The following is a 57,532-nucleotide window of genomic DNA, read 5'->3' as shown; positions in this document are numbered from 1 at the left end:
CCTCACGGCATTGCTTGGTGTCATAAGCTCCATCGGTATAAACAGAGTCAATCTGCTCATCTTGTGGAATCTGATTAAGTAAATCACCAAGCACCTGTGAATCACTGACATTATTGGTTGTAAGCTGAATAGCGCGTATTTGTAGAGTTTTAGCATCTATGCCAATATGAAGTTTACGCCATTGGCGACGATATTCAGGTCCATATTTCTTGCGTTTCCATTCGCCCTCACCTAGAAACTTCATGCCTGTAGAGTCTATGAGTAGATGCAGCCCATCGCTACTTTTTTGGTAATTGATTGCAATATTAATATGCTTTTGTCTTCTACAAAGCGTGGTGTACGAATATCACTGATATTGGTAGCTGCTCATCCGCAAAGTTTAATCAGACTTTGCACAAAGCCAGTGACCATACGTAAAGACAGACGGAGTAAGGATTTAATCATTAAGCAGCATTGGATGGCTGCATCGGAGTAGGTTTGATTTCGCCCTTATTTTGCCTTTTGATGGAGCATACCATTGCGTAGCAGGATCAAACCAAATGGCAATATTTCCGCGATGAACGAGTGCTCGGTTATATGCGGGCCAATTGGTTGTGCGGTAGATTTTATGTGTAGGCTTCTTCATTTGAAAATTATATCGCTGAAAAAGCCTTTACAGATAGGTTTGTGCAACAAAGCCTCTATGAACTTAAAGTAACATGTTCTAAATTTAACATAATGGCGGTTTTACGAAATTAAAAAATCCTAGACTCAAATCTAGGGTTTAAATTTAAAAAAATACATAAAAATTAATAACATGGTATTAATATTGTCCCATTGTAATTTGTTTCAATTCTAATGAATTATAAAACTCAAAATGTAAATAATTATCAAATATTTTGTATTTAAGCCAACTGTTACTTTCTCTTTCGGGGGTTCCAAATAAATTAGCTACAGATTGCATCGTACTTTTGTGATTAATACCTGTGATCAGATTTTCTAAAAATGGGTATGGGTAATATTCTTCATTCTCTTTGACGTAGATGAAAATGGTATCTAGTATCTGATGTTCATTAAACCTGAACGTAATACCTCTCTTAAAAAATTGCCAATAGGATAGCTTTTCTCCACCAAAATTAGTCTCTAATGAGTCAAACTCACTTGCAACAAGAATAACTGCTTTCAAAATATCTGAACTTGACTCTTTAGTTCCAAGACAAGATAAAAAAACCTCTACATCACCTGAAAAATTCACTTATGACATACCTAAATCAAAATTTTCTTTATCCTTTGGTTTTTATCATATTAAAAATGAAATCTCTGATTCAAAGTTAAAATTTTCAAAAGCTGTATCCATTTAACATAAATCTCTTATACGAATTCTAGCCCTGCATAGGGCGGGCTAGATATAGCGATTAGACCCAATTCTCTAGCTTCAGACCATCAATTCGTTCAAATTCTTTTGTATTGTTCGTAACTAATACAACATCCAATGCCAAAGCATGAGCAGCGATCAGCATATCTAAGCTGCCAATCGGTTTACCTGTAGATTGAAGATTCTGGCGTAATTTGGCGTAATGCCAAATCGCCTGTTCATCGTAAGGAAGAATCTCTAAAGGTGACAAAAACTTGTTTAACGCCTGTTTATTGCGTTCAGATCCAGACTTCTCTACACCAAAAGCCAGCTCAGATGCCGTGATACTCGAAATCGCAAGCTGGCCGAGTTGATATTGCTTAAAGCGCTCAAAAACTTGTTGAGGCTTATTGTTGATGACATAGATACAAATATTTGTGTCTAAGAGGTAAATCATCTGAACTCCTCACGGAGCTGTTCGCCTTGATCAGCTCGCTCCAATTGGAATCCAACCTCAAACTCATTTATTGCTTCTAACATGACATCCCAAGGATTGTCGATGGGCATGAGTAATACACCACGACCGAAGCTTTTGATGGCCACTTCCGTGCCATTAAAGCGAAAGGCTTTAGGCAAGCGAACAGCCTGACTGCGACCAGTTTGAAATACTTTCGCAATTTCCATAATTACCTCCCGAAACCAAGATATATATCATTGATATATATCTTAACATTAAATCTTGTAAAGTCAAAGTGAAATTAAAATCATAAGGCAATAAAAAAGCCCGACATCCTGTCGGGCTTTTTCATATCGGGGTGCTCGTCTTACTGATCTCGTGCTGCCCATTCCTTGCGCTATTTTCTTATTCTTGTTTTCTGGAAACATCCAGTTCCCTTATGTATTCATCATAGGGCTAATGCTTTGGATTACCAATCCTCAAAAATCTTAAATTCATGTAAGTTTTAGCTTACAAAGTTGGCCTATTTTATCCCAAGAGTTGTCCGCAGAAATTGGGGATTATTTCTGAACTGTGACCCTTGAGAAATCAGGAAAAAATGCAAAAACGAATGTTTTTTGATCAACTTTATTGGCTAAAAGTTACAGTTTTGCTTAAAAAGAAACCGACTTGTTTCCAAGTCGGTTGAACGAGAACGTTCCAGAGGGTATGAATAACGATAAGATACTGATCTTAAAGTAATATTAAAAACACTGTTATTCACCAATTAAAATGTCTATGCGATAAACCATTTAAAATGTCCTGTTTTTAACCACAAGAGTCAAGCACAGGATTTAAATTTCTTTGTTCAATAACAGCTTTCTGAGCTTTACGACTCGGCATACTTTTCTTGGCCCGGGAACGTTTATTTTGTTTTTCCAATACTTCATGTTGCTGTTGAATATGCGCCAGGACTGAACCTAACCGTTTATTCTCAACAATCTCATTTTGCTGCAGCCCAGCCAATTTATTGAAGATGCTGTAGTTGAGCTTTCGTCCTTCATGCATGAGGGCCAAAGTGCCATCCGGATACTCCAGAATTGAAATGTTTTGATGATGTGTTTTCGATGCGTATAGCAATTTTAAATAGGCAAGAGTTAGGGACTTCAAAGTGGATTGGTGCATCTTTGAGCTCTAATTTAATACCAGATCAAGATAAGCAAAAACATCAAGATACTGTAGAGAGAGGTTTGTTAGAAATGCAAAAATTTATTGGAGATTTAGGTCTAGTATGATTGATTTTCATGCACATTTAGACCTCTATCCTAATGTGGTTCATGTTATACAGAATATCGTAAATATGAATATGTATGTTCTATCTGTAACTACAACACCAAGTGCATGGGAGGGGACGAATGCACTTAGTATCAATTTTCCTCGTATAAAGACTGCATTAGGACTACATCCTCAAATTGCACATGAGCGGTATTCAGAACTCCCATTATTTGATCGATTGATTTCTAAAACTAGATATATTGGTGAAATTGGTTTGGATGGTGGAAAGGAATTTAAAGATCATTGGAATATACAAACGATGGTTTTTGAACATATTTTAAGAGCATGTACAAACGCTGGTGGAAAAATACTTAGTATTCATAGCCGTCATGCAACTAGCGAAGTTCTAAACTTTATTGAAAAGTATCCAAAAGCTGGAGTGCCAATTTTACACTGGTTTACAGGCAATAAGACTGAGTTGAGAAGAGCAATAAGTCTGGGCTGTTGGTTTAGTGTGGGACCTGCGATGTTAAAAAGTAAACGTGCTATAGAGCTCGTCAAGGAAATACCTATTGATAGGTTAATAACAGAAACGGATGGACCATTTGCTCAAGTTAATAAAGTATCTGCAATGCCGTGGGATGTTGCAATCGCACTCAAACAATTAAGTGAAATTTTAAAAATGCCATATAGCGAAATAGAAAGATTGATTCATAATAATTTTTCTAACTTATTATTAAGTTAGAAAAATTTAAGGATGTTGAGGAAATCATGGTTGAATAGCCACCAAAATTCTAAACACATATAACCTTTTTTGACCTACTTTTCCTAATAGTTGATTAATATCTTGGTTTGGCATGAAGAGTCATAGGTAAAGTGCCTTATCCCGTTGCATTAATTTCTAAATAATTGATAGGAATCTTATTGAATTTTCGGTGTATCATATACCTATATAGTTGAATTAAATAATATAAGTTTCTATCTATTCGTTTAAATTTAGAGAATGTACTATGGCTGCAAATCATGTCGAGCATTCAAGGGATTGGTCGAAGATTAAATCTCTTTTGGAGCTATCCACACGAGCCCCATCTGATTCGCAGAAATTCTACAGTTTAGAACAACAAAAAGAAGCTGAGGATTTAGCAACATTTTTAATGTACTCTTCACTTACAACAGAACCTCTAGATAGAAACTGTGTAACTGGGCTTCTTGATGGTACTAAGTTATGGGAACGTAATGGCGAACTTGTACCGATTAATAAAGGCATTGAAATTGAATATTTAGAAAAATGCTGCCTTATAACATTTGAGGCTGATTTCCTTTTGCTTACTTGTAACTTAGAACACGACCTTGAGCGGCAAGTTGATGACTCTCTAGTTCCCATAATAGAAACTCTTAGAACTTTACAACATATCCAGTATGGTCAAGATGGATATAAAAAAACCAACCTCTGTGTGTCGGAAGATATATGGGATAGAGAATTCCCTAGCACATCCATTTTATTCAACTATGTTAAAAAAGAAGATAATTTTTATGTATTTAACGGAAGAGAGCATAACCTTAACCAGTTAGTTAGTACCTTTTTATGGCAGATGTTACTTTCCAACTCCGCTAACGCTAATGAAGCCTTTGGAAAATGGCTACGTATCATGCGATTAACGTGTAGTTGTGCTCTCCCTATTCTTAATTATGTGACTTCAGAAGCAGAGTACAAAGCTTATACAGTCGAGCTGACAAAACATTTACTAGAGCTACCTGTACCTAGAGATTTAACACGTTCAATATCAAATAGTAATTTTTTTTCAGACATTGTTCGCAACTATACTCCAGTGATAACCATGTCAATTGACCTTTTACCAACGAGCGGAACAACGAATAATACTGACAAATGTGTAAACCAGCCTAGAAAAAATGTGATTACAGAAAGCTCTCTGCATTCCTTTAATTCTCATTCATCACTTCAGGTTAGTAAAAATGAATTTTTTCAGATACAGGAGCATTTAGAAAGCAGAACTTATCACCACAGGGTTGGATACTTTTATAGTTGGTTAGTTTCGGATTTTTTAGAGGAAAGCATTTGTATTGATAACCATTCGCTATTTTATCCTCATAAACTTATAGAACTGATTGAATTTTCTTTGGAACACCCTTTACTTAAACAACTACTCTTTAGTGATTTGTTTCGATTTCGATTATTACCTAAATATTTCTGCTTTCTCCTATCTAGAGTAGATACATGTAATTTCGCAATATTTTGGTTTTCCTATTTCTATAATGACATTGCGAATCAGATTTCAAATCGCAGCATTTTAGAAGAATTAGAGATTTTTATTTCCCGAAAATATTCAGAAACAAATTCTAACAACTTTCATTGTAGTGAAGACTTTATTGATATTGTTTTTGTATTAACTGATAACTTACGGTTGTTTAAAAATGACTTTAAAGATTCACGTTACTACACATTATTTGACAACTTTTTAAAGCATCAACAGCCTAATCAAATACTATCAATGATTGATAGTATTAAAAAAGTGGATTTAAGCGAACACGCTTATCCGAATCCAGCGATTTTTAATCTCAGTAATAACAAATATTTCTTGTTATGGTGGCTATATGATTTCATCGATAGGAATTCTCTTGATACCGCTCAGGTGTATATAAGTGAATTAATTAACCTTATTACTAATGAGCTAGAGCAAGATCTAATATTAAATCTTGAAGGGAAAAAATCAAACCTAGATGCTTCAATCCTTATTAAACAGTTCCCTTGGTACAAATTAGTTATTGAAGATAATGTACAACGGATATTGTCAATTTCTAAAAGACATAAAACTGATTGGTCATCTGCTCTGCTATGCACAAATGATTCTCCGTATGAAGCGAAAAGAGCTATAAGTTGTTACTTTCAAATACTGATGTCGGTTGCAAATCATGACTCTTGCCAACATTTAAATAAACTGCATAAAAGAAATATATCTATCGTTGACAATTTAGGCTTTGGCACTAATGAAAGAGTTGGATTATTTCACACTATTGGAGTAAATGCTTACGATCTATGGCCTGATTTTTGTGTCTACATAAACAAAATCGATGATTCAGACTTCGAAAGCTTTCTTGATTCAAATGACGAGATCCTAACAAACTCACAGCTTTTCCAATTGATGGAGGCTTGTATTCATCCTGCAAGAAAAGAGCTTATCAAATTAGCAATCACAAAACTCGCAGTAGACAATATTGATAAAAGCTCTTTAGATGTCTTAGAAAAAACATTCGTATCAGCATACAGTGCTTCTGAATTTGACCTAGCTCTGACCGTTCTCACTCAAGCTAGTCATGAGCTGAATGAAGGTAGGTTCAAAAATCAGCACCATCACCTCTTTGCTGAAAAACGCCAATTGATAAAGTGTTATCAATATAAATTAGACGTTACATTATTTGCTATTAATCAAGATGAATACGACCCTGATTTTCAATCTCATATTAACGATATCCCTATTCCATTTACCTATAACGAGAAAAATCATTACAACGAATGTGAACATTTTAGACGCTACTATCTAGCATACTATTTAATCGATAAAGATACCAATAAGAGCATTCGTATTTTGGAAAGATTGGTCGAAGATACTAATAACCCAGAACATATTCTAATGCTATTACATGCGTATCTTGCTAACCATCATGAAGCTTCAAATATTACTTTGATTCGAAAGGCTTTGTCAGAAGTAAAACAGTCGGCAAAAGCACAATGGTCTGATATCCCGAGTTATCCATTACCGTGGATATCAGGAGTAATGCATGCTTACTTAACGATTAATGACATCAGTTCAATGAGGGAAACATGGAAACTATTGAGCTCAGCTCAGAAATTTCTTCCTCAGTTACTTGCACCTTACTGTGAATTACTGCTCAAGCATAAATTCGTAAAAGAAGCAGATATAGCATTTTCAGCTTATATTAAATTCCTAGGTCAATACGAAGCTCTGTCAGATGAATTAGCCAAAATCAACGACTCTATAATGAATGCTTTAGCGAAGGAGTCATCTGCTACGCAATATATCCATCGTTTTGCAGAAAGGAATCAAAGAAGTACTCAGCAACTAGCAACTAGCTTTAAACTGATTAACGGTAGTAATGTCGAAACATATGTGAAGATAACAAATAACAGCACTGTTGAAGAGTATTTAGTTGAAATAGTTTCTTCAGTCTCTAAAGAATTGCTTAGTCGCAGTAAAAATATTTACATACCTGTTAAAGATGAGGAATCCTCATCTGGATATTCTAGTAAGCCAGCAAACGAAGATCGAATTAATCAATGGTTTTGTAGTCTTTTTAACATGAGAGAAAAAAGCTCTCCACTTCATATTTTGGATCAAAGTCAAATAGGTAGTTCATCTTCAGGTAAAAGCTATGGTGAGGTGGATGGCGTTATAGTAGATAACAATCAAAGTAGACGTATTGCGTTATTTGAAGCGTTTCGCCTTCTTAAATGGGGTACTACCGATATCAATGACCATATGGATAAGTTGGCGGGGTATGATCAAGAGGGCTTTAATACGATATTTGTTGTCGTATATGCATTCGATAAAGATTTTGTCACTCTCTTAGATAAGTATAAGAACCACATAAAACAACGTCAGCACAAAGGTTTTGCCAAAGTAAAAGGTTATGTTCTTGAGACTGTAAATGGTGAAGATTCAGACACCTTTTGGATGGGGAAAGAAGAACTTCAACGTGGTAACATTACCGTTTCGATTTATCATGTCGTCATTAACTTTTACTGTGAAAAAAGTATTGAACCATAAACTTGTTCAATGCGGTTGAATTTTTCCATACATTTTCTCATGCAAACTGGATTTGTTTTATTTCTATTCGTAATACGAAATTGTCCAAAAATGAGATAGAAATTCTTTAATTTCTTTATGAGATTAATAAATATTTCCAATATAGCTTATTTATATACATAAATAAAAAATCAGCAAGCCACTGATAAGCTTGCTGATTTTTTTGCTTCTTCAACTTATACACTTTCAACTAGAAAGATCACATGAAGCTCCTTTTTTTATTTCTGTTGATAGCATTAATGAATGATTTCACATTAATGTAACAATCTCGAAATATGTGTCAAAAATCTCGCATTATCTGTCATTCAGCGGCTATAAGTCTAAATTTAAATGACACCTGTCATGTCGTTCCATGACAGGTGTTGTGTCGTTTATGACACCTGATGTGTCGTTCAACGAGAATATAGACATTTCTATTTTGGAGTTACACTTAGATTGCGTATAATATAGATTATGTTAAATTAGTTGTATGTTATATTTAGTTCATAGAGGCTTTGTTGCACAAAGATTTGAAATGCAAAGCGCCCCTAATTGAGCTAAATTTAAGGCGTAACTTGGGTAAGTGGTCGACCTAATTCCGTAAATCTGTTAAGGACTGCTACACGTGCATGGATTTCATTCACTTGGCTATCAAAACTCCTTGCGCTGAGTTTATCTCCTAATAATTTGATGCAATGCATCTTAGTTTCAACCAAACTTCGCCGATGATAGCCTGACCATTTTTTCCATAGTGTCCTGCCTAAACGTTTAATTGTTCGAAGTAATTCATTTCGCTCTAGCGAGCTACTCTTTGTATCTTTCCATGGTTTCGCATTTTTTCTAGGTGGAATCACCGCATGCGCTTGCCGATCTGCAATGACCTGACGGCATTGCTTGGTGTCATAAGCTCCATCGGTATAAACAGAGTTAATCTGCTCATCTTGTGGAATCTGATTAAGTAAATCACCAAGCACCTGTGAATCACTGACATTATTGGTTGTAAGCTGAACTGCTCGTATTTGTAGGGTTTTAGCATCTATACCAATATGAAGTTTACGCCATTGGCGACGATATTCAGGTCCATGTTTCTTGCGTTTCCATTCGCCCTCACCTAGAAACTTCATGCCTGTAGAGTCCATGAGTAGATGCAGCCCATCGCTACTTTTTTGGTAGCTGATTACAATATCAATATGCTTTTGTCTTCTACAAAGCGTGGTGTAATCTGGAGCTATCCAATTTAATCCGCAAAGTTTAATCAGACTTTGCACAAAGCCAGTGACCATACGTAAAGACAGACGGAATAAGGATTTAATCATTAAGCAGCATTGGATGGCTGCGTCAGAGTAGGTTTGATTTCGCCCTTGTTTGCCTTTTGATGGCGCATACCATTGCGTAGCAGGATCAAACCAAATGGCAATATTTCCGCGACTCATGAGTGCTCGGTTATATGCGGGCCAATTGGTTGTGCGGTAGATTTTGTGTGTAGGCTTCTTCATTTGAAAATTATATCGCTGAAAAACCCTTTACAGATAGGTTTGTGCAACAAAGCCGCTCAACATCTATAAATCCTAGAAATCTGGATAAATATTTTCTTAATATTTTTCCTACTATAGGAAATCATTTATTCGTATTTGAAGTATAAAAATTTATTAGTAATATATTCTACAAATATGTTGAGTATACTACATGTCTATTTCTTTACTCATAACATCTCTGCCTACACAGAACACAAGCACTCGGATGAGAGTCTGGCGATCTTTGAAAGCAAGTGGTGCCGCGACCCTTAGAGATGGGGTCTACATACTCCCTATTAATCATAGTGAGAAGTTTACCTCTATTGCTAATGATGTTGTTTCTGAACAAGGAACTGCTTATATGTTTTACGCAGAGCCACCTTTAAATCTTGAACTCGCACCTATTTTCAGTCGAAAAGAAGAGTACGAAACCCTCTATAAACAACTCACGGAAATAAGAGATCGTCAAACTAAAGATGATAAGAAAGAACTACTCAAACAGATTCGTAAATTAAGAAAAAGCATCGATGCACTTGTAGACATTGACTATTATCCAGATGAGACTCAAGTACAAGTTCTTAATGAACTTTCCTTATTGGAACTCACTATTGCACGTCTCGGTGAAGTCAATGAACCTAAAGCTATACAAGCTCATATTCAACATCTGGATAAAGGTAATTATCAAAACAGAATTTGGGCAACACGTAAAAGACCTTGGATTGATCGTCTAGCCTCTGCATGGCTAATCAAAACTTTTATAGATACCTCACCAACATTCATTTGGTTAGAAACCCCAACTGATTGCCCCGAAGATGCATTTGGATTCGATTTTGATGATGCAACTTTCAGTCATGTCAATCATTGGGTGACCTTCGAAGTTCTTTTACATAGTTTTGATCTAGAAACACCCGCATTAAAGAAAATCGCTGAAATTGTTCATTACCTTGATGTAGGAGGAATTGAGCCTCCAGAAGCGATCGGTATTGAAAAAGTTATTCAAGGAATTCGAAGTCAGATAAGTGACGATGACCAATTATTTGCATTATCGAATCACATTTTCGATGGCTTATATGCCAACCTATCAAGAGAATAATCATGGAACAAGAACTTGTTATACAACCAGAACAAGAGATACAGTCAGTTTCATTTTGGCAAGCATTCCTATTCTGGCTTAAATTGGGGTTCATTAGTTTTGGGGGGCCCGCAGGTCAAATTGCGGTCATGCACCAAGAACTGGTTGAACAAAAGCGGTGGATTTCAGAGAAGCGATTTTTGCATGCACTGAACTATTGTATGCTCTTACCGGGTCCTGAAGCACAACAATTAGCAACTTATATCGGTTGGTTAATGCATAGAACCGTCGGTGGTTTAGTTGCAGGGATTCTTTTTGTACTACCCTCACTATTTATTTTAATTGGTCTTTCATGGGTTTATGTAAAATTTGGTGATGTACCCATTATTGCAGGGCTCTTTTACGGTATTAAACCTGCTGTTGTTGCCATTGTTTTTCATGCAACACATCGAATCGGCAGTCGATCACTTAAAAATAAATTCTTATGGCTGATTGCAGCCCTTTCATTTATTGCTATATTTTTCTTCAACTTACCCTTTCCTTTAATTGTGCTCTCTGCCGCAATCATTGGTTATCTAACCAGTAAAAAATATCCAAGCCTATTTTCTAGTGGAAACGCACACCAGCAGAGTAAAAAAGATTATGGTCGTGCTTTAATTGATGATGATACTCCTACACCTGAACATGCGATCTTTAGTTGGAAACGGTTGGCCAGTATTCTGCTAATTGGTGGTTTACTGTGGTTTATTCCAATCCTGAGCCTAAGCTTAACGCTGGGGTGGGATCATACTTACACCCAAATGGCTTGGTTCTTTACGAAAGCAGCCCTGCTCACCTTTGGTGGTGCCTATGCAGTATTGCCTTATGTTTACCAGGGTGCTGTAAGCTATTACGGTTGGTTAAGTCCGACTCAAATGATAGATGGCTTAGCTCTAGGTGAAAGTACGCCCGGCCCTTTAATTATGGTGGTCGCATTTGTTGGCTTTTTAGGAGCATTCAATCAAGCACTCTTAGGCTCAGATCATTTATTCTTGGCGGGCACCATTGGAGCAAGCATAGTCACTTGGTTTACTTTCCTGTTTTCCTTTGTTTTTATTTTAGCTGGTGCACCAATTATCGAATCAACACATAATGAGCTCAAATTTACAGCTCCGTTAACGGCTATTACAGCCGCAGTTGTTGGTGTGATTCTTAACCTTGCCCTATTTTTTGCTTATCATGTACTTTGGCCAACAGGTTTTAACGGCTCTTTCGATATTGTTGGTGCGTTAATTGCACTTGTAGCTTTGGTTGGCTTATTTCATTTCCAGCTCAAAGTGATGTACGTCCTTGCAGCTTCAGCATTAATTGGTTTAATTTGCTTTAACTTTCTTTCTATGTAATTTAAACAGTCGAAGTATAAGCTTCGACTGTTTTTTATATCTTTATATTTCTATTTGACTACCGATCTCTACCACACGATTCGATGGAATCTGGTAAAAATCACTGATAGGACTAGTATTCTTATGCATACTCGAAAATATTTGTTCTCTCCATTTATCTAAGAGCTTATTCTGTTTAGAAATAATTCGTTCACGTGAAACGAAGAAGCTGATTTCCATTAGATTAAACTCAATATGATAAGCATCAAAAACAGCTTCAAGCTCTATAGGTAAATTGGGTGAACCGTACCGGGTTTGTCGGAGACTTTTTTATTTAAGTTAGGCCTCCTGACCTAACGGGTTAATCTTATCATAGTACATTGCTTCAAACTCAAAAGGCGATACATAACCCAGTGCACTGTGTACACGCTTTTTGTTGAACCAATCTACCCAATTTAATGTCGCAAGTTGTACATCTGCTAAACCTTGCCAATCTGCTTTTAAATATTCAATCACCTCTGTTTTGTATAAGCCATTCACCGTTTCAGCCAGAGCATTATCGTATGAATCACCAGTTGTACCGACTGATGCTCGTAAATTTGCAGCTTCTAAACGATTGGTATAGCGAATAGAAAGATATTGAACACCTCTATCTGAATGATGAATCACATTCTTAGGCATACCTCGATCGTGCAATGCTTGCTCCAATGCATCGAGCACCATATCTGTATTCATCCGTGTAGATACTTTCCATCCAACAATTGCTCGTGAGAACACATCAATAACAAATGCGGTATATACCCAGCCTGAATGAGTTTGAATATACGTAAAGTCACCCACCCATAGTTGGTTTGGATGATCAGCATTAAAATTACGTTTCACTAAATCATCTGCCCGTTTTTGGTCATCTCGGTTACGAGTAGTTTGTTTATTCTTACCACGCCAAACACCTTGTATACCTAGCTTTTGCATCAATCGAGCAACTGTACAACGTGCAATAACATAACCCTCACGTTTCAATTTTTGCCAAACTTTACGTACACCATATCGACCTGAACTTTCTTTCCAAATACGTTTGATTTGCTCTGCATGATGTAAATCATGCAGAGCACGTTTCGCTCGATGTTCTGGGTTATCAACGAGATCTAAAGCCCGATAATAGGTCGAAGCTGCAATCGGTAAAATTCTACAAATCGCTTCAACACCATATCGATCTTTATTGTTATGGATAAAATCCACCATTATTTGTGTGGGCGGTCGAGCTCCGCCTGGGCGAAAAAAGCGGCTGCTTTGCGTAGAATTTCATTGGCACGTTTTAATTCTTTAATTTCACGTTCCATTTGCTTCATTTTTTCTTGGTCAGATATCTGTTGTACTTTGGCAGGATTTAGTTGATCCAGGTGCTTTAAATACCAAACACGCAATGTTTCAGGAGTACAACCGATTTTAGGAGCAATAGCTGTGATTGCTGCCCAAGTAGAAGGATAATCTTTTTCAGATTCAATCAATAATTGAACCGCTCTTTCTCTGATTTCAGGGGTATATTTTAATTTTGTCATCGGGATAGTCTCTCAGAATATTGACTCTCCGACAAACCCGGTACGTTTCAATAACAAGGGCTTTAGATTTTCTACCCATTAATTCAATTAAAAATGGGGGTATTACCATTGAACGTTCGATCTCAAACATTATAACTTCAAGATCAAGTACTTAAAATTATCAAAATTGTAAAAAGAATAAATTTAAATCGTTAAATAGAAAATCATGTAAAAATACTCAAAATCTTGCAATAAGTACAATCGCAACGTAAGATGAGAATTGCAGTGAAGTCATTTTAAATTCCGTGTACGGCAAATTGCATTACATGGAACAAACCCACAATAGTTACAGCTATTGTGGGTCATTATCCCCTGTTCTCAACTAAGTTATAAGAAAAATACCCCTATCATTCGATTGATTCCTTTATATAAATAATAAAGTAAATATTTGTTTTCCATGAAATTTTATAAAATTCAGTATTAGACCTGTAGCGAAAACTTATCAAACGAAGTATTGGTTAATCTTTTTCTTCAACATCTTCCTTAAACTCAAACAAATCATTCATCGTACAGTTAAAGTATTTACATAACTTATCGGCGACTGGCAATTCAATACGTACAGCACGATCATAATACATACTCGTGAGCGTATTGCGATTGATGCCTGTCGCACGTACTACATCACTTAATTTTAAAATTTTTCGATCGCCCATGAGGCTGGATAACTTGCAAGTAATCATATATCAATTAATTTACAAAAAAATAACCTACTAAGAGTTATTTTAAGTTGTTGACTGAGTAATACCCTGCTATAGTTAACCTACAGCAGATCATTACAACTTATAGAAAGCATAATTCATCTATTTCAACTAAATTATAACTTTTTAAATGTAAGGATTGAAGCTGTATTAGATTATTTTGTGGAGATGACCGCCATGTTGCCAAATGAATTATTGATCAGCCAGCAAGCTCGTGACTTAGGAAATCAATTAATTAAAGAAATGAACATCAATAGAAGTTACGGAATGGCTAATTTTCTTGGAGTAAATACTTGCTATGATAATCATCAGGCTGTACTTATTTGGACATTTCAACTTCTTGAAAGGGAACCTACCTTAAACGAATTAGCAGAAATTAAAAAATATTTTCTTTTAATCTTTCCAGATAGTGTTTATCAATTAGCCTAAGTTGTTTTTAAAAATTATTTTCAGGGGGGGATTACCGGATAGTCTGATAATTCTGAATAAGATCATAATCCGCTGACGTTTAACTAATATTTACGAAATTCCACACTGACTGTATGGTGGATGGTACTCCATCGAGGTATAGAAACATTGGCTTAAAATAGGATTCAGGTTACATAATAAAAAAAGTCCAGAATTTATAGGCTTAATCTGGACAAAAAGGAAACTAAGAAAAAGAAATCTTGCTTAAAGTTAGGCAATCACTCCATGGAATTTCGTAGCAACCCAATCTGCAATCATAGAGCCCGCATTGGGAGCTATACTTTTCTATCAACGATGTACAAGCTATTTTATACTATGTACGACAAGGCATGGGGGTGGCATTATTGCCTGACTTGATCCTAGACACTATCACTACGTCTCCCGATTATTCTTAATTTTCGATGGGTATATTCATCCTTTTAATGACTGATGTGTGCTGAAAAAACAGGAGGTTTTAACTTGGTAAACCATACATACTCATCAGGAGTTTACCATGAGCAAGAAACACAAGACGTATACGGCAGAATTTAAAGCTGAAACCATCAAAGCAATAGAAGCCATTCAAGGCAATGTATCTAAAAACAGCTAGAGAACTCGGCATTTCCATGCAGACCCTTTCGCATTAGAATAATAAGGCAAAGGCAGGGACTTTAGCTGGTACTAAATAGTATTCATCTGATCTAAACGCTTTGCTCGAAGAAAATAAGCAACTTAAACAGCAGCTTAAATCCGCTGAAATGGTGAAATGGAACGTGAATTTCTAAAAAAGGCAGTAGCGTACTTTGCCAAATAAAGTCAGTAAGGTACGCCTATGTGAAATCCCAAAACACTTATTTCCGATTATTTTGATGGCACGATTACTTCATGTATCAGTTTCACGCTTTTATGATTGGCTAAAACGAGGTGTGAATAAACGATTAGTTCAGGTGGCCTAACTTAAATAAAAAGTCTCAGACAAACCGGGTACGGTTCACTATTTTTGTCGTGTACAGAGAGTTTTTCTATATAAAAGTATGATACTCACCTAGCCATTACTTAAATAATCACCCCACCACTGCATCATTTCAGTCCGTTGAACTAAGTAATCAGCATGATTATAACTGGCACGGGTACGGTTCTTATCAATATGTGAAAGTTGTGCCTCAATCCAATTATCTTGAAATAAACCTGAGTCATTCAAAATGGTACTAAAAGTGGAACGTAGTCCATGAGAGGATAATTGATGTTTGCCATAGCCCATCTTACGAATAGCCATATTTAATGTATTGAAATGAATCGGTTGATTGTGTTTCCGAGGGCTTGCAAAAATATATTTTTCACCGTATGACCATTGCATGACGTCTTTTAAAATCTCTAAAGCCTGATCTGAAAGTGGTACTAAAAAGTCTGGAATCTCATGGCCTAAAATGACTTTACGTCGAAATTGTTTAATATGCAAGGCAGGAATTTTCCATATTTTTGCATTTAAATCAAAATGATGAGGCTCAGCCAATAACAATTCAGCCCCTCGCACTCCAGTATATAATTTGAACATTAGTGCTTTTTTAATAATGGGATGGGCATCCAATTTTTGTAAGTTATTCTTAAATTCGGATATTTCCTCCGCTTTTAAATACGGATAGTTCTTCTTAATTTTACTGTTGATTACAATTTTATTTAAACCATGAGCGATATTGTATTCACAATAACCCATCGCTACAGCGTAATCATAAATTTGGTTCAAATAGCTACAAGCTTTTTTGACTGGTTCTTTTACTTGGCGCGCCTCTATTTTTTTTATTACTGAAACCAAGTCATAGCGCTTGACGTTTTCAAAAGGTAAATCCTGAAGGTCTGGGTAAATATCATGCTGTAAACATCTTTCTGCTAACTGTAGTACACCGCAGCGGGGTAAATCATTAAATGCATTCTTAAGTTTGAACTGTAGCCATTCCTCCCCTACTTTACGAAAAGTAATTACATTAGAAATAGTATCTTTTTCAAAACTAAAATTATTGTCTTTAAAATCATCTCTGACTTGCCGTGCCTTTTTCAGTGATAAATCAGGATAAAGTCCTAACTGAATGCGGCGACGTTTTTTTATTTGTGGATCTGTATAGCGATAACACCAAGATTTTCTTCCATTCGGCTCAATCTTCAGGCTAAGTCCATCTTCATCAGATAAAAAACAAGTTTTTTCCTTGCAATGCGCTTGGCGAACCTTAATTTCTGTAAGACTCATGAAATTTAAATGAAACCTCTCAGAGGATTGATTGTATCAATTATATCAAAATAGTACGCTTAATATATGATGCGTAGGCTACGCATCATATAAAATTGTAATACACTGTTTTATATATTTATTGTTATTAGTATTTTTATTTTAGTAACCATCTTAAGTCCCACCTCTACTTAATATGTAAGATGAGATAAATAAGCAGCTAATTACACTAACCTGAGTTAGATATAAAAAAGAGTAGAAAAAAATCCGGTGGTGTTTTAAAAAGTATGCTGACATTAAATGAAGCCATTATTGATGTAAAAGAAGGTTAAGTCGAAGGCTTTAAAATGGTTTTCAAGCTTTTTGGAGAAATTACAACTTCTTCTAAAACCACGCCTTATTCGATGCCTTAATAAATAAGAGTATCCATGTCTATCCTCAACTTTACTTATTTTCAGATAGCAACCAATCGAGAGCACTCATTTTTACAATACCATTATAATTTGCTTCAGTCCCTATCGTGTCTAAGGTAAGTAAATATTTGGGATACGAATCAGAAATTTTCTGTAATGGACGTAACTCTCGGCTAAGTGTCTCTTCATTGAGCGTTTCTAATGCCACTTGATAATAAGTTAAATTCTGTAAAGTATCGACAGCAACAAAATCAATTTCATATTCATCAACCCGCCCTACATAGACGGTATAACCTCGTCTGACAAGCTCAAGATAAATCACATTTTCTAAGATATGACCTTGATCAGCATTAGCATCAGGCAACATAATCCGGCGCAATCCGACATCAACTAAATAGTATTTTTCAGAGGATTGTAATAACTCACGCCCGCGTACTTTAAATTGTGCGGCACTATAAAATAACAAACTGTCCTGTAAGCCCTGAATATAGCGTTTTACTGTTTCAAATGAAATTTTAACCCCACTTGAAACAAAGGTATTTTTAATTTTATTGATGGAAATAGGTGAGCCTGTCACGCTTGCCAAATATCTTGCGACACGCTCGAGAGAGTTAATATCGGCAGTATTCAAACGGGGAATAACATCTTTAAACATTACACTGGCATAGACCGCTTGCAAGTAATCATAAGTTTCCTGCTGGCTAGTCATGACAAGCGTATAAGGGAAACTACTGCGCGTATACATGGCATACAAATCACGATTGGATAATTGTTGGATGATCGGATTATTTTCAATATGCCACAGTTTAAATTCTTGGAATGACAGAGGTAGAACATGTTGCTCGATATAGCGTCCTGTAAGTAAAGTCGCAAGTTCTCCACTTAGAAAGAATGCATTTGAGCCTGTAATATATAAATCGATATAATCCCGAACATATAAAGAGTCGACTACTTTCTCAAAATTTGTAACATGTTGTATTTCATCTAAAAAAACATAGTTTTTTTTACTTTTATCAACTTTGGACAATACATAATCATGTAGTTTACGGTAATCGGTGAGTTCTTCAAATTCCATAAATTCGAAGTTGATGGCAATGATGTTTTCGGCTTGTACACCCTGTGCTTTTAGGTCTTGTTGAAACATCGCCAATAAGGTGGATTTTCCAGAGCGACGCACACCTGAAAGTACTTTAATGACATCACGGTCTTGCCATGTATTCAGAAATTTTAAGTAGCCATCACGTCGAATATTAGCGCTTCTCATTATTTACACTTAGAATCTAAAGTTTTAATAAATTCTATCAAATTTTAGAACGTATATGTAAATATATTTAATTTTAAAAAAAGTTTAAAGGTTAAGTGAAACACTCAAAGCTGCTGTTAAAGTATGCGGATAGTAAATGTAACAAAAATCTAGATTCTATCTTTTTTGATTATTTTCCATGTCATGTTATGTCATTGATGCTGCGACTTAACGGCTATATAAATTAAGTGAAAAGTAAATGGAACTAAGATGTTAACTAGAGTGGAACTCATTTTTGTTGTGCTAATGGTATCAGCCTTATTGCGCATGAAATGCTAAAAGGTTTATTTTTTAAGATCATCAGATTAAGTGCATTTTGATAATGAATAAAGCTCCGTGTGGCGCTTTATTCATCCTAGCCACCAATATTGCAAAATGCGATAAAATGTTATGCATGTGATCACCCACACTCGAATTATAGAAGCAATGCAAAAGTGGCCACAGGCTGAAACGGCATTAGATGGTTGGTATCGAACCATAAAGGCAAACGATCCGAAAGATTTTGCTGAGATGAAACATCTCTTTCCAGAGGTCGATAAAGTTGGAAAGTTCCATGTATTCGATATTGGCGGGAACAAGATCCGACTTATTGCAGTCGTGATGTATCAAGCAAAACGTGTGTATATCCGTGATGTCTTGTACCATAAAGAATATGACAAAGGTCATTGGAAGGAAGGTTAGTATGAACGCGATGATTAAACAGGCCGTAGACCACTGGCACTGCGTTGCACCATTGCTCAGCAAGCCAGAAAATGAAGACGACTTTCATACACTTGTTGAAGCTTTAGATGAACTTTTAGATACTGTTGGTGATGACGAGTCCCATCCTTTAATGGGGCTTACTCATCAGCTTGGTGATTTGGTTTCTGATTATGAAAATGAGCATCTTCCTATGCCTAAAGGGGACGGTCGTGCTGCTTTGGCTTTTTTGATGGAGCAACATGGTTTAGGTCAGTCTGACTTAACAGAGGTTGCAACACCATCAGTGATTTCTGAGATTTTAAGTGGTAAACGCCAACTGAATATTCGTCATATTAAGGCATTGTCTGAGCGGTTTAATGTATCGGCAGATACGTTTTTCTAAAAGAGAGGTGGATCAGGAAATTTGGCTCAATTAGGGGTACTTTGCCTTTCAAATCTTTGTGCAACAAAGCCCAGAGAATCTATAAATGATAGTGCGTAAGTCCTAGAGTATATAAAATTGTCATACCATCATCTTAACTTTGAAGATCGTACTGCATTAATGCTTGAGTCAAGAAAAGAAGGCTTTTCAGCCAGAAAATTTGCTGAACTCATTAAAACACATCCTAGTACGATCTATCGTGAGCTTAAAAGAAATAGCATCAATGACGTTTATCAAGCGATAACCAATGCTGCGAATTTTGATCTTGAACCGTACCGGGTTTGTCGGAGAGTCAATATTCTGAGATGAGAAGCATTGCTTCGCAAGACGTAGCGAAGCGTAGTGTCCCGATGACAAAATTAAAATATACCCCTGAAATCAGAGAAAAAGCGGTTCAATTACTAATTGAATCTGAAAAAGATTATCCTTCTACTTGGGCTGCAATCACAGCAATTGCGCCTAAGATTGGTTGTACTCCTGAAACACTTCGTGCCTGGCATCAAAAGCATTTAGATCAGCAAAATCCTATTAAAGTACAACAGATATCTGATCAAGAAAAAATGAAGCAAATGGAACGTGAAATTAAAGAATTAAAGCGTGCCAATGAAATTCTACGTAAAGCAGCCGCTTTTTTCGCCCAGGCGGAGCTCGACCGCCCACACAAATAATGGTGGATTTCATCCATAACAATAAAGACTTATATGGTGTTGATGCGATTTGTAGGATTTTACCGATCGCAGCTTCAACCTATTACCGAACTTTAGATCTCGCTGACAATCCAGAACATCGAGCGAAACGAGATCTACATGATGAGCATCATGCTGAACAAATTCAACGAATTTGGAAAGAAAGTTCAGGTCGGTATGGTGTACGTAAAGTCTGGCAAAAACTGAAACGTGAAGGCTATATTATTGCACGCTGTACTGTTGCTCGATTAATGAAAAAGCTAGGTATACAAGGTGTTTGGCGAGGTAAGAATAAACAAACCACCCGTAGCCGAGATGACCAAAAACGGGCAGATGATTTAGTGAAACGTAATTTTAATGCTGATCATCCAAACCAACTATGGGTGGGTGACTTTACGTATATTCAAACTCATTCAGGCTGGGTATATACCGCATTTGTTATTGATGTGTTCTCACGAGCAATTGTTGGATGGAAAGTATCTACACGGATGAATACAGATATGGTGCTCGATGCATTGGAGCAAGCATTGCACGATCGAGGTATGCCTAAGAATGTGATTCATCATTCAGATAGAGGTGTTCAATATCTTTCTATTCGCTATACCAATCGTTTAGAAGCTGCAAATTTACGAGCATCAGTCGGTACAACTGGTGATTCATACGATAATGCTCTGGCTGAAACGGTGAATGGCTTATACAAAACAGAGGTGATTGAATATTTAAAAGCAGATTGGCAAGGTTTAGCAGATGTACAACTTGCGACACTAAACTGGGTAGATTGGTTCAATAAAAAGCGTGTATACAGTGCACTGGGTTATGTATCGCCTTTTGAGTTTGAAGCAATGTACTATGATAAGATTAACCCGTTAGGTCAGGTGGCCTAACTTAAATAAAAAAGTCTCCGACAAACCCGGTACGGTTCAAATGCTTTCTTGCCTTACAGTGGAATTGATAAAATAAAATTCAAGAATTGAACTATATAAACTGGAATTTTTAAAGCGATCTTATTTAACTTCTATAAAAATGCCAATAGCGTCTAAAGGATATAACACTATTGGCACCATATACTAGTACATTATGAATTATTAGGCTTTACAGCGATGATTATATAATTTTCTCCTTCTGCTTTTAATTCAAATTCAACTTTATCCCCTACAGTTAAACCATTTAATAAGGATGGGTCAGCAACTTTTAAGCCCATCATCATTGCAGGCCATTTAAGTGCAGGAATTGCTTCATGGTCGAGTGTTAAAATATTTTCTTTCGTATCAATAGCAGTAATCACGCCAACGGCTTGAGCCGTTGTAGCGGTAGAAGACTCCTTATTCATCTGCTCCATAGGTGCGTCTGCTTTCTTCTGCTCTGATGCTTCATTTTTACTACATGCGCTTAATGCAGCAATAGTGGTAACAAGAGCAATAATTTTCATAAATTTCAACATAATAAAACCTCTTTAGACGAAATAATAAAACGATCAATGTGTTGATAGTTTTCTTTTGATTAAAAGCTGATATGCAGCTGGGATAACAAACATTGACAGTAGAGGAGCTGAAATCATGCCCCCAACCATAGGTAAAGCAATACGGCTCATCAATTCGGAACCTGTCCCAGTCCCTAAAAGTATAGGAATTAAGCCTGCCAAAATGACGGCAACCGTCATGGCTTTAGGACGAACGCGTAGTACAGCTCCTGTTCGGATTGCATCATTGAGTTGTTGCACCGTTAAAGACGCTGCTGAAGAAGGTAAATGTTGTTGGGTATGATCTATCGCTTGTTTTAAATAAAATAGCATGACCACTCCAAACTCTGCGGCAACACCGGCAAGTGCAATAAAACCAACAGCAATTGCCACTGAAAAGTTATAGCCACTCAAGTATATGGCCCAAATACCACCAATTAAGGCAAAAGGTAGAGTCAACATAATCAGAGCAGCATCTTGTACTTGTCTAAAGATCAGGTAGAGCAATAGAAAAATGATCATCAAAGTAATTGGAATTATTACTTTTAGTCGAGCATTTGCACGTTCCATAAACTCAAACTGGCCTGAATAGCTGATGCTCATAGCAGGAGAAAGTTTGACTTGCGAATCAATGGTTTGTTTCAAATCTTGTACAACTGAAGCTAAGTCACGTCCTTGCACATCAATATAGACCCAACCACTAGGGCGGGAATTTTCGCTCTTCAGCATTGGAGGGCCATCTGTAATCTGGATATTGGCAACGCTACTTAAGATAATTTGCTGACCTGACTCGGTAACAACAGGTAAATTTCTCAAAGCTTCCAGTGAGTCTCGAATCTCTCGTGGATAACGTACATTAATAGGATATCTTGCTAATCCCTCAACAGTTTCACCAATATTTTTTCCACCTATCGCTGATGACACAATTTGCTGTACATCATCAATATTAAGACCATATCGTGCAGCTTGCATACGATTGATATCAACATCAATATACCTGCCACCCGTGAGCCGTTCAGCTAAAGCTGAGCTAACACCAGATACCGTTTTAGCTGCTTGTTCAACTTGTTGTGCGACCCGATCAATATCTTGTAAATTGTTTGCTGAAATTTTAATTCCGATGGGACTTTTAACCCCAGTCGCCAACATATCAATCCTGTTACGAATAGGCGGTACCCAAATATTCGTTAAACCCGGCACCTGAACTGCCTTATCAAGTTCTTTCACCAATTTTTCAGGTGTCATCCCAGCACGCCACTCAGATCGAGGCTTAAATTGAATTGTTGTTTCAAACATCTCCAAAGGCGCTGGGTCTGTAGCTGACTCAGCTCGTCCAGCCTTACCAAATACCGTTGCAACTTCCGGAATGGTTTTAATCATCCTATCTGTTTGCTGTAGCAGTTCAGAAGCTTTGGCTGCGGACAATCCCGGTAAAGCCGACGGCATATATAGTAAATCGCCTTCATCCATTTTAGGTAAAAATTCTCCACCTAAACGGGTCAGAGGGTAAAGGCTCACTAGAAAAATAAGCAATGCAACCAGTAATGTCGTCTTTGGATAAGCTAAAACTTTATCCAACATAGGACCGTATATTTTGATGAGAAAACGATTTAGTGGATTACGTTGTTCAGACGGTAATTTCCCGCGGATCCAATACCCCATCAATACTGGAATTAACGTAATGGATAAACCAGCTGCCGCTGCCATGGCATAAGTTTTGGTAAATGCCAATGGTGAGAACAAGCGTCCCTCTTGTGCCTGCAAGGTGAAAATAGGAATGAAGGATAAGGTAATGATGAGTAGACAGAAAAATAAAGCTGGACCAACCTCACTGGCTGACCGAGCAATAATATCCCAACGTTCTTGTGGTGCTAAGATTTGATCAGGATGCTCATGCTGCCAAGCTTCTATATGTTTGTGTGCATTTTCTACCATTACCACCGCAGCATCGACCATGGCCCCAATCGCAATGGCAATACCACCCAGAGACATAATATTGGCATTTAACCCCTGATAATACATGACCAGGAAAGCCGATAAAATCCCAAGTGGTAGAGAAACAATAGCCACCATTGCTGAACGTAAATGCCATAGAAACAGTCCGCAGACTAAAGCCACCACAATGAACTCTTCAATCAATTTATGGCTGAGATTCTCTATAGCCCGATCGATCAATTGACTACGATCATATACGGGAACCACCTGCACACCTTTTGGTAGGCTCTGTTGTAATTCCGCGAGCTTTACTTTAACAGCAGCAATAGTTTCACGTGCATTTTTACCTGCTCGTAAAATCACAACGCCACCAACAGTTTCACCTTGTCCATTCAGTTCACTGATACCACGACGCATTTCTGGTCCAAGCTGTATCGTTGCAATATCACCCAAAGTAACTGGAACACCAAAACGATTTGTCCGTAGTGGGATCTGGCGAAAATCATCTAATGTTTTTAAATAACCAGTGGCTCGTACCATATATTCGGTTTCAGCCATTTCCAAGACTGAACCACCCGTTTCTTGATTAGCTTTTTGAATCGCTTCAATGACATTATCTTGAGTAATACCTAATGACGCCATTTTGCTTGGGTTTAAAACAACTTGATATTGTTTAACCATCCCTCCAATAGTAGCAACCTCAGCCACATTGGGTAATGTCTTCAACTCATACTTTAAAAACCAGTCTTGTACGCTTCTCAACTGAGAAAGATCATGCTGTCCTGTTGGATCAACTAATGCATATTCATAAATCCAGCCAACCCCTGTAGCATCTGGCCCTAATGATGATTTCGCATCCGCAGGCATTTTTCCTTGTATCTGATTCAAGTATTCCAAAACACGTGACCGTGCCCAGTAGAGGTCTGTATGTTCGTCAAAAATGACATAGACAAACGAATCACCAAAAAAAGAATACCCCCGAACAGCTTTAACTCCAGGCACTGATAACATGGTGGTTGTTAAAGGATAAGTCACCTGATTTTCAACAATCTGTGGTGCCTGACCGGGAAAATTAGTTCGTACAATGACTTGTACGTCAGATAAATCTGGTAAAGCATCAACAGGAGTATTTTTAACAGCCCAAGTCCCCCAGATAGCCAGAACTAAAGCAGCTAGTAATACAAATACTCGATTCGTAATAGAAAAGCGAATAATACGGGTAATCATGATGGATCTCCCGTTTAGTTCTTTATAGATGTCATAGACATCTTGGAAATATTAGAAATGACATAAGCATCTCCAACTTTTGTAAAACTAAAATTGACCTGATCACCTTGCTGAATCTGAGTAAATGGCTGTACTGGCTGTTTAAAGCTCATGGTCATAGCACCCCAACCCAACTCAGTAATAGCCTGATGTGAAATAGTAACTTCCTGAGCTGTGACTTTTTCAACTTTTCCAATGCCTTGATATTTTGATGTCTTAACTGCTTGAGAGGGGGTAATAGATTTTCCAGTATTCAGCTTATCAAGTACGCCCTGTAAATTTGCTTCAGAGTCAATCAAGAATTGTCCTGAAATTACAACTTTTTGACCTACTTTCAAACCTTCTAAAATTGCAATCTTATTTCCATCACTTTGCCCTAACTGAACAACAACAGGTTCAAAACGTCCTTGCTCATGAGCCACAATGACAATATTACGGGTGCCTGTACGGATAACAGCCTGCTCTGGAACTATTAAACTGCTTTGAGGATTGCTAGATAGTTTGACAGAGGCAAACATCCCCGGTTTGAGCTGTGCCTCTTTATTAGGTAATTCAATACGAACTTTTATGGTTCTGCTAGTAGTATCTAAGGTAGGTAAGATATCAATTACTTTACCCGAGACTATTTGAGGGTATGCTGTAAAAGTAACTTCGACTTTACTTCCTCGTTTTATCCCAGCAATTTGTGTTTCAGGTATTGCTGCTTCTAACCAGATTGGGTTAATCCCTTTAATGATGGCCAGCGTTTGCCCCATAGCTAAAGCCATTCCATTGCGGACGTCTAATGAGTCAATAAATCCACTCACTGGAGCACTTAACGTAATATTAGATTGCACCCGACGAGTCCTTTCGACGGTGTGGATCACATGTTGTGGGATCCCTAGTAGCTGTAAACGTTGTTTACTTGCTTGAATAAGGGCACGATCCCTAGTCTGGAGTACAGCTAAAAATTCAGTTTGTTCTCCAGTCCATTCTGGTATTGAAATATCAGCAATAGGACTCCCTTGCCTTACCATATCTCCTACAGCATGACCATAGACGCGCTGAACAAAACCACTTGCTCTGGTTTGCAAAATAGCTACTTGCCGTTCATTAGCCTGTAATATGCCATTGGTTAATAAGGTATTACCCATTACAGCTTGTTCAACTGTGGCATATCGAATAGCTAAATTTTGTTGAAAAGAGGGATCAAGTTTGACTGTAGGGTGGCTTTCATCGGTCATCGCTGCATTTTCATCTGCATATTTAGGCACCAATTGCATATCCATGAATGGAGACTTTCCGGGCTTATCAAAATGCTGTTCTGGCTTCATAGGGTCATACCAATACAATACTTTGGCATCCTGTTGCTGACTTGCCGATGTCGATTGAGGACTCTCGTTCTGTTGTGCAAACCAATATCCAGTACCACCGCCTACAGCCAAACTAATTGCAGCAATACCCATGACAGTAACTGCCAGTTTATTTTTTAACATTATGGCTGCCCCTCAACATGATTTAAGGTAGGTTCGACAAAAGTAAAATAGAGTTGTGCTGTTGTAATTGCCTGTTGTTGTTGAAGATCAATGAGACGCAATCGTTGTTCTAGAAGAGCTTGTCGGGCAGCAATGATATTGGTCAAATTAGTTTTCCCCGCTTGATAACTTGCTAACTGTAAATTCACTTTTTGTTTGGCAAGAGGAATACTCTTTTGCATCGTGCGATTAATTTGTTGGTCAAGAGCGTCAAGATCAGATAACCCTTCATCTAACAAGGTGAGATGTTCACGATACTTAACCTCTTGATCGGCAGTAATCCGGTTTTGTTCAGCTAAAGCTGCTTGAATGAGTGGACCACTCCGTTTTTTTGAAAAAACAGGGAGTTCAGTTGTAAGTTGCACACCGATCATATCGCCAAACTCAGGTGCTCGATGCTGATAAGCAAACTCAATGCCCCAATCTGGTTTTTGCAAAGCTTGAGCTTGCTTCAGTTTTGCTTCAGCCGTTTTCTTTTCAGCCTGATAAGCTTTTAACTCAGGATGTTGGTGCAAGTGATGATACAACTTTGATGTATCAAGAGAGATTATTGGTGCTTGGGTAGATAAGGTTTCAATTTGAGAGATGTTTTCAGTTGGTTCTGCACTTACCAGTCGATGTAGTTCTAACTTGGCCTTTTTTAAATCTCGAAGTAAATCATCTTTTTGATCGAGTAGAACATTACTTTCAAGTCTTGGATCAAGTGCATCAGCAACCATAGTTCGACCCGAAGTAACTTGTGTTTGAGAAATTTGAGAAAGCAAGCGATTTTCTGAGAAAAGATCATCATATAACGCCAATTTTCTCTCAAGATAAAAGCGCTTAAACCATGCTGATGCGACTTTTTGGCGTAATTCAATACGAAGAATTTCTGTGTGGGCATTGGCTGAACCTAATTCAGCTTTTGCTAACTCGACCTCTGACTGTCTTTTGGCGCGGTTTGGAAAATCTTGCATAACACCAATTTTCTGCATAGTCATACCTTCGTGTGTGATTGACCATGCAGCATCACCAGATATAGGGTAATTATCTAAGCCCACAAATAGTTTAGGGTTGGGTAAAATACCTGAAGCTGAAACCATATTCTCAGCTCCCTCAATCTGAGCACTATTTGCTCTTAGGGTAGGTGCATATTGCTCAGCAAGCTTCAAAGCTGTATCCAATGTCAGTGGCTCGGCATAAGCTTGACCATAGATCAAAGAGAAACAGATCGTAGCTATCTGCCATCTCCCCCCCGGGGATAGCTTTTCTTTATAAAAGTTCATATTTTTAGCTCTAAAATGATATACACGCGCACGTGTAGAACATCCATAGAAAACTCTATGAATGACGAAGAATTATCAAATTAGTTAGAGCGTGGGGGCTTCCATAAACCTGAAGGGTATGGAGCAGGAAGATTTTGATCTGGAAAATAAAAGACTGATCGCTCTACGGGTGAGAATACCGTTGAGTGCAAAATGCTTTGAGGATCACTGGCGTACGCAATTTTGGCAAAAGACATAATGCAATCTTGCTCAGACATACAGGAAGGATCATGTAGCGTTTTTTTGACCTTTGCTTCAACTTTCATACAGTCGGTATGCATCATATCCTGGTTTTGAGATGCTTCCATTTGCATGGATTTCATCTGTTCAGATGGCATTAAACACCGCTTATGTACAGACGAAGCAGCAGCAGCCGATCCTACTAAAAGGATAGCAAACGATAAAAACAGCGATAGGCATGTTTTTAACCACTGCATAGAGATAAGACCAAAATTTAAGCTTTTTTAGTTTTACAGATTCGAAAGGAAATGACAACAATTTCATGAATAGTAGCCGAAGCTACCATTCATGATTCCAAGTCATATTATTTTAAAAAACTAATTCGATACCTGCACCATATTTCCATCCCTTTTCAGACTCTGTTGCCTCTTGCATAGAAGTGGCTTTCTGTCCTTTTTCATATTGGTAAGCAACATCAATGAAAGGTTTAATTCGCTTAGTAATCTCATATCGGGTTTTGATACCAGTTTTAAGTTCTGATAAACCTGATTTTGCAGCATAATCAGAGTCATCGTTGAATATAGCATCCATTTCTAGATAAGGTTGAGTAATCAATTTCTGGGTTAACAAGAAATCACGTTCGATTTCAAAACTTGCTCCCCAAAAGTTATTCTCGCCACCGTATAAATAAGCTTGTGTTTCAAAGAAATAAGGAGCTAATCCTAATACACCAATAACACCATCAACTCGATCACTGTTGCTGCTATTTTTATCTTCGCTATATCTTACACCAGCTTGTACATCCCAAAAGGGTGCTACATTACGGCTATAAAGTGCAGATACATCATATTTAGGATCATTGCTTTCTGCTTTGTCCAAATTTGCTTCAATAAATAGACGATTTTCATCTGTCCCAATTAAAGTATCAAACTTTGTTCCTAGGTTGCCCTTACCGTCTTCATCAACTATCCATGCATTTTCAAGTCTTGTTACTTGATAAATTTGTCCGCCATGTTCTTTAAGATGATCATCATTAGATGGGGCTGATCTCTTTCTTGCGGTCAGAATAATATTATCTCCCCCATTTGCATTTTCCATTGAATAATATTCTGGATACAATTCTTGGGGGCTATATCTTAAGCCACCAGACTCCTGTAAAAGAATTTTCATATTTTTTGTAATATTACTGTCTTGTACAGGCGTTTCATTTTGAGCGAACGTTAGATTTGATAATCCAAATAGCGCAATCATCAAAGTTGTTTTTGAAAACAAATTATTAGTGATGTGCATGTGGATTTACTCCCTTCTCATTTACTTGGGACTGAGGAACAGTCTTTGTAGAATTACCATCTTCCACTTGAGCTACAATGAGTTTATTCATCATTCCTGCACTCATATGGTAAAGCAGGTGACAATGAATAGCCCACTCACCTAACTCATCAGCTGTGAGTAGAGTGGTTATCGTTTTCCCAGGTGGAACAATTACCGTATGTTTGTTTGGCATATTGCTTGGATCCTGACCATTCTCAAGCTGCATAAACATGCCATGTAAGTGCATTGGGTGAGCCATCATACTGTCATTGACAAATTTTAAGCGAATACGTTCACCATACTTCACCACTAGTGGGTCGGCTTCATTAAATTTTTTACCATTGATTGTCCAAATATAACGCTCCATGTTTCCACCAAGACGGATCTCTATTTCACGTTCAGCTGCACGAGTGTCTTTTTGAGGATCTAACGATTGCAAATCACTATATTGCAATGCTTTATTACCTTCAGGTGTTGAAGCATTTGCCCATCCAAATACGGTATTATCATTCTTGTCTGAAGCCGCCTTAACAGTAGCGCTATTCATCGGCATATCATGATCCATACCTTTCATAGAAGACATATCATGATCCATACCTTTCATAGAAGACATATCGTGATTCATGCCTTTCATAGAAGACATATCATGATTCATATCTTTCATTGAAGACATATCATGATCCATACCTTTCATAGAAGACATATCGTGATTCATACCATGCATCGAATGGTCTTCAGATGTCTTATTTGGCATTGAAGACATATCATGGTTCATACCAGATGAAGAGCCATGATCCATCCCCATATCCTCCATAGTCAATAAAGAACGAGGACGAGGCTTAGGCATCTCAATTTGTTTGACTGCTGGTCTGCTTTCTTCATGTAAGGTTCCAACCGAAAATCCAGTACGATCAATAGATTCAGCTTCGATTTGATAATGGGCTTGTTTCGGTTCAACAATGACATCATAAGTTTCAGCAGTACCAATACGGAACTCATCTACAGGAACGGGCTTTACAGGTTGACCATCAGCACTGACTACAGTCATTTTTAGGTTTGGAATGCGTACATCAAAGAATGACATAGCGGAAGCATTAATAAAACGAAGGCGAACTTTTTCACCAGCTTTGAAGTTGCCCGTCCAATTTTGCTGAGGTGTCTTGCCATTCATTAAAAATGTATAACCTGTGACATCGGACATATCTGTTTTCAGCATTCGCATCTGATTCCACATAGAACGGTCTTGCCAAGTCGCTTTTAGCCCATCACGTTTAACTTGTTTTAATACATCGAATACTGTTTCGCGGCGGTTCTGATAGTAGTCTGCTTCTTTTTTAATATTTTTCATAATTTGATCACTTGTTGAATTATGAAAATCAGAAAGCAAAACAACGTAATCTTTATCGGTTTTTTCAGCAGCTGTTAGTGGAGTTTTATCTTTAGGATAAATAACAAAAGCACCATATAAACCGTCTTGTTCTTGTCCTTTACTATGTGAATGATACCAATAAGTACCATTTTGGCGGACTTTAAACTTATATTCATAAGTTTTATTAGGGGCAATGCCATGAAATTTGTTAAATCCAGGTACACCATCCATAATTCCAGGTAATAATAAGCCATGCCAATGGATTGAAGAGTCCTGATTTTTTAACTTATTGTGAACACGGATAACGGCCTCATCACCTTCTTCAAATTCAAGAAGTGGTGCAACGAATTTACCATTTACAGTAATTCTCTCAACTGGTTTTCCTGTGATATTTACAGTTTGTTCAGCGATTGTTAAATCATATTCTTTAACTGCCGCCATTACCCAAGTTGATGAAAATAAACCAACTCCAATTAAGAGTATATGACTTAACTTTTTTGACATTCTATCTCACCTTTAGAAAGGTCAAGATTGAAGTAATAAAGCAAATATTTAGTATAAACTTTAATACTTCTTTCTCGCTATTTATAAAATTATTTATTGCTACCAGGCATATTCATCTTTGAATGATCCATTTTAGAATGGTCCATATTCATCATAGAATGATCCATTTTCGACATATCAGAGGAATTTGCCGCTTGCTGTTGGCTAGGTTCTTGCTGAACCTTATTATCCTTGTTCATCTTACAAGGTTTAGAACACGGCTCTTGTGCTTTTTTTGCAGTTGTCACAGCATTAGATTTCGAATTTGATAGATCTTTTGCATCATTTGCCCAAGATTGAGTACCAGCAATTAAAGTTCCAGCACACATTAAAATTGTTAGACTACGACGCACTACAGTTTTCATAAGTTTCTCTAAAAGTTAATTTCTTGCTACTACAATACAATAAAGTGAAGCACTGAACATCTAAGTGACTTGAAAATGACATTTTTGTAATCTATCTCGATCAGATGTTTTATAACGTTATTATAGTTTTAATGAATAACTTAGGATTCTGAGATGAGAATACTATTAGTTGAAGATGAACAAAAAACTGGTGATTATCTCAAGCAAGGTTTATCCGAAGCTGGCTATATTACGGACTGGGTTACAGATGGGTTAACGGGTAAACATCAAGCTCTTTCTGAAGAGTATGACTTAATTATTTTAGACGTGATGTTACCTGGACTAAATGGTTGGAATATTATCAATGATATTCGTAGCAGCGGTAAAACAATGCCCATTCTTTTTCTTACCGCCCGAGATCAAATCGAAGATCGAGTAAAAGGATTAGAGCTAGGCGCTGATGATTATTTAGTTAAGCCTTTTGCTTTTGCAGAGCTTCTAGCTCGAATAAAAACGCTCCTTAGACGAGGGCAACAAAGAGAAGATAATAATATTATTAAGATTGCTGATTTAGAACTTGATTTGAGAAAACGTCGGGTAACACGAGCAGGTCAACGCATTGATTTAACGGCTAAAGAATTTGCTCTTATGGAGCTTTTTATGCGTAGAAGAGGTGAAATTCTACCAAGAGCACTTATTGCATCTCAAATTTGGGATATGAACTTTGATAGTGATACAAATGTAGTTGAAGTCGCTATTAAACGATTAAGAAATAAAGTAGATAGTAATTTTACCCCTAAGTTAATTCAAAATATTAGAGGAATGGGGTATGTATTAGAGGTAGAAGATGAATAATAACTTATTCAAATATATCAGTTTTCGTATTGGTATTATTTTCTCATTATCGACTATATGTATTCTCATTATGATGGGGTTTTTCATCCATAAATTAGTGATGCATCATTTTGAAACGCAAGATCGTACCCAATTAGAAGGTAAAATCCAGCTTATTCAGAATCTTCTCCAACAGCATCCTAAAAATTCTCCAGAACTTGATCTATATTTGAAAGATGCTTTAGTTGGACACCATGATCTTATGGTCCAAATAGAACGACCGGCAGGTCAGATTTTATTTAGTTCAACACCTTCAATCATTAATACTCAACAGTTAATCAAGTCAGCAAATAACCCTTGGATTAAATGGAAAATTAAGAATAAGACCTATCGTGGCATGATCTACAACACGGATATAAACAAAAATACTGAAATACAATCTGTACGCATTATTGTGGGGATCGATACATCTGAACATCTACATTTTTTAAATGATTTTAAGCGTCAACTTTTTTACATTGGTTTAGCCGGTACGATTTGTTTAATGTTTTTAGGCTGGTTTGCAACCTGGAGAGGTTTAAGACCCGTGCAAAAAATGGCTAAGGTCGCAGAAGGCATTTCTGCCCAACATCTTTCAGAACGTTTAGAAGTTGAGCACACACCAACAGAACTAAAATCATTAGCAATTGCCTTCAATGATATGCTCGACAGACTAGAATCAGCTTTAGAAAGGCTTTCCGATTTTTCATCTGATTTAGCGCATGAAATTAGAACACCGATTAATAACTTAATGACTCAAACTCAAGTATGTCTTGCCCGTAAACGAGATACCAGTACCTATCAAGAAGTACTATTTTCTAATTTAGAAGAATTAGAACGTTTGGCTCGAATGGTATCCGATATGCTTTTCTTGGCAAAAGCAGAACATGGCCTAAAATTACAGAACTTACAGAATATTGACCTGGTTAAAGAAGTTACAGCCTTATTTGATTTCTATGATGCGCTAGCTGCCGAAAAAAATATGACGCTTCAACAAACAGGATCTGGAAATGTCAAAGGTGATCCTGCTATGTTACGTCGAGCACTCAGCAACCTATTGTCTAATGCAGTTAAATATGGAAATAAGAATTCTACAATACGCATAAAACTTCAACAGAATTTAGATAACACAATATTTTCAATTGAAAATGAAGGCTCTGAACTCTCTCCTGAACAACTATCCAGATTATTTGATCGTTTTTATCGAACAGATGCGTCTAGACAAAGAACAGAAGAAGGAACCGGCTTAGGGCTTGCCATAACAAAATCTATTCTTGATATGCTTGGGGCGACCATCCAGGCTGAATCCCTCAATGGTCGAATCATTTTTACCATTGTTTTTCAAAGTGAATCCATGCAAGGGGAATCATTTTAACTCATTTTTTGAACATCTTCCATTTACCCGAGTTGACCTTACATAAAGCTCAAACTGAGAGCCAGAGCTACGCCAGCACCTATCATGGCAATTGTGTAGCCAAATATGATAGCTCGGCCAAACTGTGCCCCCCCTGTCATCCATGCAATTGTCGCTTTGCTTAACATGTTGCTCAGTGTGGCCAGCCCTAGCGCGACAGCAGCCACATTTGTTGTTAAGCCTTCAGTACTATGCAGGCGGGCAAGTGAGACTAAAATAGCATCTACGTCTGCTAGCCCAGAAATAGTCGATAATACGAAGATGCCGCTGGTGCCCAACCATTGTTTTGCTGCCGGGACCAAGACTGCCATGACAGCCAGGAAAGCAGCGAAGCTGAATGCTGTCCCAAGATCAAAAGGAGCCATTGCTTCTATTGTTCGATCGTTGTTTTCAGCGCTGGTAATTTGGCGTTGTCTCCACAATGCCATACCCAGCAGAAGGATTCCCGCAATCATCATTGCACCACCAAAAGTGCTTAGCAATGCTGGCTCAATGACGCCTATCAGCACAACCATACGAAAAAACATGATGCCACAGGCAGCCAATGTTCCAGAAATAGCAGCACTGACCATGACGGGGTGCTGGCGTGTATAGCGTGCCAGTGCGACAGTTGCAGCTGTAGAAGATGCCAAACCACCCAATAGACCTGTCCAGAATATGCCTCTTTCTGAACCGGTAAGCCGCATGGCAAAATGACCTGCCAGAGAGAGTCCGGCAATCAGGATCACTGCCCACCATAACTGGTAAGGATTTAATGCAGCAAAAGGTCCCAGACCCGTATTGGGTAAGTAGGGTAATATAACGACAGAAAGTACCAGCAACTGCAGGGATGCGGTTAATTCACGATGCTCTATCAAGCGTAGCCAACCGTGTAAGGTTGGCTTGAGATCCAAAAATACAGCGACGATTACAGCCGCGGTTAATGCTAAAGTAACATTACCATGGGATGCATATGCACCTAAAACTAATGTCAACAGCATCGCGATCGTCGTGGTAGCGCTTAGATTACCGGAAATTTTTGCGGTACGAGCATAGGACACTGTTAGTAATAAGGAAAGCCCTAATACGGCCGCAACTAGCGGCCAAGCTCCGAAGTTTGGTTGTAAATGACCGAGCACTCCTCCGAGCAATCCTGTCAATGTGAAGGTACGTAGACCTGCTACTCGGCTGCCTTCTGGCAGTTCTCGATCCTGCCATCCTCGTTCTAAACCAATGAGCAGGCCGATGGCGAGTGCTGCAACCAGCCCTGATACATCTGGTGGAAGAAAGGAACTCTCTATCATAACTTTTTATTTCGCAGGCGAAGGGCATTGGTGATGACTGAAGCTGAACTCAAACTCATAGCCAAGGCGGCAATCATCGGTGACAACAACCAACCGGTAAATGGATATAGTACGCCAGCCGCGATAGGGATACCCAAAGCATTGTAAAGGAAAGCAAACATGAGGTTCTGTTTCATGTTGCCGACAGTAGCTTCCGAAAGTGAACGGGCAACAGCAATCCCTCGTAAATCTCCCTTGATCAGCGTAACTTGGGCACTATTCATTGCAACATCAGTCCCGGTGCCCATAGCGATACCGACATCAGCTTTAGCCAAGGCTGGTGCATCATTGATGCCATCACCAGCCATAGCCACGATGCGACCTTCCTTCTGCAATTTGCTGACCAGTTCTAGTTTATCTGCGGGTTTGACTTCGCCATGTACCTCATCAATGCCTAGACGTGCTGCGACTGAACGGGCAGTGGTGAGACCATCTCCTGTTGCCATCACGATACGTAGACCCGCTTCCTTCAGGGTGGCAAGTGCTTCTGGGGTACTTTTTTTGATGGGATCGGATACTGCAAGCAGGCCGGCCAATTCACCATTGATGGCTAGATGCATCACACTTGCACCTTCTGAACGCAGCTCTTCGGCTTGCGGAATCAGAGATTGTACCGAGATACCTAATTGCTCCATCAGCGCTGTGTTGCCCAAAGCTAACTGACGATCGCCCACTTGACCTCGAACACCAATCCCTGAGCCTGATTCAAAATTATCTGGTGTTTCAAGAGACAGGCCACGTTCGTGTGCTGCATTTACAATCGCTTCGGCTAGCGGGTGTTCACTGCCTTGATCAAGACTGGCGGCTAAACGTAATACTTCAGATTCATCGAAACCTGATGCGGCAACCACACGATCGAATACAGGGCGTCCTTCGGTCAACGTACCTGTTTTATCGATGATTAGTGTGTCAATCTTGCGCAGATTCTCAATGGCTGCTGCATCGCGGAACAACACACCATGAGTAGCACCTTGACCCGTTGCAACCATGATAGACATTGGAGTTGCCAAGCCTAGTGCACAAGGACAGGCAATAATGAGTACTGCCACAGCATTGATTAATGCATAAACCCAGCTCGACTCTTCTGGGCCGAATAGTCCCCATCCAAAGAAGGTAAGCAAGGCAATGGTCACTACAGCCATGACGAACCAACCTGCTACCTGATCAGCCATACGTTGCATTGGTGCTCTCGATCGTTGAGCTTGCGCCACCATCTGTACGATCTGGGATAACATGGTACTTGAACCAATTTTCTCTGAACGCATGATCAATGAACCATTGGTATTCAGGGTAGCTCCAATGACTTTATCGCCGATACGTTTAGTGATAGGTAAAGGTTCACCTGTCAGCATCGATTCATCCACTGAACTACTTCCTTCAGTGATTACACCATCCACAGGCACTTTTTCACCTGGGCGAATTCTGAGTAAATCTCCTACATGGACATGCGTTAGAGGAACATCTTCTTCAGTTCCATCAGGCAGGATTCGGCGAGCTGTTTTAGGAGCGAGCCCAAGGAGTGACTTAATTGCAGCAGAAGTTTGCGAACGTGCTTTTAACTCCAATATTTGTCCCAGTAGGGTCAATGAAATGATGACCGCTGAAGCTTCAAAGTAAACAGCGACACGACCCATGGAAATAAATGAGTCTGGGAAGATTTGCGGTGCAATGGTTGCGACCACACTATAAATAAATGCAGCTCCAGTGCCCAAACCAATCAGCGTCCACATGTTTGGGCTGCGATTCACAACCGATTGCCAACCACGGGAAAAAAATGGCCAACCTGCCCACAGTACAATCGGGAGTGACAACACTAATTCAATCCAGCTCTGAACTGCCATGTCGAACAGGTTCAGTTGATGGCCAAACATTGCCAAAAAAGTCACGACTATGGTGAGTGGCAGTGTCCACCAGAAGCGTCGACGGAAATCACGTAACTCAGGATTCTCATCTTCCTCTAACTCGGGAATGAGTGGTTCCAGTGTCATTCCGCATTTAGGACAGTTTCCAGGATGATCCTGTCTAATTTCTGGATGCATTGGGCACGTATAGATGGTCGTGCCTGTTGTACTTGCATCATTAACGGATTGAGTAGTCTGATGATGCTGTGTATGTGCATCGGCAGTCGTCGTTGCGGGTTTAGCGATATATTGCACCGGGCTGCTATGAAATTTTGATTGACATTTATCACTGCAAAAAAAGTAAGTTTTCCCCTTAAATTCCTCATGGTATTTCGATTCTTCAGTGACGGTCATACCACAGACTGGGTCTTTCAGTACGTCTGTTGTAGCCTGTGCCATATGGTCCTGGTTATGATTTTTTTGATCTGACATAAATAATTCTCTTATGGAAAAGTGGTTTTATGGCCGAATTTTGGAATAAATCTCGGAGTCTGTTGAGCATAGCTGTCATAGACAGCGCCAAACTGTTTACTCATTTCAGCCTCTTCCTTAATTGCCAAGCGGCTGTACATTAAGAGTAAGATTGGAAACATAATCAGTGTCAGTAAAGTTGGCCATTGCAATAAAAACCCCAGCAAGATCATTACAAAAGCTACGTATTGGGGGTGACGTATACGTGCATAAGGGCCTGTGATCGCTAAAGAATGCTGACGTTGCGCGTTGTACAGCACGTGCCATGCTTTTGATAGTAAATAGAAACCATAGCCCAAAAAAATATAACTCGCGATGTGCAGAATGCCAAAATGTGGATCACCCTTTTCGCCTAGTAGCGTTGACCATAAGTGACCTGAGTTATGCGACAGCAAGTCAAGTTCAGGAAAGCGAGTTTGTAGCCAGCCTGACAACAGATAAATTGTTAAAGGGAAACCATACATCTCGACAAACAATGCAATGATGAAAGCAGAGAAAGCGCCAAAAGTACGCCAATCTCGCGCTGTGGCGGGTTTAAAAAAACTGAAAGCGAACATGATAAAAACTGCTGAGTTAATGATAACCAGCGTCCATAAACCATAAGCCGATTCCGCATGATTCATGATGGATCTCCTGATAAGAGCTATTTTTTGTTATCAGATATATCGGATTTTTTTTGCTGCGAGTGGTTATGCCCATGACCACCATGCATAAAAATATGCATCAGTGGACACGCTAAAAGGAATAAATAAGGCAAAGCACCGATAACGTGGGCTAAATGTTCCGTTAATAGAAAATAAGCTGCGATACCACCCAGCACGATTAGACCAATGGCATAACGTGTAGACCAGAAGTTAGGTACTGAATTATTCTCTTGGTGTTGGTGATTCATGGTGCTTTCCCCTAATTCATGGGTAACTATTTAGTTGCTGACGGAGGCATACAGTCCATCATCATCTGCATCATGGATTGCATCATGTCCATACGTTTTTCCATCATCTGCTGACGGTCAGCCATATTTGCATTCATGCTTTGGCTGCCCATCTGTTTCATCATACTCATACCTCCTTGCATGAGTTTCATGTGCTCAGCCATAAGTTTCTGACGTTCTTGTGGGATTTTTGCAGCCATCATCTTCTCATGCATAGCTTGCATCGCCTTCATGTGTTGATCCATTGCAGCCATTTTATCTGTAGCAGTGGTGCTGGTAACTGTTTGCTTAATTGTTACTGCAGATGGTGCTGTTTTTTCAGGGTGGTGATCTTTGTGTTCATCGGATTGCTGTGCAAATGTATTCAATGACGCGGCTGCGATACATAAGCCCAAAAAAATGTTTTTGAATTTCATCATAATTTTTTCCTTTAAATAATTTGGAAGTAAAAGCTATGTTTTAGTACTGAACAGAGTCTAGGAATTTGACTACTAAACTGATGAAATTTTTGGTTATTCTCTGTCTCTCTTAAAAATTTTAGCACTATTAATTAATTATTTTTAAAAATGACAAAAATGTAATTTTGAGATCTTCTCGAAATATATAGTCTATGCTGAGATGACAAAAATTTTATTTAATATTAATCTTTTAAAACTATTAAAGTTGTTATGATTTTATGTGCTTAAAAAAATAAAAATGAAATGATTAGATGACTCCAAGGCTAGTTAGAGACACATTCTTAATGTAATTTACACTGTTATTCCTTTAAAGAAAAAATACAGTTGATCAAAATAGTTTTTTATAGAAAAAAGGGTGGATAATTTAATTATTAAACTTATTGGTATATTTATTAGATAGAAGGTAAAGAAGATTATTTTTAATATTAGGGTTTATAATCCAAATTTCAGAGTAAGGAATCTACTACTTATATAATAGAGATTCCATCTCCAAAACAGTACTACTGTATGAATGAGTTGTATTCAATGCAGGGAAGAATGTAGATCCTTAATACTAACGGAAAATTATTTTACTGAATTTTCATGTAAAGACTCATTTAATTGATCAATCACTGTCGTCCATTCACCATCAGAGTGTAGTTTTTCTTCTAAAAAATGACGTTGAGCATCAGTCCAAAAAATTGCTTGTGTTAAAAAAACATCTCCAGCTAGCTGATGGCTCTCTATGAATTTTGCAATTGCTTCTTCAGTAGAAGCTAAACCAAGCTGTTCAAATAATTTGGTCATTCTTGGACGTGTTTGAGTCATGTGCTTAGCCCACAAATTTATATTAGATCAAATTAAACATAACATGTTTATATTTAAACTAAAATATAAAAAATTAAATAGCTACTATTTTCTTAGACAAAATGATTACTACATTTCATAAATCAACCACCTACATAATTTGTTTGTTAAATGATCATTATTTTTCAATAAGATTATTTTAATAGGGTAATCCCCCCTAAAAATAATAGGATCTAAAAGTAGAATTTTCTCTTAAGATACGAGCAGGAGATTCTGCATGAAAACATCTAAATTTACTGACAGTCAGATCATGTCCATCTTGAAACAGGCAGAATCTGGCACACCTGTAGCGACCCTTTGCCGTGAACACGGCATGAGTAATGCTACCTTTTATAAATGGCGTGCCAAATATGGTGGTATGGATACATCATTAATGGCTCGACTGAAAGAGCTAGAAGCCGAAAATACCAGACTTAAAAAGATGTATGCGGAAGAGCGATTAAAGGCCGAAATCATCCAGGAAGCGATGGCAATGAGCAGCACTGCTGCGCAAGGGTAAAGCCATCTTGCCGGCGTAAGATGGCACAACAGGCAGTTGCCCAGCATGCCATTAGTATTCGTTTGGCTTGTAAAGCATTTGGCATTAGTGAAACCTGCTACCGCTATCAAGCCAAACTCAGCGATGACAATGCACTCATTGCTGAACAGCTCATTGAACTCACTGAGGAAAATTCCGATTGGGGCTTTGGTTTGTGCTTCTCGTATTTACGGCATGTTGAGAGTTGCTGCTGGAATCACAAGCGGGTTTACCGCATTTACTGTGAGTTGGCACTGAATCTGCGTATTAAACCGAGAAGAAGACTAAAACGGCATGCGCCTGAACCATTGAAAGAACCAATCCGAGAAAATCAGGTTTGGTCATTAGATTTTATGCATGATCAGCTTTCCGATGGTCGCAAGTTTCGATTATTGAATGTGATTGATGATCACCGCCGCGAAGGCCTAGCCATTGAAGCAGGGTTCTCATTGCCCACAATCAGGGTTATTCGTACGTTGAATCAATTGCTGGAGTGGAGAGAAAAACCGTTAGTGATCCGATGCGATAATGGTCCCGAATTTATCAGTCACGAATTTGTGCGCTGGGCTACTGAGCACGGTATTCGTATTGAATATATTCAACCGGGTAAGCCACAGCAGAATGCGTATATTGAACGCTATAATCGGACCATACGTTATAGTTGGCTGAGCAAGCATTTATTTGATACTTTGGATGAAGTACAAGATTATGCAACAAACTGGTTGTGGCATTACAACCATGAAAGACCACATCAAGCTAACAAAGGAAAGCCACCTCTAATGGCTGCTTAACCTCTACTTTTAACTTCGGTTATTTATGGGAGGATTACCATAGTTAAAGATTTTAAATTTTAAAAATGACAAAAATGTAATTTTGAAGTCATCGCTATGTTTCTGTCTCTCACTAATAATTGAAATATAAGAGGAGATGATGTGGTCTCATTAAATATAGATTTTATAAAGTCATCTCTAATGAACTAACGAATCAAGAGGAAACGTAAATGAAATTATTTCAAAATAAAATGACTGCTCTACGTAATGTTGTAGTAGCTGCAACGATGATTGTGGCTACTACAACTACGTTCGCTCATGTGAGTTTAGTGAGTGCGATTCCTGCGGAAAATGCATCTATCCTTAGTCAACCAAAGAACTTGACCCTTAACTTTGGTGCAGAGGTTATGTTGATGAATATTAAGTTACTGGATGCTCAGCGAAGAGATGTTCCTTTAAAATATGAAGTTACTCATGACTTAAAGAAATCCTTTGATGTCGCTCTTCCGAAACTGAAAAAAGGTAAATATACCGTTGTCTGGACAACAATGGGGAAAGATGGTCACAACATGAATGGTGAATATAGTTTCACTATCAAATCAACTAAATAAGAATTGATTACCTTTCAACATGTCAGTGAGGTGCTGGCATGTTGTTCTAGAATGGACAAAAATAATGATTTCTGAATATTGGATGTGGGCCACTTGGTTAACTAAGGTTATTTTATATTTAAGTGTAGCTTTTGTCGTTGGTGGAGCCTTTTGCTATTTTTTACTTAGACAATATCTTGAACTAAAAGAATCGATTCTTAAATATATTACAATTGGCGCTGGATTAGGCCTAATTTCCAGTACCTTGGGATTTTTTATTCTGATTGGTATTTTTGCCAATACTGGTATTACAGGTATGGTGGACCCCACGTATATTAATATATTGGTTAATACTCCGACGGGGTATATATACGTTCTTCGTTCTATTAGTTTTGCTCTTTTACTTCTTCTCATGGTGGTTAAACTTAACAGGAACAAAGGTCAGTTTTCTATAATTGAAAGTTCAATATTTTGTGTTTTACTTCTCCCGATTATTTTTAGTTTTTCCCAGCTCGGACATGTCGCTAATTTAACCTTACTTGCTCAAATTTTATTATCAATCCATATTCTAGTTATGTCGTTATGGATGGGGTCTTTATATCCGTTATGGAAAACCAGCCGGGAAATAAGTGGTTTACCTTTAAAAGATCGCATGCATGTATTTGGACGTATTGCTGCTTTCATTGTTGGGATATTAATCGCCTGTGGCGCTAGTGTAGCTCTTCTTTTAATTAAAGATTTTAATACCTTAATCAATACTGCATATGGCTATGGTTTCATGGTTAAAATGTTTTTTGTTATAGGTATTCTACTTTTAGCTGCCTTCAACAAATGGTATTTCACCCCGCGTCTTCAACATCCTAAATTCGCTAAACACCTTAGTCATGCCATTTTATTTGAGATGTTATTAGGTCTATCAATTCTATTAACAACAGGCTATATAACCACTGTCGTGGGTATTGAATAAGAGAATTTCAAAATAAGGGAATTGAGGAAATTTAACATTACTGCATTTATCTTTTGTAGCTGAGCAATAAAGTTTCTACTGGACTGCCAACTTACGACAATCAGAACAGTAAACTCGCATCATGAGGCATTATACATAAAGGTAGTCACCGGTTTTTAGCTTATCTTCAACCCATAACGGTCTCATCTATTCAGTTCACTACCATTGATTGAAATAACTAATCTTATAAATTTCAGAGTGATCGTAGATGACAAAAATGTCATTTTAAAGTCACATTAATGTTGGTTAAGTACTTTTACTGTAGTCATTAGAACACTCTTCTTTGGAATACTCTGAAGAAAACTGTAAGGTTGTAAACAGACCAAGTTACAGCGAGTAACTGATTCAGAAAAAGGCTGGTTGTATGGTGAAAGTTTAGAGTTACTGTTCTAATGTTTTAAACAAATGTTTTGTTAAAAAGGAGCAACATATGAAATTTCACATCGCTAATATGACTTGTGGTGGTTGTGCACGCGGCATTACTACCGCAATTAAAGAGCTCGACTCGAATGCCTCACTCGATATTGATTTACAAAACCGTATTGTTGAAATCAACACAACGGTGAGTCAGGATCAAGTCATTGCCACTCTCAGTGAGCGTGGATTTACAGCTGATCCTGCTTAATCTCTGTTAGAGTAACAGTGGGAATTCCTTACCACTTTTACTCTCTCTTATTTTCCTCATCGTACAGATAAAACCTGTACTTGCTTGAAATAAAAGTAATCCCTGAATTCCCCCTAATCTTGGTTCGAGCTGATCTTCGCATATAGAACTCAGCATATCTAAATGATAGAGATCGTATATGAGTACCGAAATGACTGATACGCCACGCTACAGTGAAACATTAGAGATTGAAGGGATGACATGTGCTTCTTGTGTAGGGCGTGTGGAAAAAGCTTTAAAATCTGTTGAGGGGGTTGAATCAGCTCACGTAAACCTGGCAACCGAAAAAGCAGTCATTTATGGACATCAACCACTTGATCGCGCTACTTTAATTAAAGTCGTAGAAAAAGCAGGCTACGAAGTGGAAGTATTGCAACCGATAGAGCTTACGATAGAGGGTATGTCATGTGCTTCTTGTGTAGGTCGAGTAGAAAAGGCTTTAAAATCTGTTGAAGGAGTTGAGTCGGCTCATGTAAATCTAGCTACCGAAAAAGCGACTATTCAGGCAAGCTCATCTGTCACTCGTGACTCGTTAATTCAGGCTGTCACCAAAGCAGGGTTTGAAGCAAAGTCAGTTCATCAAACTACGGAAAGCTTTCAAGATAAAAAAAATATTGAATTAGAAAAACTTAAAAAAGATTTAATTTTGTCAGTCTTATTGACTCTACCCATTTTTATTTTAGAAATGGGATCACACCTGATTCCGGCCTTTCATACGTTTATGATGGATAACATTGGCCAACAAAATAGCTGGTTAATGCAATTTTTCTTGACCACAGTAGCATTAATTTTTCCAGGCCGACGCTTCTTCAAAAAGGGCATCCCAAGTTTATTCCGCTTAGCACCAGACATGAATTCCTTGGTGGCTGTAGGAACATTGGCTGCTTATCTTTATTCAGTGGTTGCTACTTTCTTTCCAAGTGTCCTGCCACAAGGCACGGTCAATGTTTATTATGAAGCTGCAGCGGTTATTATCACTTTAATTCTATTAGGTAGATTTTTTGAAGCCAAGGCAAAAGGCCGAACGTCTTTAGCAATTCAACATCTAGTTGGAATGCAGCCTAAAGTTGCCAGAATACAGCTCAATAATCAGGTGATAGAAGTTCCGATTGCCGAAGTTCAAACAGGAACGATTGTAGAGATTAGACCAGGTGAGCGTATCCCTGTCGATGGTGAAGTTATTCACGGCCAAAGTTTTATTGATGAATCCATGATTACTGGCGAGCCTATGCCCGTTGAAAAAACGATAGACTCTACTGTGGTAGGAGGAACAATTAACCAAAGTGGCAGCTTAAATATCAAAGCCACCTCTGTTGGTAGTTCATCAGTGCTTTCTCAAATCATCCGAATGGTTGAACAGGCACAGGGTTCCAAGCTGCCTATTCAGGCATTGGTTGATAAAATTACCATGTGGTTTGTACCTGTAGTAATGGGTCTCTCTCTTTTAACTTTTATTACTTGGTTTATCTTCGGCCCTGAGCCAGCCCTAACGTTTAGCTTAGTTAATGCAGTTGCGGTACTCATTATTGCATGTCCTTGTGCAATGGGACTTGCAACGCCTACATCAATCATGGTGGGAACTGGGCGTGGTGCTGAAATGGGTGTTTTATTCCGTAAAGGGGAAGCTTTGCAGCTGCTCAAAGAAACTAAAGTGGTTGCTGTTGATAAAACAGGGACCCTGACTGAAGGGAAACCAATTTTAACCGATCTGCATGTCTTAGAAGGGTTTGAATACAATGCCGTACTTTCACTTATGGCAGCCGTTGAATCAAAGTCTGAGCATCCTATTGCTCGAGCAATTGTACAAGCCGCTATAGATAAGGAATTAATCCTGTCTCCTGTTGCTGATTTCAAGTCAGTCACGGGCTATGGAATAGAAGCAACGGTGTCTGAACATTTGGTTCATATTGGTGCAGATCGATATATGGAAAAACTAGGTTTGAATCCTAATGTTTTTTCTCAATTTTCGGATCGTTTGGGAGAAGAAGGAAAAACCCCTCTCTATGTTGCGATTGACCAGAAACTTGCTGCCATTATTGCTGTAGCAGATCCAATTAAAGAATCAACATTTGCTGCAATTGAAGCGTTACATCAGTTAGGTTTAAAGGTTGCCATGATTACAGGTGATAACCGTCATACAGCTCAAGCGATTGCAAAAAAACTAGGTATTGATGAGGTTATTGCAGAAGTCTTACCAGAAGGTAAAATAGAGGCCGTTAAAAAATTAAAAAATCAATATGGTAAACTCGCATATGTTGGAGATGGCATTAATGATGCTCCTGCACTTGCAGAAGCAGATATTGGTTTAGCAATAGGTACAGGTACAGACGTAGCTATTGAAGCTGCTGATGTGGTTTTGATGTCTGGCAACCTGAAAGGAGTGCCAAATGCTATCGCTTTAAGCAAAGCGACTATAACCAATATTCGTGAAAATTTATTTTGGGCATTTGTTTACAATGCAGCTCTGATTCCTATTGCAGCAGGTGTACTTTATCCGCAATTTGGACTGCTACTTTCTCCTGTATTTGCTGCTGGTGCAATGGCTCTCTCGTCAATATTTGTACTAGGAAATGCTTTACGATTAAAACGTTTTAAAGCCCCCCTTGCAATTATTTAACCATTTTTTATATACATTTAAAGTTTTTTTGGCTTTACTTTATATATTTGGAAATAGTCTAAGCCATGTTGGCTTTTATTAAATATCATACAGTTGATATTCTAATTATTTGAGAGGGATTAAGATGAAAAGAATTTTATTAATATGCTTTATAGGCATGTCATTTACCTATGCGAATGCTCATTCTGGGGGAACGAACTCACAGGGTTGTCATACCAACAGTAAAACTGGTGATTACCACTGTCATTAATAGGTGCGCACACAGTTTTTTTATTTAAAAGACTGTGCTTTAAAGTGGCTTTGTTGCACAAAGATTTCATAACTATATGATTTTAAAAGTTTTGATTATTTTTTGATCCAAAATTAAATTTATTTAAATCAGATGCTTACATATTTATGCAACAAAGCCAATTAATACTATTTTAAAAAAGATAAATCGTTGCTGAAAAAGCTAGATTGCAATCGAGTTAATTAATTATAAATCAAAAACTTATATTGTATAAAATTTGTAACTCTTTGCTTTCTGCACTTATTATTTAATCAACGTTTCACGATTTTCATAAGCTAAACTAAATATAGTCGCCAATTTCAATTGAGTTATTTCCCGGCTTTTAAATACCGATATACCGCTTGGCGACTAATTCCAAATGCCTGGCCTAATGCCATTTTTGAAGGGTACTTCCCTTTCTTCCAGTCTTGTCGCAAAGCTTCAGCCTGATCAGGTTTCAATTTATGTACCCGGCCTTTGTACTTCCCTTGAGAAGAGGCAAGTTTAATTCCTTCCTTTTGCCGCTCTAAAATGATCTCACGTTCAAACTGTGCAAAAGCACCCCATCTAGGGGTCGTCTCAGAATTCGGAAAATAAAGCACGCTAAGGCGTAGTCACCCCGTGACTCCCCCGCGCCGATGCAGCGAGCTTCGTTCCGTCTTGCAGTGACGCAATCAGCGGGCAGGAAACGTTCCCTTTCCGCGCATGGCAGGCGCACACCAGTTCAGACAGCACGGCCTCCATGCGTGCCAAGTCGGCCATCTTCTCGCGCACATCCTTAAGCTTGTGCTCGGCCAGGCCGCTGGCTTCCTCGCAATGGGTGCCATCCTCCAGCCGCAGTAGCTCGGCGATTTCGTCCAGGCTAAAGCCCAGCCGCTGGGCCGATTTCACGAACCGCACTCGTGTTACATCCGCCTCGCCATAGCGGCGAATGCTGCCATAGGGCTTGTCTGGCTCCGGCAGCAGGCCCTTGCGCTGGTAGAACCGGATGGTCTCCACATTGACCCCGGCCGCCTTGGCAAAAACGCCAATGGTCAGATTCTCAAAATTAATTTGCATATCGCTTGACTCCGTACATAACTACGGAAGTAAGCTTAAGCTATCCAAACCAAATTTGAAAGGACAAGCGTATGTCTGAACCACAAAACGGGCGCGGCGCGCTCTTCGCCGGTGGGCTGGCCGCCATTCTTGCGTCGGCCTGCTGCCTGGGGCCGCTGGTTTTGATCGCCTTGGGGTTCAGCGGGGCATGGATCGGCAACCTGACGGTATTGGAGCCGTATCGGCCGATCTTCATCGGCGCGGCGCTGGTTGCACTGTTCTTTGCCTGGCGGCGCATCGTCCGACCGACCGCAGCCTGCAAGCCGGGCGAGGTGTGCGCGATTCCGCAAGTGCGCACCACCTACAAGCTCATTTTCTGGTTCGTCGCCGTGTTGGTCTTGGTCGCGCTTGGTTTTCCCTACGTCATGCCATTTTTCTACTAATCAGGAGTTCATCATGAAAAAGCTGTTTGCCTTCCTCGCTCTCGCCGCTTTCGTTGCCCCCGTGTTCGCCGCCACTCAGACCGTCACGCTGTCCGTGCCTGGCATGACCTGCGCCTCTTGCCCGATCACTGTCAAGCACGCGCTTTCCAAGGTTGAGGGCGTGAGCAAGACCGACGTAAGTTTCGACAAGCGCCAGGCCGTCGTCACCTTCGACGATGCCAAGACCAACGTCCAGAAGTTGACCAAGGCGACCGAGGACGCGGGCTATCCGTCCAGCCTCAAACGCTGATCCGTTAACCGAACTCGGGAGCGACACATGGGACTCATCACGCGCATCGCTGGCAAAACCGGCGCGCTCGGCAGCGTCGTTTCCGCGATGGGCTGCGCCGCCTGTTTTCCTGCCATCGCCAGCTTTGGCGCGGCCATCGGACTGGGCTTCTTGAGCCAGTACGAGGGGCTATTCATTGGCATCCTGCTGCCGATGTTCGCCGGCATCGCGTTACTCGCCAATGCTATCGCTTGGCTCAATCATCGACAGTGGCGACGCACGGCGCTCGGCACGATAGGCCCGATCTTGGTGCTGGCAGCGGTGTTTTTAATGCGGGCTTACGGCTGGCAGAGCGGTGGACTGCTCTATGTCGGCCTGGCCTTGATGGTTGGGGTGTCGGTCTGGGATTTCATCTCGCCAGCACATCGCCGCTGCGGGCCGGACAGCTGTGAATTGCCAGAACAACGTGGCTGACGGCAACAGCCGTAGCCACCACAGAAAAGGAAAAATACATGACCACCCTGAAAATCACCGGGATGACCTGCGACTCGTGCGCGGCTCACGTCAAGGAAGCCTTGGAGAAAGTGCCCGGCGTGCAATCGGCGCTGGTGTCCTATCCGAAGGGCACAGCGCAACTCGCCATTGAGGCGGGCACGTCATCGGATGCGCTGACTACCGCCGTGGCCGGACTGGGCTACGAGGCAACGCTTGCCGATGCGCCACCGACGGACAACCGCGCCGGCCTGCTCGACAAGATGCGCGGCTGGATAGGGGCCGCTGATAAGCCCAGTGGCAACGAACGCCCGTTGCAGGTCGTCGTCATTGGTAGCGGTGGCGCGGCAATGGCGGCAGCACTGAAGGCCGTCGAGCAAGGCGCGCACGTCTCGCTGATCGAGCGCGGCACCATCGGCGGCACCTGCGTCAACGTCGGCTGCGTGCCGTCCAAGATCATGATTCGCGCCGCCCACATCGCCCATTTACGTCGGGAAAGTCCGTTCGACGGCGGTATCGCGGCGACTGTGCCTGCGATTGACCGCAGCAAACTACTGGCCCAGCAGCAGGCGCGCGTCGAAGAACTGCGCCATGCCAAGTACGAAGGCATTCTGGACGGCAACCCGGCCATCACCGTTGTACATGGTGAGGCGCGTTTCAAGGATGAGCAGAGCCTGGTCGTCCGTTTAAACGATGGTGGCGAGCGCGTGGTAGCTTTCGACCGCTGCTTAGTCGCCACGGGTGCCAGCCCGGCCGTGCCGCCGATTCCGGGCCTGAAAGAGTCACCCTACTGGACTTCGACCGAGGCCCTGGTCAGCGACACCCTTCCCGAACGCCTAGCCGTGATCGGCTCGTCGGTGGTCGCGCTGGAACTGGCGCAAGCCTTCGCCCGGCTGGGCAGCCAGGTCACGATCCTAGCTCGCAACACGCTGTTCTTCCGCGACGACCCGGCCATCGGCGAGGCCGTTACAGCCGCGTTCCGTGCCGAAGGGATCAAGGTATTGGAACACACGCAAGCCAGCCAGGTCGCGCATGTGGACGGCGAATTCGTGCTGACCACCGGGTACGGTGAAATACGCGCCGACCAGCTGCTGGTCGCCACTGGCAGGGCACCGAACACGCGCAGCCTGGCATTGGAAGCGGCGGGAGTCGCTGCCAATGCGCAGGGGGCCATCGTCATCGACAAGGGCATGCGCACCAGTACGCCACACATTTATGCGGCTGGCGACTGCACCGACCAGCCTCAGTTCGTCTATGTGGCGGCAGCGGCCGGCACCCGTGCTGCGATCAACATGACTGGCGGCGATGCGGCCCTGGACCTGACCGCAATGCCGGCCGTGGTGTTCACCGACCCGCAGGTCGCCACCGTGGGCTACAGCGAGGCGGAAGCACATCACGACGGGATCGAGACCGACAGTCGCACCTTGACCTTGGACAACGTGCCGCGTGCGCTTGCCAACTTCGACACACGCGGCTTCATCAAGCTGGTCATCGAGGAAGGTAGCGGACGGCTCATCGGCGTGCAAGCGGTGGCCCCGGAAGCGGGTGAACTGATCCAGACGGCGGTGCTCGCCATTCGCAACCGTATGACCGTGCAGGAACTGGCCGACCAATTGTTCCCCTACCTGACCATGGTCGAAGGGCTGAAGCTCGCGGCGCAGACCTTCAGCAAGGACGTGAAGCAGCTTTCGTGCTGCGCCGGATGAGGAAAAGGAGGTGTTCAATGAGCGCCTACACAGTGTCCCGGCTGGCCCTTGATGCCGGGGTGAGCGTGCATATCGTGTGCGACTACCTGCTGCGCGGATTGCTACGGCCGGTCGCGTGCACCACGGGCGGCTACGGCTTGTTCGATGACACCGCGTTGCAACGGCTGCGCTTTGTACGGGCTGCCTTCGAAGCGGGTATCGGCCTGGACGCACTGGCGCGGCTGTGCCGGGCGCTGGATGCTGCGGACGGTGACGGTGCGTCTGCGCAGCTTGCCGTGTTGCGGCAACTCGTCGAGCGTCGGCGCGAGGCCCTGGCCAGCCTCGAAATGCAACTGGCCGCCATGCCAACCGAACCGGCACAGCACGCGGAGAGTCTGCCATGAACAGCCCAGAGCACTTGCCGTCTGAGACGCACAAACCGATCACCGGCTACTTGTGGGGCGCGCTGGCCGTGCTCACCTGTCCCTGCCATTTGCCGATTCTCGCCATTGTGCTAGCCGGCACGACGGCCGGCGCGTTCATCGGAGAGCACTGGGGTATTGCAGCCCTCACGCTGACCGGCTTGTTTGTCCTGTCTGTGACGCGGCTGCTGCGGGCCTTCAAGGGAAGATCATGACCGCTTCCCAGCCAGCCGAGAGTGGGCAGCTTTGAGCTTCGCTACCAATCTGGAGGAGTACCACCATGAACGCAAACGCCCCGAACACTGCCAGTTGCACCACCTGCTGCGTATGCTGCAAAGAAATTCCGCTCGATGCCGCCTTCACCCCGGAAGGCGCGGAATACGTCGAACATTTCTGCGGGCTGGATTGCTATGAACGCTTCCAGGCACGCGCCAAGGCCGCGACAGAATCTGACATTGCGCCTGTCCCTGGCGGTTCGCAGCCGTCAGATTGAAGCATTCTTCAAATGGCACTGTTGCAAATAGAGATTTGAGTCGATGATGTTCCCTTTAAAAAGTACTTAGAGACCGAAAACCCTGTTGATTAGACACACTTCACCCTGAGGCTGACCATAATAAAATGACGATGCTTGTCCTTTACGTAGTGCACGCATGACTTCAATACCTTTAATTGTGGCATAAGCCGTCTTCATAGATTTGAATCCTAATGTGGCCCTGATGATCCGCTTTAGCTTGCCATGATCACATTCAATCACGTTATTTTTATACTTAATCTGCCTGTGCTCAAGGTCTGGTGGACATTTACCTTCCCGTTTTAACCGTGATAAAGCACGTCCATATGTGGGTGCTTTATCCGTGTTGATCACTTGTGGAATTTGCCACTTCTTCACATTATTTAAAATTTTTCCAAGAAAACAATATGCTGATTTGGTATTACGTCTAGAAGAAAGATAAAAATCAATGGTATCGCCACGTTGATCGACTGCACGATACAGATAAGACCATCGTCCATTCACTTTTACATAGGTTTCATCAATATGCCACGAGCTCAGATCTGTAGGATTACGCCAATACCAGCGTAAACGTTTTTCTATTTCAGGAGCATAACGTTGAACCCAACGGTAAATAGTCGTGTGATCAACATTCACACCCCGTTCGGCCAGCATTTCCTGCAGTTCACGATAGCTAATGCCATATTTACAATACCAGCGCACAGCCCAAAGAATGATTTCGCCCTGAAAATGCCGACCATGGAAAGGATTCATATGCTGCACCTTTAGCTAAAACAGTCTTCAGCTTACCATTCGTGGTTATTTGCAACAGTGCCCTTACTTCAAAGCCAAAATTTTTCGAGCACCATTAAGCACGAATAAAGAAACCAGGATGCCAATGATTAAGTCTGGGTAAGCTGATCCCGTCCACGCCACGAGTACACCGGCAAATATAACGCCCATATTTACGACAACGTCATTCGCCGAGAAAATCCAACTGGCTTTCATATGTGCGCCATCTTCTCGATGACCAGAAATAAGATATAAGCATGTCACGTTAGCTATAAGTGCGAGCAGGCCAATAACAATCATGAGCGTTGATTCTGGCTCGCTTCCAAACATGAATCGTCTAATGACATCAATAATCACGATGACAGCAAGTAATAACTGAATCCAACCTGCGAAATGGGCTGCTTTCACTTGATATTTCGCAGCTTTTCCGACGGCATATAGCGCAATACCATAAACGGCTGCATCGGCAAACATATCTAGAGAATCAGCAATCAATCCTGTAGACGCAGCAATAATTCCGCTGATGAATTCTATAAAGAAAAGTAGAGCATTAATGCCTAATAACAGTTTAAGTACTTTAGCTTGTCTCACAGGATCAGGTTCATTAGGTATATCGCCTGAAGAAAGCTGTGTTTCATCAAGTTTCGCCCCAAAACCCAGTCCTTCAAGTTTGGCCGTAATTTGCTGACTCCCTTCATTATGGAAGACTTTCAGTTTTCGATTGGGAAGATCAAAAGTAAGACCTTTAACTGCTTCAATATCTGCAAGAGCCATACGGACCATTTGCTCTTCAGCAGAGCAATCCATTTTAGGAATGGTATAGGTACTTGTTTGCTTAGCTTGTTGATTGCTTATATAAGTTTCAGTCTTCACAAGCTTTGCACCAAAACCCAAAGCTTCAAGTTTGGTAGTTATATTTTCATCTTTTTGATTATGTAGAACCTTTAAAGACCGGTTAGGTAAATCAAAGATGAGTTTTTGAACACCATCAATTGAAGATAGCGCCATACGAACCATCTGTTCTTCCGCAGAACAATCCATTTTGGGAACTAAGTATTCACTCATGTAGTGCGAATCTTTTAAAACGTCTTCAGTGCTTAAATTTTCTTTGGGATCAGAACCACAACAGGATTGAGCGGTATCTTCACAACTGTTTGAAGTGTTACAGCAAGGAGATGAAGATTTTTTTTCTTCCTCTTCACCACAACAGCTAAGCGTATTATCACAATTCTTTGAATTGTTTGCTTCTGCAATTGATGGATGATTTTCTTGTTGAGATTTCTTATCTTCGCATGGTGTTTCTTTACTACATCCACAACCACTCATAATTATACCCATTAAAAAAATTTATAAACTTTGAATATTAGAATCCCTATAGTTACTATAGAGTCAAGATTTTTTGGAAATACCAACTCAATGCCTTTAAAAATTGGTGAACTCTCTAAAAAAACCTCATGTTCAGTATTAACAATTAGGTTTTATGAAAAGGAAGGTTTAATTCCGGAACCCGAAAGAACGGAAGGAAATTACCGCCTTTACGATATAGGCTATGTTGAGCGAATTAAGTTTATTTTGAATTGCCGAACTTTAAATATGAGTTTGAATGAAATTCGTCAATTACTTACCTATAAAGACAAACCTGAGAAAAATTGTTCAGATGTGAATGAATTAATTGACTTACATGTCAGTGCTATCAGAGAAAATATAATCAAGCAACAAAAGCTTATTGAACAACTATCTGATTTAAGAGGTACTTGTGATGGTTTATGTACAATTGACCAATGTGGAGTTTTAAAAAATCTAGCTTGATTATCTAGACCTATGCTTTTTTCAAAAAATCGGCACTGTTGCAAATAACCACGAATGGTAAGCTGAAGACTGTTTTAGCTAAAGGTGCAGCATATGAATCCTTTCCATGGTCGGCATTTTCAGGGCGAAATCATTCTTTGGGCTGTGCGCTGGTATTGTAAATATGGCATTAGCTATCGTGAACTGCAGGAAATGCTGGCCGAACGGGGTGTGAATGTTGATCACACGACTATTTACCGTTGGGTTCAACGTTATACGAATCTAAAAATGGGAGCCTATAGCTCCCATTTTTATTGTTAAACGTTGAATCCTATATGTTTTCCTGTTGGAAGCTCTACATCAATACGGAGCTTCCCACCCATTGCCTCAACATACTTTTTCATGGTTGAAATCTTAAGATCATTGCCACGATTTTCTATTGCTGAAAGCGATGGCTGTTTTATTCCCAAAGTTTCAGCAAGCTCTTTTTGAGAAATTTCGAGTTCTTCACGAATAAGATGAAGCTGATTTTCTAGCAGTAATTCATCAGCCATTTTTTGAATACGGGCTTGGCTCTCTGGAGAGCGGCTAGCTAACAATTCTTGCAGAGTCTTAGCCATTAGATTTATCTCCTTGGGTAGTGAGATGAAGTTGGTATTGTTCATCTGCAATATCCAGCATGTCTTTATAAAAACGCTTTTTACCGCCTTTATCAGCAATACATAGAACAATAGCCTGTCGTAAGGGATCAAATGCGAAGAAAGCTCTTAAGGGTCTACCGCGATGTTGAACACGCAGTTCTTTCATATTGGTAAATTTAGACTCATACACAGTATCTACTAAAGAACGGCCTAAACTCGGTCCCTGCTGCTGTAGAACAACCAGGGCAGCTAGGACCTTCTCTTGTGGGCACTGTTGCAAATAACCACGAATGGTAAGCTGAAGACTGTTTTAGCTAAAGGTGCAGCATATGAATCCTTTCCATGGTCGGCATTTTCAGGGCGAAATCATTCTTTGGGCTGTGCGCTGGTATTGTAAATATGGCATTAGCTATCGTGAACTGCAGGAAATGCTGGCCGAACGGGGTGTGAATGTTGATCACACGACTATTTACCGTTGGGTTCAACGTTATGCTCCTGAAATAGAAAAACGTTTACGCTGGTATTGGCGTAATCCTACAGATCTGAGCTCGTGGCATATTGATGAAACCTATGTAAAAGTGAATGGACGATGGTCTTACCTGTATCGTGCAGTTGATCAACGGGGTCATACGATTGACTTTTACCTTTCCGCTAGACGGAACAGTAAATCAGCCTATTGTTTTTTAGGAAAGATCTTCAATACGGTGAAAAAATGGCAAATTCCACGGGTCATCAATACAGATAAAGCAGCGACCTATGGCCATGCTTTATCACGGTTAAAGCGAGAAGGAAAATGTCCAGTAGATATTGAGCACAGGCAGATTAAGTATAAAAATAATGTCATTGAATGTGATCATGGTAAGTTAAAGCGGATCATCAGGGCCACATTAGGATTCAAATCTATGAAGACGGCTTATGCCACAATTAAAGGTATTGAAGTCATGCGTGCACTACGTAAAGGACAAGCATGGTCATTTTATTATGGTCAGCCTCAAGGTGAAGTGTGTCTAATCAACAGGGTTTTCGGTCTCTAAGCACTTTTAAAAAGGAACTTCATCGACTCAAATCTCTATTTGCAACAGTGCCGCGACAACTCAGTTGGATGATTCCCTTGAGGCACCATCGAGTGATACGTGGAACCCCCAGCATGCCTATTTCGAAAGATAAAGCATCGGCCAAGAAGCCACGGCGCGTCTCCCGCAGCCATGCGCCTGGGGACAAATCGAATCTTTTTGGCACCGTCAAATTGGCCGGAGGGAGTGTTTGCCATTTTGGCATGGAAACTTGGTCCGAAAAACGGGTGATTCTGCTCCCTCATACTCCTAACCTGAATTATTCACCACACAAAGGATGAGAAGGCCTATTGTGTGCTAAAATGTTGTTGCAAAACAAACAGTTGCACATCAAACAGGTCTTCTCATGAGCTACCATATCACAACGCAGAGTGTGGTTTTCCAAGACTTGTTTCCCAAGCCGACTGGAAGGCTTTCCTGTGGCGCGGCATCGTTGCCGTCATTCTTGCCGCCCTGGCATGGCTGATGCCCGCTGAAGCGGTCCTAACACTGACCATTGTGTTTGGTGCCTACTCCTTTGCGGATGGCGTACTGGGGCTTTGGTCTCGCTATAAAAACATGCGTCAGGGTGAAAGCTGGGGCTGGTTGATCTTCAGCGGCCTCCTTGGCATCGCAACCGGGCTTATCGTCCTGGTCAGCCCGTTCGTCGCGACACTCGTGTTAACCGTGTTTCTCTGGACGATGGTTGCATTCTGGTCGATCACATCCGGCGTGATGGAGATCGTCGCGGCCTTTCGGCTCCGTAAGGAAATCGAGGGGGAATGGTTGCTCGTCCTCAGCGGTGTCATTTCCATCTTGCTTGGCGCTGCCGTCACATGGGTCTTGTTCACGACACCCGCAGGCAGTATTATGGCCCTCGGTTGGTTGTTGGGCGTCTATGCCGCAATCTTCGGTGTAACCATGATCCTGTTGGCATTGAAGCTTCGGAAAGTCAGCGCTTCGGACGACACGCTGGGGCCGAAACTACAGCCACTTAAAACGCGAGAACGGCGGCCAGGCACGTCACAGGACCTGGCTGCCTTTAAAAAAAGAGAAGCAGCGCTGCGCCAGCCGACCTTTCGTTGCAGAATAATAGGGAGTGCATATAAATGAATTTTTTGAATTTGCAGGTCACACAGGCAGAGCTCCTATCCGGCCTTATTTCCGTTTCCCAAACAGTTGCACAGATTGTGCTCGTCATGACCGTGGCGTGGCTCGTGTCCGCAGTGCTTTCGCGGGCCATCACACGCATCAGCAAAAGAACCCGCACTTCCAAGAGATCTGCAGATGAGGTCAAACGCATTGAAACATCTTTTCGTCTGATCCGTTTCGTCAGTCGGCTGGTCGTGTGGGCCTTGGCCGTGACCATTTCCCTCTCAATCCTTGGCATTTCTGTGGCACCGATCCTGACGACTGCGGGGGTAAGCGGCATCGCAGTGGGGTTTGCTGCGCAGAGCCTGATAAAAGACTATTTTTCGGGTTTGGTCTTGTTGCTGGAAGGGCAACTCCGCATCGGGGATATCGTGGATATTGGCGGTGTGGCAGGCCAAGTCGAAGAGATGACGTTGCGCTATGTGCGCCTGCGTCAACTCAATGGTGACGTGGTCTATGTGCCCAACGGAGCCATCACCAATCTGACAAATAAGACAACGGACTATTCGATGGCCGTAATCGATGTCGGTGTCGCCTATCGCGAAAACCTTCAGGAGGCATTGAACGTTATGGAGAGTGTCGCCCGTGAGCTAGCTTCGGAAACAACCTGGTCAACGAGAATATTAGCCGAGCCAGAGGTCTTTGGGGTCGAAACGTTGGGTGACTCTTCGGTTATCCTGCGTCTTCGCCTCAAGGTCTTGCCAGGTGAGCAATGGTCAATCCGGCGCGAATATCTGCACAGGATAAAACAGCGCTTCGACGAACTTGGCATCGAAATCCCTTATCCGCATCTGACGCTTTATGCCGGCCAGGACAAGGATGGAAAAGCCCCTGCCTTTCGGATCGAAGCTCCGGCTGGTGCCCAATGACACGGCCAAAATATACATATGAAGTGGAAAGAGATTTCTCGAACTGGGATGAAACGATTTTCGAGCGCTGTCTGCGGGATGGGTTCAATGTATTTGGCTCTGGACCAACCCCTATTCTCTTGCGACCCGAAAAGGAGACCGAACCTGCCCCTGACACCCGTTCGCTAGGCAACGACAGCCATGATTAAGAAAGGCCAACCCATGAAGCCACCGGTAAAGACGAG

At 40.6% G+C, this 57,532-nt stretch carries 55 protein-coding genes, 9 pseudogenes and 2 other annotated features (2 of these 66 only partly in view); of the genes and pseudogenes, 31 read left to right on the top strand and 33 right to left on the bottom strand.

Features of this window, described 5'->3' with window-relative positions:
• From AC4CU2_RS18075 to AC4CU2_RS18050, 6 genes and pseudogenes are all read right to left on the bottom strand, one after another.
• A pseudogene (locus AC4CU2_RS18075) lies at window positions 1-331 on the bottom strand (IS5 family transposase) (its annotated part extends 95 nt beyond the left edge of the window); the annotation flags it as partial.
• Between the two features lie 35 nt (window positions 332-366).
• The gene (locus tag AC4CU2_RS18070; RefSeq protein WP_261484713.1) at window positions 367-444 is read right to left on the bottom strand and encodes a hypothetical protein; all 78 of its coding nucleotides are present in this window, start codon (window positions 442-444) and stop codon (window positions 367-369) included.
• Window positions 445-802: 358 nt separating this feature from the next.
• A complete protein-coding gene (locus AC4CU2_RS18065) occupies window positions 803-1,234 on the bottom strand; it encodes a DUF6392 family protein (protein WP_490769284.1) in 432 nt (143 codons plus the stop codon).
• A 160-nt stretch (window positions 1,235-1,394) separates the two neighbouring features.
• A complete protein-coding gene (vapC, locus tag AC4CU2_RS18060; protein ID WP_000639719.1) occupies window positions 1,395-1,790 on the bottom strand; it encodes a type II toxin-antitoxin system tRNA(fMet)-specific endonuclease VapC in 396 nt (131 codons plus the stop codon).
• Window positions 1,787-2,017, bottom strand: a complete 231-nt coding sequence (locus AC4CU2_RS18055) for an antitoxin (RefSeq protein WP_000401521.1) — start codon at window positions 2,015-2,017, stop codon at window positions 1,787-1,789. The genes vapC and AC4CU2_RS18055 overlap by 4 nt, the downstream gene beginning before the upstream one ends.
• 580 nt (window positions 2,018-2,597) lie before the next feature.
• Window positions 2,598-2,936: pseudogene (locus AC4CU2_RS18050) on the bottom strand (ISNCY family transposase); the annotation flags it as partial.
• 124 nt (window positions 2,937-3,060) lie between these two features.
• Between AC4CU2_RS18050 and qatD the strand changes: the two are divergent.
• Both qatD and AC4CU2_RS18040 read left to right on the top strand, forming a co-directional pair.
• Window positions 3,061-3,789, top strand: a complete 729-nt coding sequence (gene qatD, locus AC4CU2_RS18045) for a Qat anti-phage system TatD family nuclease QatD (protein WP_151707590.1) — start codon at window positions 3,061-3,063, stop codon at window positions 3,787-3,789.
• Window positions 3,790-4,054: 265 nt separating this feature from the next.
• Entirely contained in the window at window positions 4,055-7,849 is a 3,795-nt protein-coding gene (locus tag AC4CU2_RS18040) for a hypothetical protein (protein ID WP_490769283.1), read from the top strand.
• Between the two features lie 581 nt (window positions 7,850-8,430).
• On the opposite strand, the gene AC4CU2_RS18035 is transcribed toward AC4CU2_RS18040, so the two are convergent.
• Complete coding sequence (locus AC4CU2_RS18035) at window positions 8,431-9,363, bottom strand: IS5-like element ISAba12 family transposase (protein WP_063454701.1); 933 nt, start codon at window positions 9,361-9,363, stop codon at window positions 8,431-8,433.
• A 190-nt stretch (window positions 9,364-9,553) separates the two neighbouring features.
• Here AC4CU2_RS18035 and AC4CU2_RS18030 point away from each other — a divergent pair, with 190 nt between their 5' ends.
• Both AC4CU2_RS18030 and chrA read left to right on the top strand, forming a co-directional pair.
• On the top strand, window positions 9,554-10,474 hold the full coding sequence (locus AC4CU2_RS18030) for a chromate resistance protein ChrB domain-containing protein (RefSeq protein WP_125275162.1): 921 nt from the start codon (window positions 9,554-9,556) through the stop codon (window positions 10,472-10,474).
• Window positions 10,475-10,476: 2 nt separating this feature from the next.
• On the top strand, window positions 10,477-11,835 hold the full coding sequence (chrA, locus tag AC4CU2_RS18025; protein ID WP_063454758.1) for a chromate efflux transporter: 1,359 nt from the start codon (window positions 10,477-10,479) through the stop codon (window positions 11,833-11,835).
• 42 nt (window positions 11,836-11,877) lie between these two features.
• On the opposite strand, the pseudogene AC4CU2_RS18020 reads toward chrA, so the two are convergent.
• From AC4CU2_RS18020 to AC4CU2_RS18010, 3 genes and pseudogenes are all read right to left on the bottom strand, one after another.
• Window positions 11,878-12,105 (bottom strand): annotated as a pseudogene (locus AC4CU2_RS18020) (KUP/HAK/KT family potassium transporter); the annotation flags it as partial.
• Window positions 12,106-12,153: 48 nt separating this feature from the next.
• Window positions 12,154-13,373 (bottom strand): IS3 family transposase gene (locus AC4CU2_RS18015; RefSeq protein ID WP_490769282.1). Its coding sequence is split into 2 segments (ribosomal slippage): window positions 12,154-13,097 and window positions 13,097-13,373, totalling 1,221 coding nucleotides; the frame shifts between segments, so codons are not numbered across the junction.
• Window positions 12,982-13,098, bottom strand: a sequence feature (AL1L pseudoknot). Its footprint overlaps the gene before it by 117 nt.
• 497 nt (window positions 13,374-13,870) lie before the next feature.
• Entirely contained in the window at window positions 13,871-14,092 is a 222-nt protein-coding gene (locus tag AC4CU2_RS18010; RefSeq protein ID WP_035245357.1) for a helix-turn-helix domain-containing protein, read from the bottom strand.
• 195 nt (window positions 14,093-14,287) lie between these two features.
• Between AC4CU2_RS18010 and AC4CU2_RS18005 the strand changes: the two genes are divergently transcribed.
• Together AC4CU2_RS18005 and AC4CU2_RS18000 are read left to right on the top strand one after the other, a co-directional pair.
• Entirely contained in the window at window positions 14,288-14,539 is a 252-nt protein-coding gene (locus AC4CU2_RS18005; protein WP_004986445.1) for a hypothetical protein, read from the top strand.
• Window positions 14,540-15,071: 532 nt separating this feature from the next.
• Window positions 15,072-15,504: pseudogene (locus tag AC4CU2_RS18000) on the top strand (transposase); the annotation flags it as partial.
• Between the two features lie 98 nt (window positions 15,505-15,602).
• On the opposite strand, the gene AC4CU2_RS17995 reads toward AC4CU2_RS18000, so the two are convergent.
• The 3 genes and pseudogenes from AC4CU2_RS17995 to AC4CU2_RS17985 form a co-directional block, all read right to left on the bottom strand.
• Window positions 15,603-16,799, bottom strand: coding sequence for a tyrosine-type recombinase/integrase (locus AC4CU2_RS17995; protein ID WP_063454729.1), 1,197 nt, complete (start codon window positions 16,797-16,799; stop codon window positions 15,603-15,605).
• A gap of 275 nt (window positions 16,800-17,074) precedes the next feature.
• Window positions 17,075-17,191: pseudogene (locus AC4CU2_RS17990) on the bottom strand (IS1 family transposase); the annotation flags it as partial.
• A gap of 31 nt (window positions 17,192-17,222) precedes the next feature.
• On the bottom strand, window positions 17,223-18,455 hold the full coding sequence (locus AC4CU2_RS17985; RefSeq protein WP_004637105.1) for an ATP-binding protein: 1,233 nt from the start codon (window positions 18,453-18,455) through the stop codon (window positions 17,223-17,225).
• A 429-nt stretch (window positions 18,456-18,884) separates the two neighbouring features.
• Between AC4CU2_RS17985 and AC4CU2_RS17980 the strand changes: the two genes are divergently transcribed.
• The 4 genes and pseudogenes from AC4CU2_RS17980 to AC4CU2_RS17965 all read left to right on the top strand — a co-directional run bounded on the left by AC4CU2_RS17980 (window position 18,885) and on the right by AC4CU2_RS17965 (window position 21,187).
• On the top strand, window positions 18,885-19,175 hold the full coding sequence (locus AC4CU2_RS17980) for a type II toxin-antitoxin system HigB family toxin (RefSeq protein WP_000558186.1): 291 nt from the start codon (window positions 18,885-18,887) through the stop codon (window positions 19,173-19,175).
• Between the two features lies 1 nt (window position 19,176).
• On the top strand, window positions 19,177-19,578 hold the full coding sequence (locus tag AC4CU2_RS17975; RefSeq protein WP_000993197.1) for a helix-turn-helix domain-containing protein: 402 nt from the start codon (window positions 19,177-19,179) through the stop codon (window positions 19,576-19,578).
• A 117-nt stretch (window positions 19,579-19,695) separates the two neighbouring features.
• A pseudogene (locus AC4CU2_RS17970) lies at window positions 19,696-19,857 on the top strand (helix-turn-helix domain-containing protein); the annotation flags it as partial.
• 110 nt (window positions 19,858-19,967) lie between these two features.
• A protein-coding gene (locus AC4CU2_RS17965; protein ID WP_490769281.1) for an IS3 family transposase occupies window positions 19,968-21,187 on the top strand; the annotation gives its coding sequence in 2 pieces (ribosomal slippage) (window positions 19,968-20,244 and window positions 20,244-21,187; 1,221 coding nt in all).
• Window positions 20,243-20,359, top strand: a sequence feature (AL1L pseudoknot). It overlaps the preceding gene by 117 nt.
• Before the next feature lie 191 nt (window positions 21,188-21,378).
• Here the strand turns inward: AC4CU2_RS17965 and AC4CU2_RS17960 are convergent.
• The 8 genes from AC4CU2_RS17960 to AC4CU2_RS17925 form a co-directional block, all read right to left on the bottom strand.
• Complete coding sequence (locus AC4CU2_RS17960; RefSeq protein ID WP_130114467.1) at window positions 21,379-21,744, bottom strand: copper-binding protein; 366 nt, start codon at window positions 21,742-21,744, stop codon at window positions 21,379-21,381.
• Between the two features lie 33 nt (window positions 21,745-21,777).
• Window positions 21,778-24,924: an efflux RND transporter permease subunit gene (locus tag AC4CU2_RS17955; protein ID WP_490769280.1), complete on the bottom strand. Its 3,147-nt coding sequence runs from the start codon at window positions 24,922-24,924 to the stop codon at window positions 21,778-21,780.
• A 14-nt stretch (window positions 24,925-24,938) separates the two neighbouring features.
• Window positions 24,939-26,438, bottom strand: coding sequence for an efflux RND transporter periplasmic adaptor subunit (locus tag AC4CU2_RS17950; protein WP_171265579.1), 1,500 nt, complete (start codon window positions 26,436-26,438; stop codon window positions 24,939-24,941).
• Window positions 26,438-27,742: a TolC family protein gene (locus tag AC4CU2_RS17945; RefSeq protein WP_171265578.1), complete on the bottom strand. Its 1,305-nt coding sequence runs from the start codon at window positions 27,740-27,742 to the stop codon at window positions 26,438-26,440. Before AC4CU2_RS17945 ends, AC4CU2_RS17950 begins: the two co-directional genes overlap by 1 nt.
• A gap of 80 nt (window positions 27,743-27,822) precedes the next feature.
• Complete coding sequence (locus tag AC4CU2_RS17940) at window positions 27,823-28,218, bottom strand: hypothetical protein (RefSeq protein WP_002071399.1); 396 nt, start codon at window positions 28,216-28,218, stop codon at window positions 27,823-27,825.
• Between the two features lie 112 nt (window positions 28,219-28,330).
• Window positions 28,331-29,251: a copper resistance protein B gene (locus tag AC4CU2_RS17935; protein ID WP_280095675.1), complete on the bottom strand. Its 921-nt coding sequence runs from the start codon at window positions 29,249-29,251 to the stop codon at window positions 28,331-28,333.
• Window positions 29,238-31,145 (bottom strand): copper resistance system multicopper oxidase, encoded by a 1,908-nt coding sequence (locus AC4CU2_RS17930; protein ID WP_279045235.1) that lies wholly within the window; start codon window positions 31,143-31,145, stop codon window positions 29,238-29,240. The genes AC4CU2_RS17935 and AC4CU2_RS17930 overlap by 14 nt, the downstream gene beginning before the upstream one ends.
• Window positions 31,146-31,234: 89 nt before the next feature.
• On the bottom strand, window positions 31,235-31,549 hold the full coding sequence (locus AC4CU2_RS17925) for a hypothetical protein (RefSeq protein ID WP_094148908.1): 315 nt from the start codon (window positions 31,547-31,549) through the stop codon (window positions 31,235-31,237).
• 153 nt (window positions 31,550-31,702) lie between these two features.
• Between AC4CU2_RS17925 and AC4CU2_RS17920 the strand changes: the two genes are divergently transcribed.
• Together AC4CU2_RS17920 and AC4CU2_RS17915 are read left to right on the top strand one after the other, a co-directional pair.
• Window positions 31,703-32,383: a heavy metal response regulator transcription factor gene (locus AC4CU2_RS17920; RefSeq protein WP_004679347.1), complete on the top strand. Its 681-nt coding sequence runs from the start codon at window positions 31,703-31,705 to the stop codon at window positions 32,381-32,383.
• Entirely contained in the window at window positions 32,376-33,776 is a 1,401-nt protein-coding gene (locus AC4CU2_RS17915) for a heavy metal sensor histidine kinase (RefSeq protein WP_490769279.1), read from the top strand. The genes AC4CU2_RS17920 and AC4CU2_RS17915 overlap by 8 nt, the downstream gene beginning before the upstream one ends.
• A 38-nt stretch (window positions 33,777-33,814) precedes the next feature.
• On the opposite strand, the gene AC4CU2_RS17910 is transcribed toward AC4CU2_RS17915, so the two are convergent.
• The 6 genes from AC4CU2_RS17910 to AC4CU2_RS17885 all read right to left on the bottom strand — a co-directional run bounded on the left by AC4CU2_RS17910 (window position 33,815) and on the right by AC4CU2_RS17885 (window position 39,705).
• Window positions 33,815-35,098, bottom strand: a complete 1,284-nt coding sequence (locus AC4CU2_RS17910) for an MgtC/SapB family protein (RefSeq protein ID WP_109267457.1) — start codon at window positions 35,096-35,098, stop codon at window positions 33,815-33,817.
• Complete coding sequence (locus AC4CU2_RS17905) at window positions 35,095-37,470, bottom strand: heavy metal translocating P-type ATPase (protein WP_104795329.1); 2,376 nt, start codon at window positions 37,468-37,470, stop codon at window positions 35,095-35,097. Before AC4CU2_RS17905 ends, AC4CU2_RS17910 begins: the two co-directional genes overlap by 4 nt.
• An 11-nt stretch (window positions 37,471-37,481) precedes the next feature.
• Window positions 37,482-38,132 carry a methyltransferase family protein gene (locus AC4CU2_RS17900; RefSeq protein ID WP_280095680.1) on the bottom strand — a complete coding sequence of 217 codons (651 nt, stop codon included), beginning with the start codon at window positions 38,130-38,132 and terminating at the stop codon, window positions 37,482-37,484.
• Between the two features lie 20 nt (window positions 38,133-38,152).
• Window positions 38,153-38,401, bottom strand: a complete 249-nt coding sequence (locus AC4CU2_RS17895) for a DUF2933 domain-containing protein (RefSeq protein ID WP_004695740.1) — start codon at window positions 38,399-38,401, stop codon at window positions 38,153-38,155.
• A 26-nt stretch (window positions 38,402-38,427) separates the two neighbouring features.
• The gene (locus AC4CU2_RS17890; protein ID WP_280095681.1) at window positions 38,428-38,859 is read right to left on the bottom strand and encodes a hypothetical protein; all 432 of its coding nucleotides are present in this window, start codon (window positions 38,857-38,859) and stop codon (window positions 38,428-38,430) included.
• Between the two features lie 603 nt (window positions 38,860-39,462).
• Complete coding sequence (locus AC4CU2_RS17885; protein ID WP_004281876.1) at window positions 39,463-39,705, bottom strand: DUF2789 family protein; 243 nt, start codon at window positions 39,703-39,705, stop codon at window positions 39,463-39,465.
• Between the two features lie 256 nt (window positions 39,706-39,961).
• Between AC4CU2_RS17885 and AC4CU2_RS17880 the strand changes: the two are divergent.
• From AC4CU2_RS17880 to AC4CU2_RS17855, 6 genes and pseudogenes are all read left to right on the top strand, one after another.
• Window positions 39,962-41,052 (top strand): annotated as a pseudogene (locus tag AC4CU2_RS17880) (IS3 family transposase).
• Window positions 41,053-41,261: 209 nt separating this feature from the next.
• Entirely contained in the window at window positions 41,262-41,642 is a 381-nt protein-coding gene (locus AC4CU2_RS17875) for a copper resistance CopC family protein (protein ID WP_004281877.1), read from the top strand.
• Window positions 41,643-41,706: 64 nt separating this feature from the next.
• Complete coding sequence (locus tag AC4CU2_RS17870; RefSeq protein WP_490769278.1) at window positions 41,707-42,588, top strand: copper resistance D family protein; 882 nt, start codon at window positions 41,707-41,709, stop codon at window positions 42,586-42,588.
• Window positions 42,589-43,057: 469 nt separating this feature from the next.
• On the top strand, window positions 43,058-43,252 hold the full coding sequence (locus AC4CU2_RS17865) for a heavy-metal-associated domain-containing protein (RefSeq protein WP_004281879.1): 195 nt from the start codon (window positions 43,058-43,060) through the stop codon (window positions 43,250-43,252).
• A gap of 178 nt (window positions 43,253-43,430) precedes the next feature.
• Window positions 43,431-45,908, top strand: coding sequence for a heavy metal translocating P-type ATPase (locus tag AC4CU2_RS17860; protein ID WP_490769277.1), 2,478 nt, complete (start codon window positions 43,431-43,433; stop codon window positions 45,906-45,908).
• 124 nt (window positions 45,909-46,032) lie between these two features.
• A complete protein-coding gene (locus tag AC4CU2_RS17855) occupies window positions 46,033-46,158 on the top strand; it encodes a YHYH domain-containing protein (RefSeq protein ID WP_094148905.1) in 126 nt (41 codons plus the stop codon).
• Between the two features lie 347 nt (window positions 46,159-46,505).
• Here the strand turns inward: AC4CU2_RS17855 and AC4CU2_RS17850 are convergent.
• Together AC4CU2_RS17850 and merR are read right to left on the bottom strand one after the other, a co-directional pair.
• Window positions 46,506-46,739 (bottom strand): annotated as a pseudogene (locus tag AC4CU2_RS17850) (recombinase family protein); the annotation flags it as partial.
• Window positions 46,740-46,779: 40 nt separating this feature from the next.
• Window positions 46,780-47,235: a mercury resistance transcriptional regulator MerR gene (gene merR / locus AC4CU2_RS17845; RefSeq protein WP_001166628.1), complete on the bottom strand. Its 456-nt coding sequence runs from the start codon at window positions 47,233-47,235 to the stop codon at window positions 46,780-46,782.
• Between the two features lie 71 nt (window positions 47,236-47,306).
• On the opposite strand from merR, the gene merT reads away from it, so the two are divergent.
• From merT to AC4CU2_RS17810, 7 genes are all read left to right on the top strand, one after another.
• Entirely contained in the window at window positions 47,307-47,657 is a 351-nt protein-coding gene (gene merT, locus AC4CU2_RS17840) for a mercuric ion transporter MerT (protein WP_001294659.1), read from the top strand.
• Window positions 47,658-47,670: 13 nt separating this feature from the next.
• A complete protein-coding gene (gene merP / locus AC4CU2_RS17835; RefSeq protein ID WP_032490691.1) occupies window positions 47,671-47,946 on the top strand; it encodes a mercury resistance system periplasmic binding protein MerP in 276 nt (91 codons plus the stop codon).
• A gap of 27 nt (window positions 47,947-47,973) precedes the next feature.
• Window positions 47,974-48,399 (top strand): organomercurial transporter MerC, encoded by a 426-nt coding sequence (merC, locus tag AC4CU2_RS17830; RefSeq protein ID WP_000522996.1) that lies wholly within the window; start codon window positions 47,974-47,976, stop codon window positions 48,397-48,399.
• Window positions 48,400-48,437: 38 nt separating this feature from the next.
• The gene (merA, locus tag AC4CU2_RS17825; RefSeq protein WP_004644736.1) at window positions 48,438-50,123 is read left to right on the top strand and encodes a mercury(II) reductase; all 1,686 of its coding nucleotides are present in this window, start codon (window positions 48,438-48,440) and stop codon (window positions 50,121-50,123) included.
• A gap of 17 nt (window positions 50,124-50,140) precedes the next feature.
• Window positions 50,141-50,506, top strand: coding sequence for a mercury resistance co-regulator MerD (merD, locus tag AC4CU2_RS17820; protein ID WP_490769276.1), 366 nt, complete (start codon window positions 50,141-50,143; stop codon window positions 50,504-50,506).
• Window positions 50,503-50,739 (top strand): broad-spectrum mercury transporter MerE, encoded by a 237-nt coding sequence (gene merE, locus AC4CU2_RS17815; RefSeq protein WP_001087807.1) that lies wholly within the window; start codon window positions 50,503-50,505, stop codon window positions 50,737-50,739. Before merD ends, merE begins: the two co-directional genes overlap by 4 nt.
• Before the next feature lie 65 nt (window positions 50,740-50,804).
• The gene (locus AC4CU2_RS17810; RefSeq protein WP_000993245.1) at window positions 50,805-51,017 is read left to right on the top strand and encodes a DUF3330 domain-containing protein; all 213 of its coding nucleotides are present in this window, start codon (window positions 50,805-50,807) and stop codon (window positions 51,015-51,017) included.
• Between the two features lie 66 nt (window positions 51,018-51,083).
• Here AC4CU2_RS17810 and AC4CU2_RS17805 read toward each other — a convergent pair whose 3' ends face one another.
• Window positions 51,084-51,788, bottom strand: coding sequence for an IS6-like element IS1006 family transposase (locus tag AC4CU2_RS17805; protein WP_001067784.1), 705 nt, complete (start codon window positions 51,786-51,788; stop codon window positions 51,084-51,086).
• Window positions 51,789-51,851: 63 nt separating this feature from the next.
• Window positions 51,852-53,132 carry a cation efflux transmembrane domain-containing protein gene (locus tag AC4CU2_RS17800; protein ID WP_005253114.1) on the bottom strand — a complete coding sequence of 427 codons (1,281 nt, stop codon included), beginning with the start codon at window positions 53,130-53,132 and terminating at the stop codon, window positions 51,852-51,854.
• Between the two features lie 90 nt (window positions 53,133-53,222).
• Here AC4CU2_RS17800 and cadR point away from each other — a divergent pair, with 90 nt between their 5' ends.
• On the top strand, window positions 53,223-53,615 hold the full coding sequence (gene cadR, locus AC4CU2_RS17795) for a Cd(II)/Pb(II)-responsive transcriptional regulator (RefSeq protein ID WP_490769275.1): 393 nt from the start codon (window positions 53,223-53,225) through the stop codon (window positions 53,613-53,615).
• A 93-nt stretch (window positions 53,616-53,708) separates the two neighbouring features.
• A pseudogene (locus tag AC4CU2_RS17790) lies at window positions 53,709-53,870 on the top strand (IS6 family transposase); the annotation flags it as partial.
• Window positions 53,871-53,911: 41 nt separating this feature from the next.
• On the opposite strand, the gene AC4CU2_RS17785 reads toward AC4CU2_RS17790, so the two are convergent.
• Both AC4CU2_RS17785 and AC4CU2_RS17780 read right to left on the bottom strand, forming a co-directional pair.
• Window positions 53,912-54,214, bottom strand: coding sequence for a helix-turn-helix domain-containing protein (locus tag AC4CU2_RS17785; protein ID WP_001140620.1), 303 nt, complete (start codon window positions 54,212-54,214; stop codon window positions 53,912-53,914).
• A complete protein-coding gene (locus AC4CU2_RS17780) occupies window positions 54,207-54,515 on the bottom strand; it encodes a type II toxin-antitoxin system RelE/ParE family toxin (protein WP_490769274.1) in 309 nt (102 codons plus the stop codon). Before AC4CU2_RS17780 ends, AC4CU2_RS17785 begins: the two co-directional genes overlap by 8 nt.
• 49 nt (window positions 54,516-54,564) lie before the next feature.
• On the opposite strand from AC4CU2_RS17780, the gene AC4CU2_RS17775 reads away from it, so the two are divergent.
• The 4 genes from AC4CU2_RS17775 to AC4CU2_RS17760 all read left to right on the top strand — a co-directional run.
• Complete coding sequence (locus AC4CU2_RS17775) at window positions 54,565-55,269, top strand: IS6 family transposase (protein WP_032490696.1); 705 nt, start codon at window positions 54,565-54,567, stop codon at window positions 55,267-55,269.
• A 333-nt stretch (window positions 55,270-55,602) separates the two neighbouring features.
• Complete coding sequence (locus tag AC4CU2_RS17770; protein ID WP_490769273.1) at window positions 55,603-56,400, top strand: HdeD family acid-resistance protein; 798 nt, start codon at window positions 55,603-55,605, stop codon at window positions 56,398-56,400.
• Window positions 56,397-57,308 carry a mechanosensitive ion channel family protein gene (locus AC4CU2_RS17765; RefSeq protein ID WP_004733146.1) on the top strand — a complete coding sequence of 304 codons (912 nt, stop codon included), beginning with the start codon at window positions 56,397-56,399 and terminating at the stop codon, window positions 57,306-57,308. Before AC4CU2_RS17770 ends, AC4CU2_RS17765 begins: the two co-directional genes overlap by 4 nt.
• Before the next feature lie 201 nt (window positions 57,309-57,509).
• Window positions 57,510-57,532, top strand: the start of a protein-coding gene (locus AC4CU2_RS17760) for a hypothetical protein (RefSeq protein ID WP_004733147.1). 661 nt of this gene lie beyond the right edge of the window; 23 of the gene's 684 nt are visible here — the first part of the coding sequence; it begins with the start codon at window positions 57,510-57,512; its stop codon lies off the right edge, out of view.

This window comes from Acinetobacter sp. 797_lipA, from assembly GCF_058243025.1.
Note: the sequence above shows the minus strand (reverse complement) of the source record. Positions and strands in the feature narration are given on the sequence as shown.

Excerpts from the sequence above, each read along its gene's own strand:
- AC4CU2_RS18070 (WP_261484713.1), bottom strand. The coding sequence starts at position 444 with ATGATTAAATCCTTACTCCGTCTGTCTTTACGTATGGTCACTGGCTTT.
- vapC (WP_000639719.1), bottom strand. The coding sequence starts at position 1,790 with ATGATTTACCTCTTAGACACAAATATTTGTATCTATGTCATCAACAAT.
- AC4CU2_RS18055 (WP_000401521.1), bottom strand. The coding sequence starts at position 2,017 with ATGGAAATTGCGAAAGTATTTCAAACTGGTCGCAGTCAGGCTGTTCGC.
- qatD (WP_151707590.1), top strand. The coding sequence starts at position 3,061 with ATGATTGATTTTCATGCACATTTAGACCTCTATCCTAATGTGGTTCAT.
- AC4CU2_RS18040 (WP_490769283.1), top strand. The coding sequence starts at position 4,055 with ATGGCTGCAAATCATGTCGAGCATTCAAGGGATTGGTCGAAGATTAAA.
- AC4CU2_RS18035 (WP_063454701.1), bottom strand. The coding sequence starts at position 9,363 with ATGAAGAAGCCTACACACAAAATCTACCGCACAACCAATTGGCCCGCA.
- AC4CU2_RS18030 (WP_125275162.1), top strand. The coding sequence starts at position 9,554 with ATGTCTATTTCTTTACTCATAACATCTCTGCCTACACAGAACACAAGC.
- chrA (WP_063454758.1), top strand. The coding sequence starts at position 10,477 with ATGGAACAAGAACTTGTTATACAACCAGAACAAGAGATACAGTCAGTT.
- AC4CU2_RS18010 (WP_035245357.1), bottom strand. The coding sequence starts at position 14,092 with ATGATTACTTGCAAGTTATCCAGCCTCATGGGCGATCGAAAAATTTTA.
- AC4CU2_RS18005 (WP_004986445.1), top strand. The coding sequence starts at position 14,288 with ATGTTGCCAAATGAATTATTGATCAGCCAGCAAGCTCGTGACTTAGGA.
- AC4CU2_RS17995 (WP_063454729.1), bottom strand. The coding sequence starts at position 16,799 with ATGAGTCTTACAGAAATTAAGGTTCGCCAAGCGCATTGCAAGGAAAAA.
- AC4CU2_RS17985 (WP_004637105.1), bottom strand. The coding sequence starts at position 18,455 with ATGAGAAGCGCTAATATTCGACGTGATGGCTACTTAAAATTTCTGAAT.
- AC4CU2_RS17980 (WP_000558186.1), top strand. The coding sequence starts at position 18,885 with ATGCATGTGATCACCCACACTCGAATTATAGAAGCAATGCAAAAGTGG.
- AC4CU2_RS17975 (WP_000993197.1), top strand. The coding sequence starts at position 19,177 with ATGAACGCGATGATTAAACAGGCCGTAGACCACTGGCACTGCGTTGCA.
- AC4CU2_RS17960 (WP_130114467.1), bottom strand. The coding sequence starts at position 21,744 with ATGTTGAAATTTATGAAAATTATTGCTCTTGTTACCACTATTGCTGCA.
- AC4CU2_RS17955 (WP_490769280.1), bottom strand. The coding sequence starts at position 24,924 with ATGATTACCCGTATTATTCGCTTTTCTATTACGAATCGAGTATTTGTA.
- AC4CU2_RS17950 (WP_171265579.1), bottom strand. The coding sequence starts at position 26,438 with ATGTTAAAAAATAAACTGGCAGTTACTGTCATGGGTATTGCTGCAATT.
- AC4CU2_RS17945 (WP_171265578.1), bottom strand. The coding sequence starts at position 27,742 with ATGAACTTTTATAAAGAAAAGCTATCCCCGGGGGGGAGATGGCAGATA.
- AC4CU2_RS17940 (WP_002071399.1), bottom strand. The coding sequence starts at position 28,218 with ATGCAGTGGTTAAAAACATGCCTATCGCTGTTTTTATCGTTTGCTATC.
- AC4CU2_RS17935 (WP_280095675.1), bottom strand. The coding sequence starts at position 29,251 with ATGCACATCACTAATAATTTGTTTTCAAAAACAACTTTGATGATTGCG.
- AC4CU2_RS17930 (WP_279045235.1), bottom strand. The coding sequence starts at position 31,145 with ATGTCAAAAAAGTTAAGTCATATACTCTTAATTGGAGTTGGTTTATTT.
- AC4CU2_RS17925 (WP_094148908.1), bottom strand. The coding sequence starts at position 31,549 with ATGAAAACTGTAGTGCGTCGTAGTCTAACAATTTTAATGTGTGCTGGA.
- AC4CU2_RS17920 (WP_004679347.1), top strand. The coding sequence starts at position 31,703 with ATGAGAATACTATTAGTTGAAGATGAACAAAAAACTGGTGATTATCTC.
- AC4CU2_RS17915 (WP_490769279.1), top strand. The coding sequence starts at position 32,376 with ATGAATAATAACTTATTCAAATATATCAGTTTTCGTATTGGTATTATT.
- AC4CU2_RS17910 (WP_109267457.1), bottom strand. The coding sequence starts at position 35,098 with ATGATAGAGAGTTCCTTTCTTCCACCAGATGTATCAGGGCTGGTTGCA.
- AC4CU2_RS17905 (WP_104795329.1), bottom strand. The coding sequence starts at position 37,470 with ATGTCAGATCAAAAAAATCATAACCAGGACCATATGGCACAGGCTACA.
- AC4CU2_RS17900 (WP_280095680.1), bottom strand. The coding sequence starts at position 38,132 with ATGAATCATGCGGAATCGGCTTATGGTTTATGGACGCTGGTTATCATT.
- AC4CU2_RS17895 (WP_004695740.1), bottom strand. The coding sequence starts at position 38,401 with ATGAATCACCAACACCAAGAGAATAATTCAGTACCTAACTTCTGGTCT.
- AC4CU2_RS17890 (WP_280095681.1), bottom strand. The coding sequence starts at position 38,859 with ATGATGAAATTCAAAAACATTTTTTTGGGCTTATGTATCGCAGCCGCG.
- AC4CU2_RS17885 (WP_004281876.1), bottom strand. The coding sequence starts at position 39,705 with ATGACTCAAACACGTCCAAGAATGACCAAATTATTTGAACAGCTTGGT.
- AC4CU2_RS17875 (WP_004281877.1), top strand. The coding sequence starts at position 41,262 with ATGAAATTATTTCAAAATAAAATGACTGCTCTACGTAATGTTGTAGTA.
- AC4CU2_RS17870 (WP_490769278.1), top strand. The coding sequence starts at position 41,707 with ATGATTTCTGAATATTGGATGTGGGCCACTTGGTTAACTAAGGTTATT.
- AC4CU2_RS17865 (WP_004281879.1), top strand. The coding sequence starts at position 43,058 with ATGAAATTTCACATCGCTAATATGACTTGTGGTGGTTGTGCACGCGGC.
- AC4CU2_RS17860 (WP_490769277.1), top strand. The coding sequence starts at position 43,431 with ATGAGTACCGAAATGACTGATACGCCACGCTACAGTGAAACATTAGAG.
- AC4CU2_RS17855 (WP_094148905.1), top strand. The coding sequence starts at position 46,033 with ATGAAAAGAATTTTATTAATATGCTTTATAGGCATGTCATTTACCTAT.
- merR (WP_001166628.1), bottom strand. The coding sequence starts at position 47,235 with ATGCAAATTAATTTTGAGAATCTGACCATTGGCGTTTTTGCCAAGGCG.
- merT (WP_001294659.1), top strand. The coding sequence starts at position 47,307 with ATGTCTGAACCACAAAACGGGCGCGGCGCGCTCTTCGCCGGTGGGCTG.
- merP (WP_032490691.1), top strand. The coding sequence starts at position 47,671 with ATGAAAAAGCTGTTTGCCTTCCTCGCTCTCGCCGCTTTCGTTGCCCCC.
- merC (WP_000522996.1), top strand. The coding sequence starts at position 47,974 with ATGGGACTCATCACGCGCATCGCTGGCAAAACCGGCGCGCTCGGCAGC.
- merA (WP_004644736.1), top strand. The coding sequence starts at position 48,438 with ATGACCACCCTGAAAATCACCGGGATGACCTGCGACTCGTGCGCGGCT.
- merD (WP_490769276.1), top strand. The coding sequence starts at position 50,141 with ATGAGCGCCTACACAGTGTCCCGGCTGGCCCTTGATGCCGGGGTGAGC.
- merE (WP_001087807.1), top strand. The coding sequence starts at position 50,503 with ATGAACAGCCCAGAGCACTTGCCGTCTGAGACGCACAAACCGATCACC.
- AC4CU2_RS17810 (WP_000993245.1), top strand. The coding sequence starts at position 50,805 with ATGAACGCAAACGCCCCGAACACTGCCAGTTGCACCACCTGCTGCGTA.
- AC4CU2_RS17805 (WP_001067784.1), bottom strand. The coding sequence starts at position 51,788 with ATGAATCCTTTCCATGGTCGGCATTTTCAGGGCGAAATCATTCTTTGG.
- AC4CU2_RS17800 (WP_005253114.1), bottom strand. The coding sequence starts at position 53,132 with ATGAGTGGTTGTGGATGTAGTAAAGAAACACCATGCGAAGATAAGAAA.
- cadR (WP_490769275.1), top strand. The coding sequence starts at position 53,223 with ATGCCTTTAAAAATTGGTGAACTCTCTAAAAAAACCTCATGTTCAGTA.
- AC4CU2_RS17785 (WP_001140620.1), bottom strand. The coding sequence starts at position 54,214 with ATGGCTAAGACTCTGCAAGAATTGTTAGCTAGCCGCTCTCCAGAGAGC.
- AC4CU2_RS17775 (WP_032490696.1), top strand. The coding sequence starts at position 54,565 with ATGAATCCTTTCCATGGTCGGCATTTTCAGGGCGAAATCATTCTTTGG.
- AC4CU2_RS17765 (WP_004733146.1), top strand. The coding sequence starts at position 56,397 with ATGAATTTTTTGAATTTGCAGGTCACACAGGCAGAGCTCCTATCCGGC.